Below are 57,671 nucleotides of genomic sequence, written 5' to 3'. Positions count from 1 at the left end.
GGGGACCCCCGTGTCCGAACCCACCCGCCTGCTCGTCGCCAACCGGGGTGAGATCGCCGTGCGCGTGCTCCGGGCCGCCGCCTCCCTGGGAATCGGCACCGTCGCCGTGTACGCGGCGGAGGACTCCGGGGCCGCCCACGTCCGCCTCGCCGACCAGGCCCGCCCGCTCGGCGCCGCGGGCCCCTCCGCCTACCTGGACGGCGAGCGACTGGTCGCCGTGGCCCGCGAGACGGGTTGCCGGCTCGTCCATCCCGGCTACGGCTTCCTCAGCGAGAACGCCGACTTCGCCGAACTGTGCGCCGCCTCCGGCCTGGTCTTCGTGGGCCCCTCCCCCGAGGCCCTCGCCCTGTTCGGCGACAAGGCACGCGCGCGGGCCCTGGCCGAGAGCCTCGGGGTCCCCGTTCTGCCCGGCACCTTCGGCGCGACCTCCCTGGAGGAGGCCGAGGCCTTCCTGAGACGGCTCGGACCCGGCGGGGCGGTGATGGTCAAGGCCCTGGCGGGCGGCGGCGGGCGGGGCATCCGCGCGGTCACCGACCCTGCGGACCTGGCCTTCGCCTACGAACGCTGCCGTTCGGAGGCCGAACACGCCCTCGGACACGGCGACCTCTACGTGGAACAGCTGCTGCAACGCGCCCGGCACGTCGAGGTCCAGGTGGTCGGGGACGGCACCGGCGCCGTGACCCACCTGTGGGAGCGCGAGTGCAGCATCCAGCGCCGCCACCAGAAACTGGTCGAGACCGCCCCCGCCCCGGGCCTGCCCGAAGAGCTCCGCCGACGGCTGCTCGACGCCGCCCTCACCCTCGCCCGCGAGGTCTCCTACTCCGGCCTGGGCACCTTCGAGTTCCTCGTCGGGGCCGCAGGGCCCGACGGGGACTCCGGAGCCCCCGCCTTCCACTTCGTCGAGGCCAACCCGCGCCTGCAGGTCGAGCACACCGTCACCGAGGAGGTCACCGGGGTCGACCTGGTCACCGCACAGATCGAGGTTGCGCTGGGCCGCACCCTGGCCGAACAGGGCCTCGGGCAGGAGGACGTCCCCGCCCCGCGCGGCTACGCCGTCCAGGCCCGGGTCAACCTGGAGACCACCGGCGCCGACGGGGCGGCGCTCCCCTCCTCCGGGACCCTGACCGCCTTCGCCCCGCCCACCGGCCCGGGTGTACGGGTGGACACCCACGGAGCGGTCGGGCACACCGCCGGGGACGGCTTCGACCCGCTGCTGGCCAAGGTGGTCGCGCACGCCCCGCGCGGCGGGCTGACCGACGCCGCCGACCGGGCCGAGCGGGCCCTGGCCGAGTTCACCGTGGCCGGGGCCGACACCGACATCGCCTTCCTGCGGGCGGTGCTGCGCCACCCCGGTTTCCGTTCCGGAACCGCCACCACCGCCTTCGTCGGCGAGCACCTCGCCGAACTCCTCGCCGCGGCCGGGACCGCCACCGCCGGAACACCGAACGGGGGCTCCGCCGCCGGCCTCACCGCGCCCTTCGCCGCGACGGTCGTCTCGGTCGAGGCGAAACCCGGCGACGGAGTCCGGGCCGGGGCTCCCCTGGTGGTGCTCCAGGCGATGAAGCTGGAGCACGTGCTGGCCGCACCCGCCTCCGGAACGGTCGGCGAGGTCCGAGCCGTGGTCGGGGCCGCCGTCGGCGAGGGCGAGGAACTGCTCGGGTTCGCCCCGGACGGCGTCGAGGAGGAGGCGGGGCCGGCCGAGGACGGCGTCGATCCCGACCGCATCCGCCCCGACCTGGCCGAGGTGCTCGAACGCCACGCGTCGGGCACCGACGAGCGCCGTCCCGAAGCGGTGGCCAAACGGCACCGCCTGGGCCGGCGCACCGCCCGGGAGAACATCGCCGACCTGTGCGGGGACGGCGGCTTCACCGAGTACGGCGCGCTGGCGGTCGCCGCACAGCGCGGCCGCCGCTCCGACGAGGACCTGGCCGCCAACACCCCCGCCGACGGCATGGTCACCGGGATCGGCCGGGTCAACACCGGTCGGCACGGCGACGGAACGGGGGACGGAGCCGGTGCGCGGCGCGGCGTCCGGTCCGCGGACGGACCGGACTACGGCACCGACTGCGTGGTCATGTCGTACGACTACACCGTCATGGCCGGGACCCAGGGCGTGATCAACCACCGCAAGACCGACCGCATGCTGGAACTCGCCCGCCGGCGCCGGCTCCCGGTCGTGCTCTTCGCCGAGGGCGGCGGCGGCCGCCCCGGGGACATCGACCCCAACACCGCCTCCGCCCTGGGCGTCACCACGTTCTCCGCCATGGGCCGCCTCAGCGGCCGGGTCCCCACCGTGGGGGTGGCCTCGGGTCGCTGCTTCGCGGGCAACGCGGCCCTGCTGGGCTGCTGCGACGTCGTCATCGCCACCCGCGATGCCACGATCGGCATGGGCGGGCCCGCGATGATCGAGGGCGGCGGGCTGGGCGTCCACCGCCCCGAGGAGGTCGGCCCGGTCGGTGTCCAGGAGCCCAACGGGGTGATCGACCTGCTCGTGGAGGACGATGCGGCAGCCGTGCGCGCGGCCCGCGACTACCTGTCCTACTTCCAGGGCACCGTCGGCGACTGGGAGGCCGCCGACCAGCGGCTGCTGCGCCACGTGGTCCCGGAGAACCGGCTGCGCGCCTACGACGTCCGCCGCGCGGTCCGCACCCTGGCCGACACCGGCTCCGTGCTGGAGCTGCGCCGCCGCTTCGGGCCGGGTGTGGTCACCGCCCTGGTGCGGATCGAGGGGCGGCCGATGGGCCTGATCGCCAACGACCCCGGCCACCTGGGCGGCGCCATCGACTCCGACGGCGCGGACAAGGCCGCCCGGTTCCTGCAGTTGTGCGACGCCCACGGGCTCGCCGTGCTCTCCCTGTGCGACACCCCGGGGTTCATGGTCGGCCCGGACGCCGAACGCACCGCCACCGTCCGGCACTTCTCCCGGTTGTTCCTGATCGGTTCCCAACTGCGCGTTCCGATGGTGACCGTGGTGCTGCGCAAGGCCTACGGCCTGGGCGCCCAGGCCATGGCCGGCGGTCACCTGCGCGCCCCCGACGCCACCCTGGCCTGGCCCAGCGGGGAGCTCGGTCCGATGGGGTTGGAGGGAGCGGTCCGGTTGGGGTTCCGCAAGGAGTTGGCCGCCGTCGAGGACCCCCGGGAGCGGGAGGCCACCTTCGACGCCCTGCTCGCCGCGGCCTACGAGCGCGGCAGGGCGACCAGTGCGGCCTCGGTGTTCGAGCTGGACGACGTGATCGACCCCGCGGTGACCCGGGCCCGGGTCACCGCGGCCCTGGCCGGAGCCCCGGGGACGGACGGTTCCGGGGAGCGGGTCGGCCGCTACGTCGACGCCTGGTGACCAGCAGCGCCAGGGCCGGTCCGGACGCGGCGGGCAACACCATGACAGCGGCCGGCTGGACGGGGACCGCGCGGTCGGCAAAGGCGACGAACACGGCCTGAATCCGTGTGCCAGAGTTGGCACAGGAGGTGGACATGGCCCGGAAAGCTGACCCCGCAAGGCGCCGCGAGGTCCTGGACGCCGTCATCGAACAGCTCGCGCACACCGGGATCACCGGGTTCACCCTGCGCGGCCTCGCCCAGGGCCTGGGCCAGAGCACGCGCGTGTTCACCCACCACTTCGCCGACCGCGAGGAGCTGCTCTCCGCGGTCCTGGCCCGCCTGGACGAGCGCCAGCACCGGGCGCTGCTCGCCACGAAGGGCTGGGAGGACCCGGCGGTCCCGGTCAGCGGCATCGTCCGGGACGCCTGGCGGCGGGGGCTCGGCCAGGAACTGCCCATGACCCGGCTCATCCGGGAGATCGAGGGGCTCGCCGCCTCGGGCCGCCTGCCGGCGGCCAGCGCGGGGTTCGTGCGCGGGCGCGCGGAGTTCGTCGCCTCCTGCCTGACCCTGCGCGGGGTTCCCGAGGACCGGGCGCTCAGCCTGGCCACCCTGCTGAACTCGGCGTTCTCCGGGTTGGAGACCGACTACCTCGTCACCGGCGACCGGGGGCGCGGCGAGGCCGGACTCGACCTGCTCTGCGCGTGGATCGACTCGATGGCCCCGTCCCCTGGCCCGGGGCGCGGGCGCGCCCGGGCCCGGACCGCGGCTCAGTGCCCGGCACCGTCCCCGGCGGAGCTCCGGACCCGGTCGTAGACGGGGACCAGACCGTCGAGGAAGGCCGTCAGCGCCAGTTCGAAGCTTTCCTCGTCGATCTCGGCGGCGACCTCGGGCAGCCGGTGGGCCTGCGACAGGTTGGGGTAGCGGTCCTGGTAGACCCGGACGTCGTCGTCGAACCCGCGCGCGAAGGAGTTGGTCGCGGCGCCCACCACCAGGTACTTGGTGGAGGCCCCGATCATCGTGGCGTAGCGGGGAGGCCAGCCCGCGCTCACGAGCCCGCCGTGCACGGCGTCGGCGCGGCGCAGCGCCTCCTCCCGGCGGCCGGGCCCGGCGGCGATCACCGGGAGCAGGTTCGGGTGTTCGGCCAGGGCCGTCCGGTAGGAGCGGGCCCACCCGGCCAGGCCCCCGCGCCAGTCGCCGCCCTCGAAACCGGACACGTCGATGTGTGTGGTGACCACCTCGGCGACCTCGCTGAGCAGCTCCTCCTTGGTGCGGTAGTGGCTGTAGAGCGAGGCGGCCTGGACTGCCAACTCCTGGGCGAGCTTGCGCATGGACAGCTGTTCCAGCCCGTCCCGGTCGATGAGCGTGAGCGCGGCCCCGCGGATCGCCGGTTTGCTCAGCATCGGTGTCTTGGGTCGGGCCACGGAAAGGCTCTCCTTCTGCACTGCGCCGTCGGGCCGGTCCGTCCGGCATCCGCGCCGATCATCGCACGGCGTGCTCCGTATTCTGCCGCTCGGCGGCCCCCACCGCGGCCCGCCTTCCCGCCGAGGACCGGCCGGGAGCGGTCCGGAACCCCGCGGGACCTGCCGGAACGGTCCACTCCCCGGGGGATCAGTGGTTCCACCTGCCACCTCACACCGTTCGGTTCCGCCCTTGCGCGGACAAGGGGCCACAACGTACCCTCAAATAACCGAACAGCGTTAGGTTACTTGGGAGCAGCCGTGATCGATTTCTCACTGAGCGAAGAGCAGCGCGCCGTCCAGAGCTGGGTGCGAACCTTCGTCGAGCGGGAGCTGATGCCGCTGGAGAACGAGGTGCTGCGCCGCGAGCGCGAGGGCCACCCGCCCGGCCTGACCCGCGAGGAGAACAACCGGCTGCGCGCACTGGCCCGCAAGTCGGACTTCTGGGGGGTCGCCACCCCGGAGGAGTACGGCGGCATGGGGCTGGACGCGATCAGCGAGGCCCTCATCGAGATCGAACTCGGCCGGACCTTCCTCACCTTCAAATTCGGCGGTGAGGCCGACAACATCCTCTACTACGCCAACGAGGAGCAGAAGCGCCGCTACCTGCTCCCCACCATCGAGGGCGAGCGCAAGTCCTGCTTCGCCATCACCGAGCCGAACGCGGGCTCCGACGCCAAGGCCATCCGCGCCAAGGCCGTCCGCGACGGCGACGAGTGGGTGATCAACGGTGAGAAGACCTTCATCACCGGCGGCAACGAGGCCGACTTCGCCATGGTCTTCGCGGTCACCGACCCCGAGAAGGGCGCCAACGGCGGTGTGACCTGTTTCCTCGTCGACCGCGACATGGGCTGGACCTCCGAGCCCATCGACACCATGGGCGAGCGCCGCCCGGCCGCCCTGATCTTCCAGGACGTGCGCGTCCCGCACGAGAACATCCTCGGCGAGGAAGGGTACGGCTTCGCCCTCGCCATGAAGTGGATCGGCAAGGGCCGCTACCTGCTGCCCGCCCGCGCGCTGGGCGGTTGCGAGCGCCTGCTCGACATGGCCGTCGACTACTCCAAGACCCGCGAGACCTTCGGTGCGCCCATCGCGGACCGCCAGGCCATCCAGTGGATGATCGCCGACTCCCAGACCGAGATCGAGGCGCTGCGCCTGCTGGTGCTGCACGCCGCCTGGCAGGTCTCCGAGGGCAAGGACTCGCGGCACGCCCAGTCGATCGCCAAGCTGTTCGGCGGCGTGAAGGCCAACGAGATCGTCGACCGCGTCATGCAGATCCACGGCGGCATGGGTTACACCCGCGAGCTGCCCATCGAGCGCTTCTACCGGGACGTCCGGCTGCTGCGCATCTTCGAGGGCACCGACGAGATCCAGCGCCGCACGATCGCCCGCGACCTGCTCAAGGGCCACGTGAAGGTGGGCGCAACCCTTGGGTAGCTAGCGGGAACGAGGGAGGGCCCGTGCCGCGCGCGCCAGCGCGGCACGGGCCCTTGTGCTCGGAGGCCTAGTTGACGTCGACCAGGTCGACGACGAACACCAGGGTCTCCCCCGGCTTGATGACGCCGCCGGCGCCGCGGTCGCCGTAGGCCAGGTGCGGCGGGATGACCAGCTGACGGCGGCCGCCGACGCGCATGCCCATGACGCCCTGGTCCCAGCCGGAGATGACCTGACCGGAGCCCAGGCGGAAGCGCAGGGGCTCGCCGCGGTTCCAGCTGGCGTCGAACTCCTCGCCGGAGGAGTGCGCGACGCCGACGTAGTGCACGCTGACGGTGCTGCCGTGCCCGGCCTGGTCGCCCTCGCCGACCGTGATGTCGGTGATCTCCAGGTCCGCGGGCGGCGGGCCCTCGATGAAGTCGATCTCGGGACGCTCAAGCGCCATGGTGGGGTCCCCCTCTTGGAAACACGTGGACAGAAGGGCCCAGGCTATCGGTGGTGCCCGGTGTTCTCTGCCAGTCCCGCCGGGCGCCCCGCCCCGGCCCTCAGTGCTCCCCGACGGTGGCGGCGACGACGTGGCCGCGTCCCTCGACCTTGATGGGTCCGCTGTCGGCCTGGACGAACACGGACTCCCCGCGGCGCAGGGTGACCCCCTCGCCGACCTCGGCGACCAGGTCCACGTTGCCGTGCAGCGCCAGGACCACGGTGGGGCCGTCGCCGGGCAGGTGGGCGGCGATCCGGCCGGGGCCGATCTCGTGCAGGGCGAACTCGGGGGCGGACGGGCGGAACTCGCGGCGGCCGTCCAGGAAACCGGGCTGGGCGTAAGGGATCGGCAGTACGGAGAAGTCCACCACGTCGAGCAGCTCCGGGGCGTCGACGTGCTTGGCGGTCAGACCTGCGCGGAGCACGTTGTCGGAGCTGGCCATCACCTCGACGGCGGTGCCCTGGAGGTAGGCGTGCAGGTTGCCCGCCGGGAGGAAGAGGGCCTGCCCGGGCCACAGGGTGACCCGGTTCAGCAGGAGCGCGGCGACCGCACCGGGGTCGCCGGGGTAGCGGTCGGCCAGGTCCACGACGATCTCGGCGTGGGCGCCGCGCCTGCCCCTGCCGGACCACTCCCGGACGAAGTCGCCGATCAGTCGGCCGTGGTCGGCGGCGGGGAGCGTCAACAGGCGGGTGAGTGCGGCCCGGAGCGCGCCGTGGGTGTCGGCGGCGGACAGGTCCTGACGCAGCAGGTTGGCCAGTTCGTTGTCCAGGCCGATGAGGTCGGCGACGGTGGCGGCGGGTTCACGGAAGCCGCACAGCGCCTCGAAGGGCTCCAGGGCGAGGAGCAGTTCGGGTTTGTGGTGGGGGTCCCGGTAGTTGCGGTGGGGTGCGTCGACCGGGATCCCGGCGCGTTCCTCGGCCTCGTAGCCGGAGCGGGCCCGGGCCGCGTCGGGGTGCACCTGGAGGGAGAGCGGCGCCTCGGCGGCCAGGTACTTGAGGAGGTAGGGCAGGCGGGCACCGAAGCGTTCGGCGGTGCCGGGGCCGAGTACGCGGCGGGGGTCCTCCGCGATCAGGCCGGGCAGGGGCCGGGGACCGCCGTCGCAGTGGACGGTGCTGGGGGCGCCGTGGTGGGCGCCCAGCCACAGCTCCGCCTGCGGCGTGCCGTCGGGCTCGGTCCCCAGCAGGCGCGGGATGGCGGTGCGCGCTCCCCAGGCGTACGGCCGTACCTGGTTGGTGAGCCTGTGCATCCGCTCCCCGCTCTCCCGTGTGCGTGTCCTCACCCCGTGGACGCTCCGGCGGGGTGTGAACAGTCTTGCCAAGGGAAGCCTCCCGTTCGACACGGCACGCCCCGCATATCGAGGTAGTGCACACCTCACCTCGCCAGTTCGGCGGGCTTCCGAGGTGCCCGGAGCCCGGTAGCGGCAACGAAGTTACTCGGAAGTAAACCACGTTCCGGGACACGTGAACAGCACCACACCGTCATCTTCCGGAGACAACACCCGGCACCTGTCGGCAAGGACCTCCGGCACCGCACGCGACCGGCGTCCGGCACTCGTGCCCGCGCGATACCCGCCCCCGGGCGGCGGAAAACGGGATGCGCCGCCGAGGCCGGGACCACCGCGGGGTGCACCGGCCACGATGATCCCAGAAGCCGCGGGGAGGGCGGCCCGTGCGGGGCGCGCCCGGATGGGGGGCAGCGAGGTCCGGGCACTGGAGGGCCGGCTCCCACCGGACCCGCTCAGCGTTTGCGGCGCACCCGGTCCGACTCCTCGACCAGCCGGTCGATCATCCGCCGGGTGAGTTCGGGGTCGGGCCTGGGCAGCCCGGCGATCTCGGCCATGTACAGGCCGTCACCGGCGCGGAGGATGGTCTCCGCCAGGACCGGGTCGGTCAGTTCCTCGTGCAGCAGCTCGCCCCAGTGGGTGAACAGGTACTGCACGTAGCGGACCGACTCCTCCCCCAGGTCCTCGTGGCTGCGCAGGGCGGCGATGACCGACCAGTACAGCTCCCTTTCCTCGGTGCTCTGCGGCGTCGAGGTGCGCAGGAAGATCCGGACCACCCCCTCCTCGCTCTCCCTGGCCTCGGCGAACTCGGCCTCGGCCAGTTCACCGAGGCGTTTGACCAACCCGTCCATCAGGTCCGCCTTGGACGGGAAGTGGTAGAGCAGGCCGCCCTTGGACACCTCGGCCGCCCGGGCGACGGCCTCCAGGGTCACCGAGGAGTAGCCGTCGCTGATCAGGATGTCCTGCAGGGCGTCGAGGATGCGCTCGCGTGTGTTCGATGTGCTCACGATTGACACTGTACCGGCTGGACGGTACTGTACCGTCTGGACGGTTGAAGAGTCCCGAGCTGTGTCCTCACCCTCGGTCGACCAGACTTCCCGCCCCGCCCGGACGGCACCGACACCCCTCCGGGTCCCGTGCGCCCCTCACCCCGAGCGGCGCGACACCCACCGACCGAGAGGGAAAGATGAGTTCCGCCGAGGCCGGCAACGGCACCACCCGCGCGCACGGGGACCACGGGGGCCCGCCCGCGCTCGCGGGACCGCGCGAGTGGGCGGCACTCGCCGTCCTGGTCCTGCCCGTCGTCCTGATCTCGGTCGACATGACCGTGCTCGGGTTCGCCGTGCCCGCCCTGAGCGAGGCACTGAAACCCACCTCGGGCCAACTGCTGTGGATCATCGACATCTACGGCTTCGTCCTGGCCGGGCTGCTGATCACCATGGGGTCGCTCGGCGACCGGATCGGACGGCGCCGCCTGCTCATGGCCGGGTCGGCCGCCTTCGGCACGGCCTCCCTGCTGGCCGCCTTCTCACCCAACGCCGAGACCCTGATCCTCGCCCGGGCCCTGCTCGGCGTCGCGGGGGCCTCACTGATGCCCTCGACCCTGTCCCTGCTGCGCAACATCTTCCTGAACCCGCGCCAGCGGCTGCTGGCCATCGCGATCTGGGCGTCCGGGTTCTCCGGCGGCGCCGCCCTCGGCCCGATCCTGGGCGGCTGGCTCCTGGAGCACTTCTTCTGGGGCTCGGTCTTCCTGATCAACCTGCCCGTGATGGCGCTGATCCTGGTCCTGGTGCCGCTGCTGGTGCGCGAGTCCCGCAACCCCGACTCCAGCCGGATCGACCTCCTCAGCGTCGTGCTCTCGCTCGGCGCCATGCTGCCCGCCGTCTACGGCATCAAGAAGCTGGCCACCGAGGGCCCCGAACTCCTGCCGGTCCTGTCCCTGGTGTTCGGCCTGGCCGTGGGCTACCTGTTCGTCCGGCGGCAGCGCGGGCTCAGGGACCCGCTGATCGACGTGGACCTGTTCCGGTCCCGCGTGTTCAGCGTGGCCGTGGTCACCAACCTGATGATCGTGTTCTCCATGGTGGGGTCGCTGTTCTTCCTCACCCAGTACCTGCAGCTGGTGCTCGGTGTCTCACCGATGCGCGCGGGCGTCGTGCTGCTGCCGGGGCTCGTCCTGTCGGTCGTGGCCAGCCTGATCGCCGCCCGGGTGGCGCGGCACCTGAGCCTGGCCACCGTGATCGGGGCCTCCCTGCTCGTGACGGCGGCCGGGTTCGCCACCCTGGTGCTCACCCCCGCCGACGACGTCAGCCGCGGCATCGGCCTCGTGGTCACGGCCTTCCTGCTGATCGCCCTGGGCTCCGGTTTCGCCGAGACGCTCACCAACGGGGCGATCATGTCGGCCGCCCCGCCCAAGCGGGCGGGCGCCGCCTCCGCGATCTCCGAGACCGCCTACGAGCTGGGCGGGGCACTGGGCGTCGCGGTGCTGGGCAGCGTCCTGACCGCGTTCTACCGCAACCACCTCACCGAGGTGGACGGGGTTCCCGCCGACGCCACCGACGCGGCGCGGGAGACCCTGGGCGGGGCCGCCAACACCGCCACCGACCTGGGCGGTACCAGCGGGGCTGCGCTGATGGACTCGGCGCGGCTGGCGTTCACCGAAGGTATGCACCTGACCTCGGTCATCGCCGTGGTGATCGTGCTGGCGGCGGCGTTCCAGGCCTGGTTCCTGCTGCGCGGACGCGGCAACCCGGCGGTGGAGGCCCAGGAGTCCGAGGTGGTGCAGCACGGGCGGTCCGAGGCCGCCAGGGCCGGGCACGCCTCCGCGGACGGGGGTGACGGGACCCGGGAGACCCCCGCGGGCACGGGCTCCGCCGAGTCCGCGAGGTAGCCGCCGCCCGCAGACGTGCGGCGGGCCCGTCACGGGACGAACCGTTCGGCCCCCGGGAGAACCCCGGGGGCCGACCCGTGTCCGGCGCCGCCCGGATTCCGGGGACGGCGTCCGACGCGGGGACGGACGGCGGAACGGTTCAAGGCAGTCGCAGCAGCTCCACCTCCGTGCCCGCCCAGCCGGGGGGCACCACCGCGTACGCCTCGGCCAGGGCCGCGCCGCGCAGGCTGCCCGGCCGGTCGTGGCCCACCGGTTCGGCCCGGCCCTCCCGGAGCCGCACCGCGACCAGCCGGGTGTCCTCCGGCCTCGAACGCACCTCGCCGGACAGCGGAACCGTCCCCGTCGCCCGGGCCGGGTCGGTGCGCCCGGACATCGCGCACAGCAGCGGCACCAGCAGTGTGAGGGAGGCCACCAGGGCGGCGTTCGGGTTGCCGGGCAGCCCCACGAACGCGGTGTTTCCCGAGCGGGCGAGCAACTGCGGGTGCCCCGGACGGCAGGCCACACCGTCCACGACAGGCTGCGCACCCGCCTCCCGCAGCACCCCGCGCAGGTGGTCGGCGGGACCCTTCGAGGAGGACCCGCACACCACGACCACGTCGGTTCCTCCCGCGGTCAGGGCCTCGTCCAGGTCCCGGTAGCCGTCGCCCAGTACACGGGAACTCTCCAGGTGCCCACCGGCCCAGGCGACCAGGCCGGGCATCAGCGGACCGATCGCGTCCCGCACCACACCCTCGCCGGGCAGCCCGCCCGTGGCGATCTCGTCCCCGGTGACCAGTACCGACACCGTCGGCAGGCGCACTGGGAGGCTGTCGTGGCCCAGGCTCGCGGCCAGTCCCAGCACCGCCGGGGCCACCTCGGTGCCCGCCTCCAGCACCGTCTCGCCCGGGGCGGTCTCCTCACCCGCCCAGCGCACGTGCCTGCCCCGATGGGCCTCGCCCCGCACCCGGCCGTCGGCGGTCCCGGCCAGTTCGTAGGGCAGGACCGCCTCGGTCCCCTTCGGCACCCGGGCGCCCGTGGCGATCTCCACGGCCTCGCCCTCCGCCAGACAGAGCCCTGCCACGGGGGTCCCGGCCAGCTGGGTGCCCACCGGGGTCCACGGCCCCTCCCCCGCCACCGCGAACCCGTCCATCGCCGAGGCGTCGAAGGCGGGCGACCCCACCAGCGCCCTCAGGTCGGCGGCGAGCACACCGCCCAGGGCCCGCTCCAGCGGGAGGTCGCGCACCGGGGAGCGCAGCTCCTCCCCCAGCCGCCGGGCCCGTTCGCGCGCCCGCGCCCACGAGGTGGCGCCGCGGTGACCACCGCACGCCGAACCGTCCGCCACGGGGATGTCCATGCTGCTCCGTCCGCTCCGCCCTCCGAGGGTGTGCCCCCTTGTCTACCCGGGCCACACGAGGCGGACGCTACCGCCTGTGCGCGCCCTCCAAGGTGACCGCCGCACCGCCCTCGACGAGCTCCGATTTGCCGTCTGTCGAATCTCCGCTAAAGTCTTTATCAGCAGCAAGGCGGGGCCCACGCAAGCGGGGGCCTGGCCGAGCAGCAAGCGGACGTGGCTCAGCTGGTAGAGCATCACCTTGCCAAGGTGAGGGTCGCGGGTTCGAATCCCGTCGTCCGCTCGGAGGAGACGCTGGGGCGGGGAACCGCCCCACGGATACTCGGTGGAGTGGCCGAGAGGCGAGGCAGCGGCCTGCAAAGCCGTCTACACGGGTTCAAATCCCGTCTCCACCTCCCAGTTTCACTGGGGCGATTAGCTCAGTTGGCTAGAGCACTACCTCGACACGGTAGGGGTCACAGGTTCGAGTCCTGTATCGCCCACAAGCAGTTCGGAAGGCCAGGGCTTCGGCTCTGGCCTTTCGCGTTTCCCGGGGCCGGAGTGACGACCGCCGTCAGAGTTCCGCGTGGTCAACCCCCTGTCTCGCCCGGATGGTCGATCAGCCCGGCCGATGCCAGGAGCACCAACCCGACCACGCTGCTTTCTGCTGCGTTCGTCCGGACTCGTCGACAGCGGAGAAGGGATGCGTGGGTGTCCACGGCCCCGGCTCGCGTCCCTTCGGACATCAGGGCTCCGCCGCACCCGCTCAGTCTGCGAACCGCGCTCGTGCCCTGGTTGGCCGGGTCCAGCCAGGAACCGTCCATACCCGGTCCCGGCCCAGGCAGATGATCGCCCACAGCTACGGCGGCTGCCCGCACTGGCCCTCCCACCGACGAAAGGCCGCGACCCGGCCCACCAGCCACGGACCTCGACCGCCCGGGTTCACCTCACCGGACCGGCGGTCCACCACCTGCAGCACCAACAAGAGAACCATCAATCCAGGAGTGCGCAAAGTTCCCAGGGAACAACGCACCCGCCAGGAACAGGAAAACCATCAGAAACAAATTCACTTGAAAATGACCGCGAAAATGCACATGCACGAGGCCCACATGAATACCAAGTGGCATCAAGAATAGAAAAACAAGGATGAAGCCTTTTTTGGAACGCGCGAATGTGTAACCCTGGTCGAGGGGGTTTTCATGCGATGAGGATCCATCGGTGCAGCTATACGTTCTCGGCAGCGTCCACCTGTACTCCAACGACAAGGCCGTTGACCTCGGCTCCGGACGCGAGCGGGAACTCCTGATCCATCTCGCGCTCGCCAGCGGCCGTCCCTTGGCTGCGCACGAGCTGGCGAGCAGACTCTGGGGAACACCTCCCCCGACGTACCGAAGCACCCTGCACACCTACGTCACCAGGCTGCGACGACGTCTGGAGACTGCGGGCATCGAACGCACACTGCTGTCCCACGGGGCCAGCGGCTACCAGTTCGGGATCGAACCGGACAACATCGACTGGTCGCGGTTGGAAGGGCTACGGGAACGCGCGCACGCACTACGCCGGGTCGACCAGCGCTCGGCCGCCCGCACGCTCCTGCGGGAGGCGGTGCGGCTACGCAGGGACACACCGCTCAGCGGGCTTTCGGGACAGTGGATGACGCGGATGCGTTTCACGATGGAGCAGGCTTACCAGGAGATCCTGGTCGAGTGGGCAAGACTGACACTCGACGCCGGGGAGGCCACCGAAGTACTGAACGTCCTCGACAAAGCGCTCATGCTCTATCCGACCAACGAGGCCCTGCACGGATGCGTCCTTCGCTCACTGCGCTCGCTGGGACGGACAGCGGACGCTCTGGTGGTGTACCAGCAACTCAAAGAACGTCTCGAGGAGGAGTTGGGGGTTGACCCTTCGACGGGACTCCAACGCGAGTTCGAAGAGATCCTCCAAGCAACGAGGCCAGACCCCGGCCCTCGAAGACGGGGCGAAGGCACACAGCCCAGCGCCGCACCACCGCTGGACAACCTGGACAGGGATCAAAAACTCTTCCGCGGGCGCGAGTCCGAACTGCTCCTGCTGACCTCGCGACTGCGAGACACGACTTCACCGTCACCACATGTCTGGGTCATCAGCGGCATGGCTGGAATAGGAAAGAGTTCCTTGGCAATGCGCGCAGCACATAACGTCAAGAGCAACTTCCCCCATGCCCGACTGAACGTGGACCTGCGCGGGAACCACGGGCACCTCTCCCCCCTGACTCCCGCAGAAGCGATCACTGAATTACTTCGGCTTCTCCGCGTTCCGGCACGACACATACCCGAATCCCTTTCCGAGCAGGTGGCGTTATGGCGTGAGCACACGCGGTCGATGCGCCTGCTCCTCATCCTGGACGACGCAGCCAGCGCGGCCCAGGTCATCCCGTTGCTGCCCGTCGGAGCGGAAAGCGCGGTTCTGATCACCAGTCGCTTCCAACTCACGGAGATCAATGAAGCCGACCACCTTCCCCTGGGGCTCCCTTCCCTGAGCGAGGCCGCCGAGATGTTCGCCGCGGCAAGCGGCCGTTCACCGTGGCAGGTGGAAGAGGACTCCTCACTCGATGACGTGATCACACGCTGTGGTCGGCTGCCCCTCGCCCTGCGCTTGGTGGCGACTCTGTTACGACTGCGCCCGTCGTGGACGCTGAGGTCCCTGTCAGAACGCCTGTCCGTGGGACGAGGGGGCCTCGATGCGTTCCGCGTGGGCCAGCTTGACCTGGCCCACGTGTTCGATCTCGCACTGCGATCGGTGAGTGCTGAGGCGCGCCGAGCATTCCTGCGCCTCGGGCTGCACCCCACCCGGATTATGAGCGGGCCCATCGCCGTGGCGCTCATCAGTTCCGACGAGAAAGCTGCCCGGTGCGCCCTGGCCGAGCTGGTGGGGGCCTGCCTGATCGAGGAACACGAACCCGACCGGTTCAGGCTGCACACGCTCGTGAAGGACCACGCCGCCAGTACCGCCCAGCGAGAACTCTCCCCGAACACGGTTCGCGCCACGCGGGAACGGATGTATGAGTCCTACCTGACCCGGTGCACAGCCGCAGACCGGATCCTGCATCCCCATCGTCCCGGTCGAGACGGACACGAATTCGAGCGCCAGGAGCCCCGATGGGACCGAACACGTGCGGACTGCTGGTTCCGCAGTGAGCTTCCCAACCTGATCACCTTGATCAGCACCTCGCAGGAGCGCGACCACGGTCAGGCGACGACGAAGCTAGCACACGCGGTCGCCGAGTACCTGGACATCCACGGCCCATGGCACACAGCACCCTCTCTCCATGAGCGGGCCTGCCGCGAGCTCCAAGGAATCGGTCCCGTCAGGGAATCAGCCCGGGGACATTTCGATCTGGCGCGGGCCCTGCTACGAACAGGCGAGGTCGAGCGGGCTCTGCTCTGCAACCGGATCTCTCACGAACGGTGGCACCAAGCGGGCGATGACTTGGGGCAAGCGTGGGCCATCGCCCATCAAGGGCTGATCCGCTACGTACAAGGGCGCTACAACATGAGTCTGGAACTCCTGGAGAACGCTCTGGAAAGATTCGAGATGCTCGGGAGCCGCCCGGGGATCGTCTTCGCTCTACGCAATCGAGGCCTGTGCCACCTCGTCACCAGTGATTTCCACCAGGCGGTGGCGGACTTCAGCGACGTCACCCGCCTCCTCAAGGGAGCATCCGACCCTCTTGTATTGTCGAATGTTCAGATAAACCTTGCGGGGGCTCTGCAGCAGATGGGTTTTCACCGCGAAGCTTGGTTCTTATGTGAAACGGTCCTTGAGATCGCCCAAACCAATACTGATGAACGAAGAGAAGCCCTCGCCTGGGCGAACATGGGTGATTTATCCGTGCATCGGAACAAACCAGAGCAAGCCATCACCTGCTCAAAGCGGGCCTTGTCCTGTTTAGAGCGGTTCCATGACCCGTGGACCAAGCTGGCCGTCCTCTCCACCATGGGCTCCGCTTACGCAATTCAGGGTCATCCAGAAAAAGCCCGAGACCACTTCCAGCAGTGTCTGGAGCTCCAAAGCTTCGCGCCCCCGAACGTGACCTTCGATGTACACATGGGGCTGGCCGATGTCGAGCAGGACCCGGACAGCTCACACAGGACCGTCGAACACCTCGAGCGGGCTCTGAAGATCGCCACAGAGCATGGATTGCGCAAGCAACGGGCCCAGGCCCTACACGCACTCGGGCAGCAGCGCCTGGCGCTTGGCGACAAGCGAGGAGGGCGTACCGAGCTTGAGACCGCCGCCGCCCTGTACGAGGACCTGGCGTCCCCCGAAGCCACCGTTGTGCGCTCGCTCCTGGAGACCCTTTCGAGACACTGACCCCATACCAACCGGAGCACCCCACCGGTGGATGGACACTAGCATAACCCCCAGAGGACGCGTGCTTCCCCAAGTCGGCGCAATGCCGATACAGTTCTCGAGCACGGAAAACGGGACGTCACAGATGACCGTGACGCCCCGTTCCTCATTGCAGCGACCAACTAGCCCTTGGTGATCCCGAGCAAGAGAAGCAAGGGCGGCAGAAGGAGAACAATGAAGTTCCCCATGGTACAGCTTTTTGTGCTGGCCGCATACAGCTGGGCCTACGCCTGGAGCGTTCCGTTGATCCCTGGAGGAGTAGCCGCCTAGAAATCCAGGGTCAGCTTCAGGTACGCCCGCCGCCTCCAGCGGCGGGCTTTTTTCGTCTCGAATCCAATAATTCGCAGGCCTCGACCGGAAATCCCCTGCATGTGCACATGCATTTTCCCGTGCCTTGAGAACACTGTGGCGCGTCGGATATTGCTGGAAACCCTCACCGGCAGGACACTCGGTTATTGACAGACTGGAAACCTAGTCACCTCAAAACCACATGTGTCAACGGAGCAACGTGGACCCCTTCCGTCACACCAGCCCTCCGCACGCCCAAACAACCAACCACATCCACGGCCCGGTCAACGGAACCGTCCTGCAAGTCGGATCAGTCCACGGAAACGTCCACCTGCCCAGCTCTCCGCCCCCGCCAGAACCACGGCAGTTACCGGCGCCACCCGCGGTTTACGTCGATCAGGATTCCCTCACGGGGGAAATCAGGGCCGCGGTCGACCAGGCGCACGCCGAGAAACGCAACGCCTTGGTGGTGGTCACCGGACCCGCTGGGGTGGGCAAGTCAGCACTGGCCACGCGTTTCCTGCACGAGCATCCTCAGCTCGGCACACACGGACACTTCTTCATCGACCTGCAAGGCTTCTCCCCCGGACCCCCGACAGACCCTCACCAAGCGCTGGAACGCCTTCTTCACTCCCTCGGCATGGACCGGGAGTCCGTACCCACCGAGCTCGGAGCTCGCGCAGCCTGGTGGAGGTCGGCCACGGCAGCGTTGCGTGTCGTCCTACTACTGGACGACGCACTGTCAGCCGCCCAAGCCCGCGTCCTTCTTCCCGGCGGAACCGGCCACACCGTCGTGGTGACCTCCCGGGTGAACCTCATGGGGCTGCGTTTCGACGGGGCCACGATCGTGCGCGTTCCGCCCCTGAACACAGAACAAGGGGTCGAGCTTCTACGTAGGTCGAGCGGTACCCCGACGCCCGATGACGAGGGTCAGGCGGCTATGCGGAACATTGCACGGCTGTGCGGTGGCCTGCCAGTTGCCCTGTGTACCGTTGCCATCGCCGAAAGCAGCGAACGCTGGAGCTCCTGGACTCGCGTCGAGAACGACCTCCGGGACGCTCAAGCACGCCTGGCTCGATTGAACTCGATCGGAGAACGGATCGGTGTTGAGGTGTCGCTTCGAGGAGCGTTCGATTTGTCCTATGAGTCCTTGCCCGCCGCCCAGGCCCGCACCTATCGCCGGCTCGCCTGGCACCCCGGGCCCGAGATCACCACGCTCGTCGCTTCGTGCGTGACGGGTCACAGCGCTGCCGAGTGTGAAGAGACGCTACGGAATCTGGCGCAACAGCACCTGCTGACCGAGCACGGCCGAGGCCGGTACCGCTTCCACGACCTTCTACGCCTACACGCCGAGGAGAAGGCCGCCGCACACGAGACGGACGAGGCGAAAGACGAAGGGGTCGACGGGCTCATGCGGACCTTCGCCGAACTCTCCGTCGCGGCCGACACAGTGCTGCGGCCTTACGCCGGGCCCGGAGCTTCGGGGATCACACCCGTGTTCACCGACCCTGCCCAGGCGGCCGTTTGGTTGGACACGGAGAAGGACAACCTGGTCGGCCTGGTCGAGCTGGCCGCGCGGCACGACCGCCCCCGGCACGCCCTGCGGTTGGTGGAAGGGCTGTGGCCGCTCTTCCTCCACCACGGCCAAGCCCTGCTGTGGCTGCGCGCTGGCACCCCGGCCATCCGGGCAGCCCGTGAGCTGGGTGATGAAACAGCCCTGGGACGGCTGTTGAACAAGCGTGCCCTGGTCCACAGTCATCTGAGTCGCGTCGAGGAGGCGATCGCAGATCTGGAGGCCGCAGAGAGAATCTGGTTGGGCAAGCAGGAGTGGAAGCGCGTGGCGCAGACGCGTCAGCGTCGAGGCATCCTCGCCTTCCAGAACCAGCACCACCAGGATGCCGTTGCGTTTCTCCAAGAGGCTCTGGCGGCGGACGAGCACACCGGCGGCGAGCACAACAAGGCCGTCACACTGTTCATGCTGGGACGCGCCCACCTGGCCACGCGGTCCCCCGAGAAGGCACTGGGATGCCTGGAGCGGGCTCTGCCGCTACTGGATGACGACGCCTACAACCGGGCCCGTGTGCGCATCGCCCTCGGCTCCGTTCTGATGGCCCTGTCCCAGCCTGAACGGGCCCGGCGTGAAGCCGAGGCCGCCCAGGCGGAGATGCTCAAGCGCGGATCGGTGTCCGGACAGGGCAAGGCATGGGAAGTGCTGGGGGAGATCAGCGAGCACCAGGGAGACGTCCCTGCGGCGAGGGCCGCCTATGAGAGCGCCATGAAGCTGCTCTCACAAGGGGACCCGGCCCGCCGCAGAGTGCAAGGGCGACTGGACGGGCTGGGATAGCTCACCAGCGGTCCACGACGAGGTGGACCGGATGCGTGCGCGCCAACTCGCCCAACTCACAGGAGTCCAGCCGCCCGGTGTTGGGGAAGAGCTCGCCGACGAACCAGCTGGCGTGCAGGACCGCATCGTGCAGTGCCTGGGCCGGGTTGCCGGCGGCCAGCCACCCGTGCAGGAAAGACCCGAAGAGGGTGTCCCCGGCACCGACGGTGTTGGCCGGCGGGCGTGGGGGGCGGGTGCGAGCACTGATCAGTAGCCCGTCGCGGGTCCCCACCATGGCTCCTTCGGCTCCGCGGCCTACTCCGGCGATCAGGCAGCCGGGGTAGGTCTCGAAGACTTCCTTGATCCACTGCCGGGGTGAGCACGGTAGGCGCTCGTGGGAACTGAAGAGGACGTCGGCGCTGTGCAGCCACGCCCGCTGCCCGGGCTGGTCGATGTCGGCGATGCGGTGTACGTCGACCGCGATCGGCACTCCGGCGTTGTGGGCGTGCGCGATGAGGGGACGGGCGAACCCGACGTTGGTCAGCACCGCCAGATCCGCGCCCCGGACCAGGTCGCGGAACACCTTGGTCGGGTAGAGGGCGTCGTTGAGCCGGTCCAGGTAGGTGGAGGTGAGTTGGTGGCCTTCCTCGCTGACCAAGCAGACAGCCAGGGGTGAGGACGGGGTGTCCACACAGCCCCGGCCGTAGAGCCCCTCCTGTTCCAGGCCCGCCCGGATAGCCTGGCCCGGCACGTCCTGACCCACGAGTGTGCACAGATCCACCCGCGAACCCAGGCGGCGCAGGGTGACGGCGAGGTTGGCGCCGACCCCGCTGACGCCGGTCACCATGTTCCGGGACTCGCAGCGCTGGCGCGGGCCAGCCAGGTCGATGGTGCCCGTTACGGCGGCCGTGCACAGGTTAGCGACCCCTGCCACCACGATTCTGCGTTCGATGCTCATGACTGCCTCCAGGGGGTGTCAAGGGCCGGCGGGCGCAGAGGCCGCACGCCCGCGGGTTCGTCGGGTTCGGAGAGGTCCAGCAGCTCGTAGAGCACTGCTCTGACCCGAGGAGCGAAACGGCCCGGGTAGGAGCTGACCTGACGGGAGAGGAACGTCAGCGCGTCCTGCTCCCCTGGTGAAAGGTCGCGCAGGAGCTGATCGAGGATCGGGGTGTCCTCACCGATCCGGGGGAGGTTCCGCAGTGCCTGGCCCATGGGTGAGGCGGGATCGACGTCCTCTGCCCCATGGGGGGCCAGGAGTATGGGCCGCGTGAGCAGAGTGGCGTACAGAGCAGTCGATCCGTGGTCGCCGAGCACCGCGTCCGCGGCAGCCAGGACACCGGACCATTCGGCGGACATCGGAACCACGATCAGTCCGCTCTCCGCCCAAGGGCGCAGCCAGGAGACGACCTGCCAGGTACCGTGCGCGGCCCACACGTTGGGGTGGATCAACAGCGCTACCCGGCACCGGCCACCACGAGCCTGCCTCACGAGACGGGACAGAATCTCACGCCCCTCCCCCAGCAGGGAGGAAGCCCCCCAGGTGGAGGTCGCGACCACGAGCTTCTCCTCCGGTCCGACACCGAGCCGGCGCCGACAACGGTCGCGCTGCCGCAACGATTCCAGGAGCCGGTCAACGGCCGCGTCCCCCACCACACACGCGCTGTCCATCGCCTCCGGACACACGCGGCCAAGACGTGTCCTCTCCCGGGTGTGGGCCAGGGCCAGACGGGCCACAACCAACTGCCCGTCGCGGACCAGGCCCTCGCGGGCCAACCCGTAGGGCTGTCGAGCGACCCTCTGTCGCCCGTACTCGGGGAACGGAGTGAGCTTGTTGAAGCCCACTCCGTGCGCGAACAGCACGATGGGGGCGAGCACCCGGTCCAACTCTCGGCTCATGCTGGTGGCCAACGCCAGGTCGAAGCGGGTCCGGATGGCCTGTTCCCAGGACACCACCACCGTTCCCGTCGCGCGCAACCACTCGTCCACGCCGCTACCGAACACGGCGTGGGGAGCGATGGTGAACACCACCTGCACACGCTGGTCTGCGGCCAGGACCGCAACGGGGTCCATCAGCCGCTGCGCGTCGGCGACCGTGTGTGCGACGGCCAGCACTTTCTGGCAGCCTGACCATGTCGTCCAGCGTTCCGGTTCCACCCCGATCGGAGTGTGTAGCCATTCCTGCACTCTGGTTCCTCCCTGCGTTCCGCCCACCGGATGTGGGTGGCTACTGCGAGGGTGGGAGACCGGGTTGGACAAGGGACTGGACACCACGTTGGACACCGACTGGACAGGTGGCCGAAAGCCCGTCTCGAAAGCTCCGCGAGAGCACCCCGACCCTGGCATGGTCGCGTTCTGCGAGTGATGTGCTGCCGAACGGGCTCTGGGAGTTCATCCGCCCTCTTTGGCCTGAGCGGTCCCCGCCACCGACGCCGATGACGGCCAGGCGTCCGCCCTGGTGTGAGACACCCCGGGCGCGCACGGGCGGTTCAACGGGGTGAGCGGCACTCTCCTGCTTAGGGTGGGCCGAATGAGCGAACTACCGCACAGCTGTGACGTCGTGGTCGTGGGCGCCGGGGCGGCCGGCCTGGTGGCGGCGGCCGACCTCGTCGCCGCGGGGCTGGACGTGACCGTGCTGGAGGCCGGGGACGAGGTGGGCGGCCGGGTCCGCAGCAGCGTGGTGGACGGCTACGTCCTCGACCGCGGGTTCCAGGTCCTCAACACCGCCTACCCGGCCGTGCGCCGCCGACTCGACCTCGACGCCCTGAACCTTCGCGCCTTCCCCAAGGGCATGGCGGTGCGCACCGACCGGGGGCTGGTCCGGCTGGTGGCCTCCCCCTCCGGCGCCCTCTCGTCCCTGTCCCTGCTCTCCGGCAGCCTCGTCAGGCCCTCGGACCTGTTCCGGCTCCTGGGAATGCTCGCCGGGAACACCCTGCTGCCCGCCGAGCGCCTCAAGGCGCGGCCCGAGACGGACACCATCACCGAACTGCGCCGACGCGGCCTGGGCAAACGCGCCGTGGACACCCTGGTGCGCCCCTTCCTGACGGGCGTCTTCCTCGACGAGAGCCTCGCGACCTCCAGCCGGGTCAACGACCTGGTCTGGCGCGCCTTCGCCCGGGGGAGCCTCACCGTCCCGGCCGCCGGGATGCGGGCTGTCCCGGAGCAGCTGGCCGAGCACGCCCGCGGAGCGTCCATCGTGTTGGGGGCCCCGGTGCGGGAGGTGGCGCCCGGGCGGGTCGACACCGGGGCCGGAAAGGTGCGGGCCCGCGCCGTCCTGGTGGCCGCGGGACCCGCGCAGGCCCCGCGGCTGCTCCCCGCGCTCGACGCCCCCCGCACCAACGCGACCACCACCTACTTCCACACGCGGCCGGTCCTCGCGGACGAGGACCCGCTCCTGCACGTCGACGGCCGTTCCGACCGGGGGCGCACCCGCCTGTCCGGTGTCATGGTGATGACCGCCACCGCGCCCTCCTACGCGCCGCCCGGGCGGTCGCTCATCGCCTCGTCCGTGGTGGGCGCCCAACAGCCCGCCGAGGCCGACGTGCGCGCCGAGGCGGCCCGGGTCCTCGGCACCCACCCCGGGAACTGGGAGCACCTGCGCACCGTACACGTCCCGGACGCCCTGCCCGCCGCTCCCCCGCCCAGGGGCGACCTGCGGCTCCCCGTGCGGTTGGGCGAGGGGCTCTACGTGGCCGGGGACCACCGCGACACCCCCTCGCTCCAGGGCGCGCTGGTCAGCGGGGAGCGGGCCGCCGCGGCGGTGCTGGCGGACCTCGCCGACGGTGCGTAGCGCCGCGGCGGCTCCGTCCGAACGCCCCGTCAGCGGGCCGTGGCGTCCAGGTAGCGCAGGACCGCCGCCACCCGCCGGTCGGAGCGGTCGTCCGGGGCCAGCCCGAGCTTGCCGAAGATGCTGCGGATGTGCTTGTGCACCGCCCCGTCCGTCACGGTCATCCGCTCGGCGATCGCCCCGTTCCCCAGCCCCTCGGCCATCAGGGCGAGCACGTCGCGCTCGCGGGGGCTGAGCCGGGACAGCACGTCGTCGGCGCTCCTGCGGGCGAACAGTTGGGCGACGACCTCCGGGTCGATGGCGGTCTGCCCGTCCGCGACCCTGCGCAGGGTGTCGAGGAACTGCTCGACCCGGCCCACCCGCTCCTTGAGCAGGTAGCCGATCCCGGACGTGCCGGTCCTCATCAGCTCCGTGGCGAACGAGCGCTCGACGTAGGCGGACAGCACCAGGACCGGCAGGTCCGCGCGGACCCGGCGGGCGCGCGCCGCCGCCCGGATGCCCTCGTCGGTGTGGGTCGGGGGCATCCGCACGTCGATGACGGCGAGGTCGGGCCCGTGTTCGGCCACGGCCTCGACCAGGGCGTCGGCCTCACCGACGGCCGCGACGATCTCGAAGCCCTCGTCCCGCAGCAGCGCGGCCATCCCCTCCCGCAGCAGGGCGTCGTCCTCGGCGATCACGATGCGCACGGCAGCTCCACCCGGACGTCGGTCGGCCCGCCCTCGGGGCTGTGGACCGTGAAGACGCCGTCGTGCGCCTCCACCCGGCGCCGGATGCCGGACAGGCCGGTCCCGGCGTGTTCGGCGGCGCCGCCCCGCCCGTCGTCGTGGATGTGGACGTACAAGGTGTCCCCTTCTCTGTCGATCCGGATCCCTGCGTGCCCGGCCCCGCTGTGCCGGGTGACGTTGGTGACCGCCTCGGCGACGGTGAAGTAGGCCGTCGCCCCGGTGGAGGAGGCGAGGGGGCCGAGATCCCCGGCCTCGACCGTGCAGGGGACCGAGCAGCCGGCGGCGAGCGCGCCCAGGGCCCCCTCCAGGCCGTGGGTCTCCAGTACCGGCGGGAGGATGCCGCGCACCAGCCCGCGCAGTTCGGACAGCGCGTCCTCGGCCGCGGTCTGTGCGCGTTCCAGCGCGTCCTCGGCCCGGTCCGGGCGCGTCTTCAGCGCCCGCCGCGCGGACCCCAGCTGGATGATGACGGAGACCAGGCGGCTCTGCGCGCCGTCGTGCAGGGCGCGCTCGATCCGGCGCAGTTCACGGGTGTGCGACTGCAGGGCGGCGGCTCTGGTGACGGTGAGTTCGGTGATGCGTTCGTTGAGGACGGTCCGGGAGTGCGGGCCCAGCAGCCGTCGGCCCGGCCACGACTGGAGCCGGGCCAGGGCCGGTTCGAGCCCGAACATGATCGCTCCCCAGGCCACCCCCGACAGGCCGACCGCCAGGGCGGCGTACCAGTCGTGCACGGGGAAGCCGATGGAGGCCCCCGCCGTGTCCGGGGACAGCAGCCACCACCACAGGGGGAAGGTGCCGTCCCGGACCGCGAGCACCGGCAGCAGTACCCCGAGGAGCCCGGTTCCGAGTCCCAGGGTGGCGTGGCAGGCCAGCCAGGCGAGGTCGCGCCGGACGTGGGCGTCCCCGACCAGGGCGGTGAGCGCCCCGGTGACGGTGTCGGGGCCGGAGGCGGCGGTCGGCGGCGGCACCGGCGGCCCCCACCGGCTGAGGCGGTGGCGCTCCCGGTCGGCGACCGCCCGGAGCATGCGCAGGGCCGCGGGGAGCAGCAGCAGGCCGACACCGAGGAGGCAGGCGAGCAGGACCGCGGTGAGGGAGCCGAGGGCGAACAGCGCCATCAGGGCGGTGACCAGGCCGCCGGAGAGGCGTTCCAGGCTCAGGAACACGTTGTTGAACCCGGTCGCCGCCAGTTCCCGGAACGGCCTGGTGTCGCTGTCCTTGGGGGGCATGTCCACTTCGTCCTTGGGGCGTGTCCGCTTCCCGGCCGGGTCGGAACCGGCGAAACCCTACCGGCACGGGGCGCCCCTGCGCAGGGGCGGCCGGGAAGGGTACAGCCTGCTGTACCCGGTGTTGTGCAGCGTGCGGGATCGTCCCGCCGGGGCCCGGGCTCCTAGGGTTTCGAGTGTCCGAGCAGGGGGCGTCCCACCCGTGCCCGGGCCCCGACCACCGGCTCCGAACCCCAGGAGATGTCAGATGAACGACCCCAACCGCTCCGCGCGGAGTCCGGGCGGCGCCGGAGCGCGCCAGAGTCGGTCCGCGGTACGGACCGTGCTGTGGCTGCTGATCCTCCTCGGCGCCACGGCCAACGCGGTCACCTCCTTCGGCGACTTCCACCCGCTGGTCAGTGTGGGGTTCGGGCTGGTGACGGTCCTGTTCGTCGTCCTCCTGGCGCGGCACCACCTGCGCCACCGGGGGTAGGGCCGCGGGCCCGGCGCCCCGGAGGAGAGCGGGACACGGCGGGGGCCGCGCCCCAGCTCTCGCCACCCGCCCCGCCCGGTCGGCGGGTTCTCGTCTTCCGGTGCCCGGTGGACACCGTCGGGGTCAGCGTTCGGCCCGTTCCTCCCGGAGGGCGCCCTCCAGGGACCGCAGCGCTTCGACTGCGCCCTCCAGCGCACGGATCCGCTCGGGTTCCAGGCGGTCCATCATGTTGTGGATGGTGCCGGACCACACGGTCTCGACCAGGTCCTGTTCCGCCAGCAGTTCGTCCGTGGGCACCAGGCGGTTCACCCGGCGGCCCTGCCGGGGGCCTTCGGACCCGTTCAGCCCCGGCGGGCCCGTTCGGCGTCCAGCACCGCGGCGAGCAGCCCGGGGAAGCGCCCTTCCAGGTCCGCCGTGCGCAGGCTGCTCTTGCGGGCGGTCCCCTCGTAGTACTGGCGGATGACCCCGGCCTCGCGCAGCACCCGGAAGTGGTGGGTGGAGGTGGACTTGCTCACCGGAAGCGCGAAGGAGACGCAGGCCATGTCCTCGTGGCCCTCGTCCAGGGCGAGCACGATGCTCAGCCGCACCGGGTCGGCCAACGCGCTCAGCACGGCCTCCAGGCGGATCCGCGAGGTCTCGGGATGGTCCAGCCGGCGCCCGGACACGGTTCCGGAATCGGACTTGGGCATGCTGTGGCCTCCGTTGGTCCTGTTCACACCCCAAAGTACGAAAACCCTCGTAGTTTGACAACCATCGTAGTACGACGAGTAACGTACTAAGGTCGCCGCAGCCGCCGCGGCCAGTCGACGCGAAGGAACCCACCGTGAGCCAGTTGTTCGCCCCGCTGACCCTGCGTTCGCTGACCGTCCCCAACCGGGTGTGGATGGCCCCGATGTGCATGTACTCCGCCCCCGACGAGGGGCCGCGGACCGGAGCGCCCACCGACTTCCACCTCACCCACCTGGCCTCCCGCGCCGCGGGCGGCGCGGGCCTGGTGATGGCCGAGGCCACCGGGGTACGCCCCGACGGCCGGATCAGCCCCTGGGACCTGGGCCTGTGGAACGACCAGCAGCAGGCCGCCTTCGCCCGCGTCACCGCCGCCGTCCGCGCCCACGGGGCCGTCCCCGCCATCCAGCTCGCCCACGCCGGACGCAAGGCCGCCACCGACCGCCCCTGGCTGGGCGGCCGCGGCCTGTCCGGGGCCGAGGGCGGCTGGACCCCGGTCGCGCCCAGCGCCTGGGCCTTCGAGGGCCTGCCCGTGCCGCACGAGCTCACCACGGCCGAGATCGACCAGCTGGTGGCCGACTTCGCCGCCTCGGCCGAACGCGCCCTGGCCGCGGGGTTCCAGGTCGTCGAGGTACACGGCGCCCACGGCTACCTGCTGAACTCGTTCCTCTCCCCCGCGGGCAACCGGCGCACCGACTCCTACGGCGGCGACCTCACCGGCCGCATGCGCTTCCCGCTTCGGGTGGTCGAGGCCGTACGCGAGGTGTGGCCCGATGACCTGCCCGTGTTCTTCCGGGTCTCGGCCACCGACTGGATCGAGGAGAACCCCGAGGACAACCGCGCTGGCTGGACCCCGGAGGAGACCGTGCTCCTGGCCAAGGAACTCCAGGCCCGCGGGGTGGACCTGATGGACGTGTCCACCGGCGGCATGGTGCACGACGCCCGCATTCCGGCCGCCCCCGGCTTCCAGACGTCCTTCGCCACCCGGGTGCGCGAGGAGACCGGACTGCCCGCGGCGGCGGTCGGGCTCATCACCGACCCCCGCCAGGCCGAGGAGATCATCTCCTCCGGTACCGCCGACGCCGCCATGCTCGGCCGCGAACTGTTGCGCGACCCCTACTGGGCGCACCGCGCCGCCGCCGAACTGGACGCGCGGTCGAACTGGCCGGTGCAGTACGGCTACGCGGTCGGCCGGGGCTGACCGGGCCGCGAGGGCCCCGCGCTGCCGACCCGCGGAGGAAGGACGGGTCCGGGGAGGACGGTTCGGAGAGGAACGGACGGTTCGGCGCCGACGAGCGGCCGGAGAGGACCTGCGGGCCGGAGCGGGCGGAGGGGTGTTCGGCCCGGGTTCAAACCCGGCCGTCCACCCGGTGCGCCGCCCGCCTCAGCAGCAGCCGCACCGCCACCGCCGTCACCAGGGCGCCCCCGACCAGGCAGGCCCACGGCGGCAGCGGACCGGCGTCGTAGCCGGGCACGGCCAGCACCGCCCACGAGGGCGGCGACACGAGCAGGGCCAGGTTCCAGGGCGAGGGCAGGGCCCAGACCACGACCGGGGTGAGCGTCAGAACCGCACCGACGCCCTTCGCCACGACCAGGGCCGCCACCTTGTCCCGGGAGCACGCCATGATCACCGCCGTGACCAGGGCGGCCTGCGCCGCGGCCAGCAGCAGCGCGACCGTCGTCCCCCAGGGCCGACCGGGTGTCACGAAGCCGCTCAACGGCAGGGCCGCGGCCAACCCGACGAGGGACAGGACCGCGGGCAGAACCGTTCGATAGGCCAGATAGGCCCGCAGTGACAGCGGCGAGACCCGCAGGGCCGGAAGGATCCCCTCGTCGCCGTCCTCCACCGCGCGCAGACCGTTCACCATCCCCAGCATCATCGGGACGTGCAACAGCACCAGGGCCGCCAGCAGCACCGGGGTCAGCGGAGCCGGGTCGAAGCCGTAGGAGTCGCGCACCAGTTCCGCGGCGGGCGGATACAGGAAGCGGAGCGCGAGTGCCAGCGGCACCGGGGCGCAGCACACCAGGAGCAGCAGCGGGTCGCGCCCCACCCCGACCAGATCGGTCCGGGCGAAGCTGACCAACGCGGGGAGCGAACCGCGTCCCGCGGAGCGGTCCAGCCGGGAGGCCCGCGCCCGCCGGGGCCGCCGTCGGCGCGGCCCCGCTCCGGGCTCTGCGCCCCCGGCCGCGGACGACAGCGCCCGCTCCGCGGCCAGCAGGGCCGCCGCCGCGCACAGCAGCGCGTACGCCACGGCCGCTCCCCACAGGAACGGGGAACCGACCGCGGCACCGGGCACGGACCCCAGACGGATCAGTTCGGCACCCGCCGTGGTGGGGACCGCGTACACCACCGGATGCCGGACGAGCCCGGTCAGGTGCACCAGGGGAACGAGCAGCAGCGGGGCGACGGCCAGGGGGACGCTCAACAGGAAACCCTGCACGCTCCGGCGGCGGGCACCGACCACCAGACAGGCCGAGAGCAGCAGGACCGAGGTCAGGGCCACCCCGGACAGGACCAGCGGAAGCGACCACAGCAGGTCGGCCGGGCGGCCCCGGGAGGCCGCCGCGGTCATCGGAACGGCGACCAGCAGGGCCAGGGCGGTGAGTGAGCCGACCCGGGCGAGCACCGTCTCCCCGGGCCGCAGCGGGGAGGCGGACAGCGCCGCGCGCGTGCCCTCGGTACGTTCGAGGAGCAGCAGCACCACGGCGAACAGTGCACCGAACCCCGCCGTGTCCAGGAACAGCAGATAGGCGGCGACGGTACCGGACGCCTGGTCGGGGACCACCCACAGCACCAGTGTCCACAGCACGGCCAACGCCGCGGCGATCCCGACGATCCCGTGCCGCGCCTGGAGCCGGGCCTCCAGGGCGCACGCGGCCGACAGCCGGGTCACAACTGCTCCCGGGTGATCCGGGTGAAGACCTCGTCCAGCGTGGCCTCCCGGGTGTGCAGGGTCTCCACCTCGCCCCGCCTGAGCAGTCCGAGGAGTTCGGGGTCGTCGGCCAGGGCGTCCGCGGCGATCTGCCGGGGCTCACGCCCGCGCACCCGCACCACCAGCCCGGGGCTTCCGTAGCCGAGCCGGAAGCCCCGCGGGGTGTTCACGGCGGCGATCCTGCCCTCGACCACGAAGGCGACCCGGTCGCACAGGCGGTCTGCGGTGACCATGTCGTGGGTGGTGAGGAAGACCGTGCACCCGCGTTCGGCCTCGGCGCGCACGAGGTCGCGGAGTAGTGCCGCGCGGACCGGGTCCTGCCCGCTGGTCGGCTCGTCGAGGAACAGCAGCCGGGGCCGGTTGACCAGCGCCCTGGCCAGGTTGAGCCGCATGCGCATGCCCTTGGACAGGTCGGCGGCCCGCCGGTCGGCGGCGTCGAGCAGATCCACCGCGGCCAGGAGTTCCTCGGGCTCCGCCACCGGGCCGCGGTACAGGGAGGCGAAGGCGGCGAGGTTCTCCCGGGCCGTGAGCCGGCCGTACCCGGCCGGTAGCTCGAACCCCACCCCCACGTGCTCGAAGTAGTCCTGTCCCCAGGCCTCCAGCGGGCGGCCGAGGACACGCACCCCGCCCTCGTAGCGGCGCAGCAGACGGGTCAGTACCTTCTGGGTGGTGGACTTCCCGGCGCCGCTGGGCCCGAGGAAGCCGAAGACCTCACCGTGCCGGACGGAGAAGTCCATGCCGTCGACGGCTGGCTGGTCGGCACCGGGGTAGCGGACCCGGAGACCTTCGACGGTGATGGCGGATTGCTCGTCCACGGATGCCTTCCGGTGCGGCGCTGGGGCGGGTTCCGGGGCCGGGGTGCGGCCCCGGCCCCATCCTTGCCGGGGTCGTCGGCCGCCACAAGCGGGAAGCGGGCAACGCGCGCGGTGGGGCGGCGGGGCCGCGCAACGGCCGGGTCGCGCTGCCCCGGCTCTGACCGGATGGAAGACTTCCGGGGAGGACCGCGCCGCTCGCGGTGTTCGCTGAAGGAGGTTGTCATGGTTGAGGACGGAACGGTCACGCCGAAGGTGATGGTGGGGGTGGACGGGTCGCCGACCGCGTCCGCGGCACTGGCCTGGGCGGCGGCGGAGGCCGACCGCCGGGGCTGGCCGCTGCACGCGGTGTGCGCGCTGGCGATGCCGCTGGTGGCGTCGATGTACGCGGGCTCCACCCGCTTCCCTCCCTCGGAGGAGATCACCGCGCAGGGCCACCGGGTGCTGGGCGAGGCGTCCGAGCGCGTGCGTGAACTGCGGCCCGGGGTACAGGTGGAGGAGGTCCTGGCCCTGGAGGACCCCGCGGCGGCGCTGCTGCGCAGGAGCGGCCCGGAGGACCTCCTGGTCGTGGGCTCCCGCGGTCTGGGCGCGGCCCGCTCGGCCCTGGACTCCTCCGTGAGCGTGCGGCTGGCGGCACGGGCCGAGTGCCCGGTGGTCGTGGTGCCCGTCCCCGAGGCGGCGGAACCGACGGAACCGCACCGGATCGTGGTGGGCGTGGACGGCTCCGAGTACTCCCGGCGGGCGCTGGACTTCGCGCTGCGCGAGGCAGCTCGCGTCGAGGGCGGTTCGGTCGTGGTCGTGCACAGCTGGTGGGTTCAGCTGCCGTTCGACCCCGGGTCCCTGGTCGGGGGCGGCTGGGCTCCCCCGAGCGAGGAGCTGGACGAACGCTCCCGGAAGATGGTGGCGGAGATGCTGGAGCAGGTCTCGGGCGGCGAGACCGAGGGCGTGGAGGTCTCCGTCGTGCGCAGCGAGCGGCCCCCCGCGGAGGCCGTCGTCGAGGCGGCTGACGACGCGGACCTGATCGTGGTCGGGTCACGGGGCCGGGGCAGCGTACGGGGCCTGCTGCTGGGTTCGGTGAGCCAGAGCGTGCTGCACTCGGCGACGGTGCCTGTCGCGGTGCTGCCGAAGGACCCCCGCCCGCGGGGCTGAACGGACGTGTTCGGCCCCGGGGCCCGATCTGGCCGCGGGGCCGAACACGGGCCCGCGGTATCGGACCCCGGGTCGGGCCCGCCCCGGTCAGACCGCGGACCAGCCGCCGTCCACCGGGAGCAGTACACCGTTGACGTTGCTCGCGGCGTCCGAGGCGAGGAAGACGATGGCCGCGGCCAGTTCGTCTGCTCCGGCCACCTCTCCCATGTTGCCCATGTAGCGGCCGAGAACGGCGGGGCCGGATGCCCGGGCGTCGGCGTCGACCCTGATTCCGGTGGCCGTGCCGCCCGGGGCGACCGCGTTGACCCGGATCCCCTGGTCCCGGTACATGACCGCGGTGGACTTCACGAGCCCCACCACCCCGTGCTTGGCGGCGGTGTAGGCGGCCCCGGCGGCGCTGCCGCGCAGGGAGGCCTCCGAGGCCGTGAAGACGACGGAGCCCCGTCCGCGCTCGACCATGTGCGGCAGGACCGCCCGGGTGAGCAGGAAGGGCGCGGTCAGGTTGACCCGGATGAGCCGCTCCCACAGGGCGTCGGTGACGTCGGCGGTCGCGGACATGTCGTCCATGATCCCGGCGTTGTTGACCAGGACGTCGATGCCGCCCAGGCGGTCGAGGGCGGTGGCGACGACCTCGTCCACGACCTCCTGGCGGCTGAGGTCGCCCGCGACGCTCTCCGCCGTCCCCCCTGCGTCGCGGATCTCCTGGACTGCGCTGTCGGCGGAGGCGCCGTCCAGATCGGCCACCAGAACCCTGGCGCCCTCCCCGGCCAAACGCAGCGCGCTCGCCCGCCCGATTCCGGAGCCGCCCCCGGTGACGACGGCGTTCTTACCGGTCAGACCCGATGCGGTCATGACTCCCTCTGTTCTCCCCTGCGGGGTTCTGCGCACGGATGCCCGCGGTGCGCGGGGGCCGTGCGGTCACTGCGACCAATATTGTCACTGTAAGACTTTTTGTCGCTGGAAGACAATTATTCTGTGATGGGACCCCCAGGTCAGTAGAGTTGGGACCGCCGAGAAGCCACACGGAGGAGGGCACGTGCCCCGTACCCCGAACCCCTCCCCCGCACCACCGGGCCGGGGTAGGCCGCCCATGAGCAGGCGACGCCGGGAGATCATGCGCATGCAGATCGCCCGCGCCGCCGTGGAGCTGTTCACCGCCAAGGGGGTGACCGCGACCACGGGGGACGACATCGCCCGCGAACTCGGGATCTCCACCCGGACCCTGTGGCGGTACTTCCCGAGCAAGGAGAGCTGTGTGCGCCCGCTGCTCACCAGCGGACTCGACCTCATGGCGGACCGACTGCGCTCGTGGCCCGCCGACCTCTCACTCGCCGAGCACCTGGAGCGTTCGGGCGCCCTGGACGAGGACGGCCGGACAGCGCTGGGCGCCCCGACGATCGACCTCATCCGGATGACCCGTACCGAACCCGGGCTGATGGCAGTGTGGCTGACGGTCCACCAGACCGCCGAGGGCGTCTTCGCCGAGGCCGTCGCGGAACGCGCCGGAGCCGCACCCGACACCCTGTCCGTACGGGTCCAGGCCGCCGCGATCAACGTGGCGCTGAGAGTGGCCGCGGAACAGCTCGCCTCCGACGAGGGGCACGGTGAAAGCATGACCGCCCTGGTCCGGAAAGCCCTCACCACCGTCGGCGACGGCCTGGGACCGCTCCCCCGGGGAACCGGAACCGGAGAGCCCGGCCCCCGCCTCCGGGATGCTCCGGCTCACCACCCGGGCTGAAAGGCTCCGGACGGTATCGGCGACACCTCCACTCATCCCACCGGCGGACCGGCGGGCCCTCTCCGGCCCGACCTCCCCAAACGCCTGAACACACCGCGAAACGGCGCCGGGGCAACCCCACCCGCACACGCCGCCGACCTTTCTCGTTAGGGTTCCTCCGGGCCCCGCCTGGGCACCGCTTCCACGGAGCGGTACCCCGGCGCGGCCACCGGCAACGGAGCCGGACCATGCCAGCACCGCACCACGGAGTCCAGGAGGCATCCGGCATGTTCGAGAAGATACTGGTGGCCAACCGCGGTGAGATCGCGATCCGCGCACTGCGCGCGGGACACGAACTGGGGGCGCGGACCGTCGCGGTCTTCCCCCACGAGGACCGCCACTCACTGCACCGGCTCAAGGCCGACGAGGCCTACCAGATCGGTGAGCCCGGGCACCCCGTCCGGGCGTACCTGTCGGTCGACGAGATCGTCCGCGCCGCGCGGGAGGCGGGCGCCGACGCCGTCTACCCCGGGTACGGTTTCCTCTCCGAGAACCCCGACCTGGCCCGGGCCTGCGCGGAGGCGGGCATCACCTTCGTCGGCCCGCCCGCCGAGGTCCTGGAGCTGACCGGAAACAAGGCGACCGCCATCGCCGCCGCCAAGCGCGCGGGCGTCCCGGTCCTGGACTCCACCGAGCCCTCCACCGACGTGGACGGGCTGCTCACCGCCGCCGAAGAGATCGGCTTCCCCATCTTCGTCAAGGCCGTGGCGGGCGGCGGCGGCCGGGGGATGCGCCGCGTGGACACGGCCGGCGCGCTCCGGGAGTCCATCGAGGCTGCCATGCGCGAGGCCGAGACGGCCTTCGGCGACCCCACGGTGTTCCTGGAGCGCGCCGTGGTGGACCCGCGCCACATCGAGGTGCAGATCCTCTCCGACGGCGAGGACGTCATCCACCTGTACGAGCGCGACTGCTCGGTGCAGCGGCGGCACCAGAAGGTCGTGGAGCTGGCCCCGGCGCCCAACCTCGACCCCGAGCTGCGCGACCGGATGTGCGCCGACGCGGTGCGCCTGGCCCGGGAGCTGGGCTACCGCAACGCGGGCACGGTCGAGTTCCTGGTGGGCCGGGACGGCCAGCACGTGTTCATCGAGCTCAACCCGCGCATCCAGGTGGAGCACACGGTGACCGAGGAGGTCACCGACGTCGACCTCGTGCAGTCGCAGATCCGGATCGCCTCCGGTGCGACCCTCGCCGACCTGGGCCTGTCCCAGGACGCGATCGTGCTGCACGGCGCCGCCCTGCAGTGCCGCATCACCACCGAGGACCCGGCCAACGGGTTCCGGCCCGACACCGGGACGATCAGCGCCTACCGCTCCCCCGGCGGTTCGGGGATCCGCCTGGACGGCGGAACCGCGGCGGCCGGTTCGGAGGTCAGCGCCTACTTCGACTCCCTGCTGGTCAAGCTCACCTGCCGGGGCCGCGACTTCGCCACGGCGGTGAGCCGGGCCCAGCGCGCGGTCGCCGAGTTCCGTATCCGCGGTATCTCCACCAACATCCCCTTCCTCCAGGCGGTACTGGAGGACGAGGACTTCCGTCAGGGCCGGGCCACCACCTCCTTCATCGAGGAGCGCCCCCAGCTGCTGACCGCGCGCCCCTCCGCGGACCGGGGCACCCGCCTGCTCACCTACCTGGCCGACGTGACGGTGAACAAGCCGCACGGTGAGCGCCCGCAGCTGATCGACCCGGTCGCCAAGCTGCCCGCCGTGCCCGAGGGCACCCCTCCCGCCGGGTCCAGGCAGCGCCTGGCCGAACTGGGCCCCGAGGGGTTCGCGCGGTGGCTGCGCTCCTCCGACACCCTGGGGGTCACCGACACCACCTTCCGGGACGCCCACCAGTCGCTGCTGGCCACCCGGGTGCGCACCCAGGACCTGCTCGCGGCGGCGCCCGCCGTGGCGCACACCCTGCCCGAACTCCTCTCCCTGGAGTGCTGGGGCGGCGCGACCTACGACGTGGCGCTGCGGTTCCTCGCCGAGGACCCGTGGGAACGGCTCGCGGCACTGCGCGAGGCCGTGCCCAACGTGGCCCTGCAGATGCTGCTGCGCGGCCGCAACACGGTCGGGTACACGCCCTACCCCACCGAGGTCACCAACGCGTTCGTGCGTGAGGCCGCCGCGACCGGTGTGGACGTCTTCCGGATCTTCGACGCCCTCAACGACGTCGAGCAGATGCGCCCGGCGATCGACGCGGTCCGCGAGACCGGCACCGGGGTGGCCGAGGTGGCGCTGTGCTACACCGCCGACCTGTCGGACCCGTCGGAGAAGCTGTACACGCTGGACTACTACCTGAAGCTGGCGGAACGGATCGTGGAGTCCGGCGCGCACGTGCTCGCCATCAAGGACATGGCCGGGCTGCTGCGCGCCCCGGCCGCCTCCCGCCTGGTCAGCGCACTGCGGAGCGAGTTCGACCTGCCGGTCCACGTGCACACGCACGACACCGCGGGCGGCCAGCTCGCCACCTACCTGGCGGCGGTCAACGCGGGCGCTGACGCCGTGGACGGCGCCGTGGCGTCGATGGCGGGCACCACCTCGCAGCCGTCGCTGTCGGCGATCGTGGCCGCCTTCGACCACTCCGACACCCCCACCGGGCTGTCCCTGGACGCGGTCAACGAGCTGGAGCCGTACTGGGAGGCGGTGCGCCGGGTGTACGCGCCGTTCGAGGCGGGTCTGGCCTCCCCGACCGGCCGGGTCTACCACCACGAGATCCCCGGCGGCCAGCTTTCCAACCTGCGCACGCAGGCCATCGCGCTGGGGCTGGGCGACCGGTTCGAGGACATCGAGGCGATGTACGCCGCCGCCGACCGGATGCTGGGCCGCCTGGTGAAGGTGACCCCCTCCTCCAAGGTGGTGGGCGACCTGGCCCTGCACCTGGTGGGCGCCGGGGTCTCCCCCGAGGAGTTCGAGAAGGACCCGGACCGGTTCGACGTGCCCGACTCGGTGGTGGGCTTCCTCCGCGGCGAGCTGGGGGTCCCCCCGGGCGAGTGGCCCGAGCCGTTCCGCACCAAGGCGCTGCGCGGGCGCGGCGAGGCCCGCGAGACCACCCCGCTCACCGAGACGGACCGGGCCGGTCTGGCCGAGGAGCCGCGCGCCACGCTCAACCGGCTGCTGTTCGCGGGGCCGACGAAGGAGTTCGAGTCGCACCGCGCCGCCTACGGCGACACGAGCGTGCTGGACAGCAAGGACTTCTTCTACGGTCTGCGCGAGGGCGAGGAGCACGTCGTGGACCTGGAGCCGGGTGTGCGGCTGCTCATCGGGCTCCAGGCGGTGAGCGAGGCGGACGAGCGCGGCATGCGCACCGTCATGACCACCCTCAACGACCAGCTGAGGCCGCTGCACATCCGGGACCGGTCGCTGGCCTCGGACGTGCCCGAGGCGGAGAAGGCCGACCGGAACGACCCCTCGCAGGTAGCGGCGCCCTTCGCGGGCGTGGTCACCCCGGTCGTGGCCGTGGGCGACGAGGTCAAGGCCGGTGACACGGTCGCCACCATCGAGGCGATGAAGATGGAGGCCTCGATCACCGCCTCGCAGGACGGTGTGGTCTCCCGGTTGGCCGTCGACGGCGTCCGCCGGGTGGAGGGCGGCGACCTGATCGTCCAGCTGGGCTGAGGCAGGCGCTTCCCGGCCCCGGCCGGCCCGTCCCCGGTGCGGGGCGGTCCGGCCGGGGCCGTCCGTGTCCGTGCGGGGTGCGGGCGCGATCCCGCGGAGGCCGGGCGCGGCCCTGTCCGGTTCCGGACAGGGCCGGCTGCCCGGCGGAAAACGGGAAGCGCCGCGGGGAGGCGGTTCGTACGATGGGGGCGACCTCGAAAACGCGGGAACACCCGCAGCGAAAGGAGCCCCGGTGGCTGACGTGCCCGAACGAGCACTGGTCGTGATGGCCCACCCCGACGACGCCGACTTCGCCTGTGCGGGGACCGTGGCCCTGTGGACCGGCGCCGGGACCGAGGTGGTCTATCTGATGGTCACCGACGGCGAGGCCGGCGGGGACGAGATCACCCTGGACAGCTCGGAGATCGCGGCGATGCGCCGGGAGGAGCAGCGCCGGGCCGCGGCCGAGGTCGGGGTCAAGGACGTGCGTTTCCTCGGCTACCCGGACGGGCGGGTGGTCGCCTCGCTCGGTCTGCGCCGCGACGTCTCCCGCGTCATCCGGCAGGTGCGGCCCCAGCGTGTGGTCATCCCCAGCCCCGAGCGGGACTGGGACAGCATCGCCGCCAGCCACCCCGACCACATGGCCACCGGGGAGGCGGCGCTCAACGCGGTCTACCCGGACGCGCGCAACCCGCACGCGCACCGCGAACTCCTCGCCGAGGAGGGGCTGGCCCCGTGGACCGTCCCCGAGGTGTGGGTCGCCGGAGGCCCCAAGGCCAACCACCACTCGGACATCACCGGGGTCTTCGACCGCAAGATGGCGGCGCTGGCCTCGCACGAGAGCCAGATCGGCGACATCACCGAACTCGAACCGATGTTGCGCCAGTGGATGGCGGCCAACGCCGCCGAGGCGGGCCTGCCCGAGGGCGCTCTGGCCGAGGTCTTCCAGATCGTCCACACCGCCTGACCACGGTCGAACGGGGCCACGGGGCGGCGCGGCCCGTGGCCGCTGCCGACGGGCCCGGTGGGCGGCCCCGCACCGGGGCTCGGGCCCTACGGCGTGCGGCCGCCCGGTCCGGAGTCCCGGTCTGGGGCCGCTGCTGTACCGGCCACGGTGGGGTCACGATGTCCGGGCACCGGATCGGACGAGGTTCGGAGAGGGCTCCATGAGGGTGTCGTTCTACCTGGTCCTCCTGTTCCTTTCACTCCTCCTCCTCGCCTTGGGGCTGATGGAGGAGAACTGGGCGTACTGGAACGGGACTTATTTCGATGAGTACGTGCGACTCGCGGAGTACGAACTGGCGCACGTTCTCGTGTCGTTCTCGCTCGTACTCCAACTTCTCGCCTTTCGCCTCATGTGGCGCCACAGGGCTCCACTGATCATCTGTGCGTCCTTCTCGGTCGTCTGCTTCGGATTCCTCCTGGGGGTGACCTGACATGGAGAGGTCGAGGGTTCCCGCGGCCTGGGTGTACCTGCTGGTGTCCCTGTCCCTGCTCGTCGTCGGCGCCTCCTTCAGCCCGCTGGACTCCGAGGAGGCCGCCCGGGCCGGCAGGCAGGACGTGGAGCTCACCAAGAGCGGGCTCCAGAACTTCACCCTCCTCACCGCGATGGTGGCGGCTCTTCTCCTCGCCTCCATGAGGACCGGTGTGTTCTACGTTTCCCTCGGGGCCGCCCTCGCCGCCGCCGCCCTGTCCCTCCTTCTCGCCCTCTGAGTTCGGTTCGGCACGGGGCGGACCCGTACCGGGCCCGTATCGCACGGACTGCCCCTGATTCGCTGTCGGGTCTCCCCTCATCGGGCCCGGCCAGGTGGGGCGCGTGGTGGTCAGCCGTGAAGAGCCCGAGCAGGTTTGGGCCCCCCTTCTTCGCCGTGATCTTGCTACCAGGGGCAAGTTCGGCGCCGAAATCGCCCCTGGTAGCAAGATCACCGCGGGTCAGCTGTTCTAGGAAGCAGCGGGCACCCTGTCGGCCCGGGCACCTGCGGCGGAAGCGGTCGGCCGCGACGGCATACCCTCGAAGGGTGACGAACACGCTCCACGTCCGCGGTCCCGGTGAGGCCGCCGCCCGGATGCGCGAGGTCCTCGGCAGAGGGCCCGTGGTCGCGCTGACCGGCGCGGGGATGTCGACGGACTCGGGTATCCCCGACTACCGGGGCCCGGACTCACCGCCGCGCAAACCCATGACCTACCAGGAGTTCGTCGGCGACGCCGCGTTCCGGCGCCACTACTGGGCCCGTAACCACGTCGGCTGGCGCCACGTCGAGCACACCCGCCCCAACGACGGCCACCTCGCCCTCGCCGACCTCGAAGGCGCGGGGGTGGTGTCCGGGGTCATCACCCAGAACGTCGACACCCTGCACGGGGTCGCGGGCAGCCGCCGGGTCATCGACCTGCACGGGCGCTACGACCGGGTGATCTGCCTGGGCTGCCGCACGGTGACCGGCCGCGAGGAGCTGGCGGAGCGCCTCACCGAACTCAACCCCGACTTCGCCGAACGGGTGGCCGACATCGAGGTGGCCCCGGACGCCGACGCCGTGCTGGCCTCCACCGAGGGGTTCCGGGTGGCCGACTGCTCCTCCTGCGGCGGCGTCCTCAAACCGGACATCGTGTACTTCGGCGAGAACGTGCCCAAACCCCGGGTCCTGGAGGCGTACGCCCTGGTGGACCGGGCGTCCGGTCTGCTGGTGGCGGGCTCCTCGCTGACGGTCTTCTCCGGCCGGAGGTTCGTCAAGCACGCCGCCGGCCAGGGAAAACCCGTGGTGATCCTCAACCGTGGCGCGACCCGGATGGACGACGTCGCGGCCCTGACGGTCGAAGACGGCTGTTCCGAGGTGCTGCGCGCGCTCGCGGACGGCTACGGCCCCCGGGACTGAACGCGCCCCGGTCCGGGGCCGACCCCGGGGCCCTCGGCCGGACCGCCGCCCGCCCCGGCGCGTCCCCGCCTCCGTGATCTCCCCTGCCCTGCCGGTCCCGGGGACCGCGCGCGTGCGTTACGATAATGGTTATCGTTTTCAGTACTGGGAGGTTCTTCCCCGATGAAAGAAGTGACCCCACCCCTGCGCGTGGTCGTGGCCTCCGGGCTGCACCGGCTCGCACGCCGCAGCACCGTGGACGACCTCATCACCACCGTCCCCGGGTCCATCGCCCTCCACCACGACCTCGACGGCATCGCCGAGGGCATCGTCCACCGCGTCACCCGGGACCGGTGGGGCGTCCTCGACCACGGTCCGGTCGACCTGGACCACCTGTGCGCCTCCTGCACCCTGCGCGAGGACCTGATCCCCACCCTGCTGGAACTGGCCGAACGCGGTGAGCACACCCTGTGCGTGGTGGAGGCCTGGGACGGGGTCGAGCCCCGCTCGGTGGCCGAGGCCGTCGCCTCGCAGGAGGAACTGCGCCTGGCCGCCGTGATCACCGCGGTGGACTCCGAACGCCTGCTGCCCGACCTGTCCGGCCACGACGACCTGGCCGACCGGTCCCTGGACATCGCCGTGGAGGACGAACGGACCGTCGCGGAGGTCCTCGCCCACCAGATCGAGTACCCCACGGTGCTCACCCTGCACGGCTCCCGCCACCGCGACGAGGCCCGCGCGATCATCGAACACCTCAACCCGGCCGCCGTGGTGGTCCCGCCCGGCGGCGGGCTGGCCGCCCTCACCGAGGGCCGCTTCGATCCCGAGAGCGCGGCGAACCGGCTCAACCCGGCCTGGGCCCAGTACTCCGACATGTCCGACGGCCGGGTCAGCACCCTCGTGTGGACCCGCAAGCGCCCCCTGCACCCGGTCCGCCTGCACGAGGCGCTGGAGCGGATCGTGGCTTCGGGGATGCGCGGGCGCGGCCGGATCTGGCTGGCCAGCAGGCCCGACACCCTCCTGGTCTGGGACGCCTACAACGACGCCCTGATCCTGGAGAGCGGCGGGCCCTGGCTGGGCGCCCTGCCCGAGGCCGCCGCCGACATGGTCTCCGAGACCCGCCGGGCCTCCGCGCTCCTGGACTGGGACCCGGTCGTCGGCGACCGTCGCCAGCACCTGGCGTTCACCGGAATCGACCTGGACGCCGACCGGCTGGTCGAACTGCTCGACTCCTGCCTGCTCACCGACGGGGAGTCGGGGCGCCCCCTGGCCGAGGACCCCTTCGCCGACGCGATCTGAGCAGCCCGCCCCCGGAAGGGGACCGAACCCCGCAAGAGAAGGTGAGGAACACCCATGCCGCCCAAGGCCCGCCGCTCCACTGGGCGCGGCGCCCCGCGCAGGTTCGCCAACCCGCTGGGCGAGGCCGACCACGTCGACTACAAGGACACCGTCCTGCTCCGCAAGTTCATCTCGGAGAAGGGCAAGATCCGCAGCCGCCGGGTCACCCGCGTCACCGCACGCCAGCAGCGCCTGATCGCCGCCGCGGTCAAGAACGCCCGGGAGATGGCGCTGCTGCCCTACCCGTCCTCGGCCAGGCAGAACTGACCGGGGCCACCGACCGGACCAGAGCGAACCGGCCGCAGAGCCCGACCAACCGCAGAGCAACCACAGAGAAGGAGGGAAACCCGTGTCCCGTGTCTGCCAGGTGACCGGAAAGGCGCCCGGTTTCGGCCACGCCGTCTCCCACTCCCACCGGCGCACCAAGCGCCGCTTCGACCCCAACATCCAGAACAAGCGGTACTGGCTGCCCAGCGAACAGCGCTTCGTGAAACTCCGGCTGAGCACCAAGGGGATGAAGGTGATCGACGCCCGCGGCATCGAACGCGTGGTCGCCGACATCCGCGCCCGAGGGGAGAGGGTCTGATGGCCAAGAAGAGCAAGATCGCCCGCAACGAACAGCGCAGGGAGGTCGTCGCCCGCTACGCCGAGCGGCGCGCCGAACTGAAGCGGCTGATCAGGAGCCCGCACACCGGCGAGGAGGAGCGCGCCGCCGCCGTCGCCGAACTGCGGCGCCAGCCCCGTGACGCCAGCGCCACCCGGGTCCGCAACCGCGACGCCGTCGACGGCCGCCCCCGCGCGCACCTGAGGAAGTTCGGGCTGTCGCGCATCCGGTTCCGGGAGATGGCCCACCGGGGCGAACTGCCCGGGGTCACCAAGTCCAGCTGGTAACCGGACCAGCCCGGACCCGCCCGGACCGGACCCGAAGGCGGTCCGGGCACAGGCCGGGCCGACCGTTCGCGATCCGGTCGGTCCGAGGGTTCGGCGGGGCGTGCCCCCGCCTCCTCCCCGCCCCGTCGAACCCGCCTCGCGGTGCCGGTGCCCCCCGGGGCCGGTACCAACAGAATCCCTGCCACCGGAGCCCGGGAACCCGGGGAGCCCGAGGAACACGGGGCCCCGGGGACCCGCACGGGGCGCCCCCGGCGGCCTCACCCCTTGGGCGGGGCCGTACTGTCGCGCTCGACCAGGCGGGTGGCCAGCTCCACCCGGGTGGTCTCGGGTTCGTTGCCGTTGACCAGGTCGAACAGCATCCGGGTGGCCATCTGCGCCATGTCGCGCAGCGGTTGGCGGACGGTGGTCAGCGGCGGGGTCGCCCACCGGGCCTCGGGCAGGTCGTCGAACCCCACCACCGAGACGTCGTCGGGAACGCTCAGGCCCCGCTTGTACAGGACCTCGTAGGCGCCGCGGGCCATCTGGTCGGAGCCCGCGAAGATCGCCGTGGGCGGTTCGGGCAGGTCCAGCAGCTCCTCGGTGAGCTGTTTTCCGGTTCCGGCCATGAAGTCGCCGTGGCGCACGTAGCCCTCCGGGACGGGCAGCCCGGCGTCGCGCATGGCGCTGCGGTAGCCGTCCACGCGGGCCCGGCTGCACATGACGTCGGGCGGTCCGCTGAGCATGGCGACGCGCCGGTGCCCCAGGCCGATGAGGTGTTCGGTGGCGGTGAGCCCCCCGTCCCAGTTGGCGGCGCCCACCGCCGGGACCTCGCGGGCGGGGTCGCCGACGGGGTCCACGATCACCACGGGGATCCCGAGGGCGTCGAGCTGGGCCTGCTGCTGGGAGGAGAGTTCGGACAGCACCAGGACCACCCCGTCGGAGCGCCGGGCCTGGAGGTTGTCCAGCCACTTGCGCCCGGGCCTGCTGCGTTTGCGGTCGTGCACGGCGGAGACGACGACCCCGGACCCGGCGTCGTGCGTGACCTCCTCGACGCCGGTGAGGATCTCCATCGCCCAGGGGCTGCCCAGGTCGAGGAAGACGAGGTCGATCAGGCCGACGGGGCGCCGCCCCCGGTGGCGGCGCGGCTGGTACCGGTGCTGCTCCAGGAGCCGTTCCACCTGGCGCCGGGTGTCGGCCGCGACGTCGAGGTGACCGTTGATCACCTTGGAGACGGTCGAGACGGAGACCCCCGCTTCACCAGCGATCTCGGCCAGGGTGGGGCGTCGCTTCGCCATGTGCCTCCTCGTCGTCGGGGGAACGGGCTCCCCTGGGTTCTCTGCGGGGGATTCTATCCCGAAACTTTTCGGGATCCTACTCCGCAACCTCCTCGCAACCAGAGAGCCTCTTGACGGAAAACCGTGGACGGCTTAGCGTCAGCCTTCCCGAAAGCTATCGGAAACATTTCGAAAGCTTTCGGTTCCCCCCAGACCGACGGAAGAACGGTTCCACGCCATGAGTCGCACCCATCGGACACGTGTGATCGGCAGCACCTCCCTGGCCCTGTCCCTCCTCCTCGCCACCGGCTGCGGTACCTCCGGCCCCGGATCCGGGGAGACCATGCAGGTCTGGGCGCTGGAGGACGCCGCGGTCAACGAGATCGTCGAACAGGGCATCGAGGCGCACAACGGCTCGCACGAGACCCCCGCCGAACTCGTCACCTTCGTCAACGACGCCTACAAACAGCGCCTCCAGGTCGCGCTCGGCTCCCCCAACGCCCCCGACGTGTTCTTCAACTGGGGCGGCGGCAACCTCGCCCAGTACACCTCGCAGGGCCGGGTGCACGACCTCACCCGGACCATGGAGGACAACCCCGGGTTCCGGGACTCCTTCCTGCCCAGCGTCCTGGACGTCGCCGCCGTGGACGGCTCCTACTACGGGGTCCCGCTCCTCGGGGTCCAACCCGTCGTCATGTACTACAACAGGGACGTCCTGGACGGGGCCGGACTCGAACCGCCCAGGACCATCGACGACCTGTACGAGGCGATCGACGTCCTCCGGGAGGAGGGCGTCACCCCGATCACCCTCCCCGGCGCCCAGGGCTGGACCCAGCTGATGTGGTTCTCCTACCTGGTGGACCGGGTCGGCGGACCCGACGTGTTCCAGGCCATCTCCGACGGGGAGGAGGGCGCCTGGGAGCACCCCGCCGTCCTCGAGGCCATGGAGATGTGCCAGGACCTGGTCGAGCGGGGCGCCTTCGGCAACAACTTCAGCTCCATCGACTACGACAACGGCAGCGCCTCGGCTCTCCTGGCCACCGGCGAGTCCGCGATGTTCCTGATGGGCAGCTGGGACCTCGCCCAGCAGATGGAGAACAACCCCGAGTTCGTCGAGAGCGGCGCCCTCGGCTTCACCTCCTTCCCCGCCCTGGAGGGCGGCGCGGGCGAACCCGGCGCGATCGTCGGCAACCCCAGCAACTACTTCTCGGTCAACAGCGACAGCGAACACACCGAGGCCGCGGTCGACTTCCTCGTCGAGACCATGGCCTCCGACGAGTACGTGGACGAGCTCATCGCTGCCGGACAGGTCCCCGCCGTCGAGGGCATCGAGGACCGGCTCCAGGAGAGCGACCACGCCGAGTTCGCCACCTTCACCCACGAACTGGTCTCCGAGGCGCCGACCTTCACCCAGTCCTGGGACCAGGCACTGGCCCCGGACGCGGCCGAGGCGATGCTGACCAACCTCCAACTGCTCTTCCTCGGTGACCTCACCCCGGAGGAGTTCGCACAGGACATGGAGAGCCTCCGGTGAGAGCGTCCGCCACGGAGCGCCCCGGATTCGTCTGGGTCGCTCCGGCCCTGCTGTTCTTCGGCCTCTTCGGCCTGGGGCCCGTCGCCGTCGTGGCCTACCTGAGCTTCACCTCCTGGAGCGGCATCGGCTCCCCCGAGTGGACCGGCCTGGACAACTGGTCGGCACTGGCCGGGGACGCCCAGGTCGGCGGGGGCCTGCGCATCACGCTGACCCTCACCGCGCTGTGCTGGGTCACCCAGACCCCGCTGGCCCTGGCCTTCGGCGTGTGGGCCGCCGGACACCAGCGCGTGCGCGCGGTGGTGAGCGCGGTCTTCTTCCTGCCGCTGCTGCTGTCCACGGCGGCGATCGCCCTGGTGTGGAAGGCCCTGCTCGACCCGAGCTTCGGCGTCCCTGCCCAGGTCCGCGACGCCTTCGGGCTGACCCACAGCAACGTGCTCGGCAGCTCCTCGCTGGCGCTGTACGCGATCGTGTTCATCCTGCTGTGGCAGTTCCTGCCCTTCCACATGCTGCTGTACCAGGCGGCCGCCCGGCAGGTGCCGCAGTCCCTGTACGAGGCGGCCGAACTCGACGGGGCCTCCGGCCCGCAGCGCTTCCTGCGCATCACCGTCCCGCAGCTCAGGCACACCGTCATCGCCTCGTCGGTGCTGATGGTGGTCGGCTCGATGACCTACTTCGAGACCGTCCTGCTGCTCACCAACGGCGGCCCGGGAAACGCGACCCGCATCCTGCCGCTGCACATGTACAACCAGGGCTTCGCGGCCTTCCAGATGGGGTACGCGAGCGCGATCGCCGTGCTCCTGGTGGTTCTGGGAGCCGGACTGTCCCTGATCGTGGTGCGGGTCACCGGCTACTCCCGGATGACCAGCCAGAGGGAGGGGATGTGACATGGCCGCCCGAACACGGCCGATGACCGGCCCGGGCAGGAGGCCCGCCTACGGCGCCGGGATCGGAGCAGCCCTCTGGCTGGTCCTCGTGGCCGTCCCGCTGTACTACCTGGTCGCCACCAGCCTGCGCGGCCCGGGCGACTACATGTCCCAGGGTCCGCTGTCCCTCCCCGGCTCCCTCACCCTGGACAACTACCGCAACGTGTTCGAGGTCGGGTTCCTCGGATTCCTGACCAACAGCCTGATCGTGGCCCTGGGGTCGATCGCCCTGGTGCTGGCGGTGGCGGTACCCGCCGCCTTCGCGATCGTGCGCAGCCGTAGCAGGGCCGTCCGGGTGAGCTTCACCCTGTTCCTGCTGGGGCTGGCGGTGCCCGCGCAGGCGGTGATCATCCCGATCTACCTGATCATCACCCGGCTGAACCTGTACGACAGCCTGCCCGCGATCATCCTCCCCACCTCGGCGTTCGCCCTGCCGATCTCCATCGTGGTGCTCACCAGCTCGCTGCGTGACGTGCCCGGCGAGCTCTACGAGGCGATGGCCCTGGACGGCGCGCCCACCTGGCAGGTGTTCGTCCGCCTGGTGCTGCCGCTGTCCCGCCCCGGAGTCATGACGGTGGCGATCTTCGTGGGCCTCAACGCGTGGAACAACTTCATCTTCCCCCTGGTGCTCACCCAGAGCGAGTCCAACCGGGTGCTGCCCCTGGGGTTGTGGGCGTTCCAGACCCAGTACGGAACCGACGTGCCCGGGCTGATGGCGGCGGTGGTGCTGTCCTCGCTGCCGATCCTGGCCCTGTACCTGTTCGGCCGCAGGCAACTGCTGAGCGGTCTGGCCGCCGGTTTCGGCAAGTAGCCCAGGCGCGGGCGCCGTGTCCCCCTGCCCCGGGCACGCCCGTACCGTCCCGGCCACACCGGCTCCTTCCCGCCCGGGTCCGTCCCCGACACCCCGAGTCCGTCCCTGACGAAAGGCCGAGATGACGACCTCCTCCGCCGCCGGTGTCCGCGCCGGCACCATCACCAACCCGGTGCTGCCCGGCTTCCACCCCGACCCGTCGGTCCTACGGGTCGGCGAGGACTACTACCTGGCGACGTCGACCTTCGAGTGGAGCCCGGGGGTGCTGGTGCACCACTCCCGCGACCTGGTCCACTGGCGCCCCCTCGGCGGGATCCTGGACCGGGACCGCCTCCTCGACCTGACCGGGCACCGGGACGGCGCGGGCGTGTGGGCGCCCTGCCTTTCCCACCGGGACGGGGTGTTCCATCTGATCTTCACCGACGTGGAGAACTACGCCGGGGGTTTCTGGGACACCCCCAACTACGTGACCACCGCCCGCTCGGTCGAGGGGCCGTGGAGCGACCCGGTACCGATCCACTCGATGGGGTTCGACCCGTCCCTGTTCCACGACACGGACGGCCGGAGCTGGGTACTCACCAACGTGATGGACTGGCGGCCCGGCCGCGAGGCGTTCGCGGGGATCGTGCTCCAGGAACTGGACCCCGAGCGGATACGGCTGCTGGGCGAACCCCGGACGGTCTTCGAGGGCACGTCCGCCCGGGTGACCGAGGCGCCGCACCTGTACCGCGAGAACGGGTGGTACTACCTGGTGACCGCCGAGGGCGGCACGCAGTGGGACCACCAGGTGACGGTGGCCCGGTCCCGGGAGATCACCGGGCCGTACGAGGTGGACCCGGCCGGGCCGATGCTGTCCTCGCGCGAGCACCCGTCCCTGGGCCTGCAGAAGGCCGGACACGGGAGCCTGGTCGCCACCCCGGACGGCGAGTGGTTCCTGGCCCACCTGGCCTCGCGTCCGCTCACCGAGCGCGGCCGGTGCGTGCGCGGGCGGGAGACGGCGCTGCAACGGGTGGAGTGGGTCGAGGGGTGGCCGAGGGTGGCGGGCGGGGTCCCGCGCGAGGAGGTCGAGGGGCCCGCGTTGGCTCCGCACCCCTGGCCGGAGGCGCCCGCCCGGGACGACTTCGACGCTCCGGTGCTGCGCCCGGAGTGGAGCACGCTGCGGCGCCACGCGGACGAGGGGTGGGTGTCGTTGGCCGAACGCCCCGGGCACCTGCGTGTCCGGGGCGGGGAGTCGCCGTCCGGGACGCGTCGGCCGAGCCTGGTGGCCCGGCGGGTGCAGCACGAGCGGTGCGTGCTGGAGACCGTGATGGAGTTCTCCACCGACACCTTCCAGCGGATGGCCGGGCTGACCGCGTACTACAACATGCGGCAGTGGCACTACCTGCACGTGGGGTTCGACGAGCGGGAGGGGATGTTCGCCGGGGTGCTCAGTTCCGACCGCGGCCGGGTGCGCGAGGTCGGCGGCCGGGTGGACGTGCGGGGGTGGGAGAGGTTCCACCTGCGCGCCGAGATCGACGGGGCGGAGCTGCGCTTCTCGCTCTCCCGGGACGGCCGGGAGTGGATCGGGGTGGGCGGGGTGTTGGACGCCAGCATCCTGTCCGACGACTACGCGGCGGAGAAGGCGGCCGACGGTGAGACCGCCACCGTCTGGGGTTTCACCGGGGCCTTCCTGGGGTTGTGGGTGCACGACCTGACCGGGACGGGCTGCCACGCCGACTTCGACCACGCCACCTACCAGGAGCTGACGGGTTGAGAGCGGCGGAGAGCGCTCTCGTGGGGTTGCCCGGGCCGCAGAAGAGCGCTCTCCGTGTCCGCCGCGCACCAAGGGCTCTCCGCCACGGTTCGGCGCAGGCGAGTCACAGCCGGTCGAGCGCATCGAGCTGAGCGGGGTTCAGGCGCAGGCGCCGCAACTCGTCGAGCAACCGCGCGAGCCTGCCCTGCGGCGGGTGCACGCCCGCGAGCGAGAGTGCCGACAGGTGCAGGCGCAGGTCGTCGGCGACGGCCCGCCGCGCCGCGTCGTCGGCGTCAGGAGCGAGATCGACGAGACCGTTGATCGCGGCGAAGAACGAGGGGGTGTCCTTCAGGCCGTCGATCGCGGCGAGGCCCTCCTCCACAGCGGAGGTGTCTCCGCCGGACAGGTGCACCACGAGCATGGCGATGTCGGAGTCGAGCCTGGCGGCCTCCGCCGGAAGGCCGAACGCCCTGTGTACGGCGGACAGGGCTCCGACCACACCGTCCGCGGCCCCCGGGGCCCGCCGTTGCGCGCGCAGTGAGCGCACGCGTTCCCGTTGGGTCCGCAGGCGTGACATCCGGGCGTCGATGTCCGCCTCCACCCGGTCCAGGACCTCCGTGGCCCCGGCGGACGACTCCTCGGCCAGCGCCTCCTGGACGTCGGAGAGACCCACGCCCACCTCGACCAGGTGCCGGACGCGCAGGAGCCGGACCAGGTCCTCGGCGGTGTACCACCGGTACCCGTTCACCGACCTCGGCGGCTCGGGCAGCAACCCGATCTGGTGGTAGTGGCGCAACGTTCGCACGGTCACACCAGCCAGGTCCGCCAACTCCTGTGAACGCATCTTCTCCGCCTTCCAACCGACTTGACTACGACGCCACGTCATAGTTTGGAATGTGGTCCGGACACGCCCGCCACCACGGGTGGGCAGGAAAGGACTCGAACACCACATGAACGACCCCACGGCGAACCACGCGGACGCACTGTCCGATCGAGACGAACCGCAGCGGGCCGAGAACCTGTGCGCCGAAGCGTCCTACGTTCGGGCACTGCGGTCCAGGCCCCAGCTCTGGCGCACCGTCCTCGCCGTCGCCGTCGGCCTGGGGTCGCTGCTCCTCGTACTCTTCGTCGCGGTCGTCCCGGCCGGGATCGCGCTGGACCGTCTTCTCGGCGTGGACCCCTTCGACCCGGCCGATCCCACTGTCACCATCGGGTTCTGGCTGGCGGGCAATCTGCTGCTCGCGGCGCTGATCCCCGTCTCGGGCCTGGCGCAGTGGGCCATCTACCGGGAGCGCCCCCGATGGCTGTCGTCGGTCGCGGGCCGGTTCCGGTGGCTGGTTATGGCTCGCGCCGCGGTGGTCGTGGCCCCGGTCTGGATCGCCTACACGGTCGTGTTGCACCTGCTCATGCCGTTCGGGGCGCCCCAGTTCACGGCGGCGTCCACCATGCTCATGATCGTCGCGGTCGTCGTTGTCCCCTTGCAGTCGGCCGGTGAGGAGTACCTCTTCAGGGGGCTGCTCTTCCGGGCCGTCGGCGCCCGCTTCCGACGGCCGGGCGTCGGCCTGGCGGTCGCAACGGTGGCCACCTCGCTGGCGTTCGGTGCGATTCACGGTTCCCTGGACGGCTGGGCGCTCAGCTACTACGTCCTTGCCGGGGTGTGCTTCGCGCTGATGACACAGCGTACCGGCGGCCTCGAAGCAGCTGTCCTGGTCCATGCCGTCAACAACACCGTGCTGATGGTGTCGATGATCCTCGCAGACCGTCTCAGCGACATGGCCGTGGTAACCGGACCTGTACTCGTGGTGCCGATGGTCGTGATGGGTCTGGCCACCGTTGGCCTCTGGAAGCTGACCCCGAGCCTGCTCAAGCCCGTCTCAGCGGTCACGCCGTAGCAGCTCAGGGGAGGCCGCGACGCTTGGGGCAGGCGTCGATCAGCCCGTCGGCATTTCTGTTCCACCTGTTCGGGGCGACTCGCGGTCCGCGCGGTCCGGGCCGGCCCCATCCCCGCGTGCGCGGGGACGGGGCCTTTCTGACCTGCGGCTTCAGACGGCAGGAGCATAGAAATCTGCAAGTTGTGGCGACCCGGACACGGGAGGCAGAACCCCTGAACAATCCCATTACTCACCCGGGGACTCCTTGGTGCCGCCCGCCGACGCCCAACCTTCGGCCACCGGACCACGCCTCCCCACGCAGCACAGGCTTCAAGCCCCCAGGGCAAGCCGGACGCCGAGGGTGAGCATGAGAACCGCGATGGCCCCGTCGAGCACCCGCCAGGCACCCGGGCGGGCGAACACCGGACGCAGCAGCCGGGCCCCGAAACCCAGGGAGAAGAACCACACGAAGCTCCCGGTCACGGCCCCGGCCGCCCACCACCAGCGGGCGTCCCCGGCCTGCTGGTTGGCGACCGAACCGAGGAAGAGCACGGTGTCCAGGTACACGTGCGGGTTGAGCCAGGTCAGAGCGAAAGCGGTGACGAGCGCGGCCCTGGTGCCGGTGCGTTTCCGGGCACTCGTGCGCTCGCGGGTGGCGGCCCGGACCGCCGAACCGCTCTCCGTCGAACCTGACTCCGACCTCGGCCCCGGCTCCGTTCCGGGAACGTCCCCGGCGGGGACGCTCTCCGTGGGCACCAGGGCCTCGGCCCGCCCGGGCCGGAGGGCCCGCCAGGCGGCGAGCAGGCCGTACACCACGAGGAAGCCCGCGCCGAGCAGCCGGATGACCACCATCGTCGTGGGCAGGGCCTGGACCAGCCCGCCGATGCCCACGACACCGGCGGTGATGAGCAGCGCGTCCGACACCGCGCAGAGAAGCACCACCGCCAGGACCGTGTCGGACCGGCCCTCGATGCCGAGCCGGAGCAGGTACGCGTTCTGGGCACCGATGGCGACGATGAGCGCCAGGCCGGTGCCCATGCCCGTCAGTGCGGGGAGAAGGGTTTCGTTCACGGGAGAAGCCTCCCCCACCTGCGCCATACAGTAAAGCTAAACTTTCTCAGAACGCCTAAGCACTCCTTATGACCGCACGTCAGGAGCCCGTGGATGCCCTTCCAGTTCGACCACCTGCGCACACTGACCGCCCTCGTCGACGAGGGCACCTTCGAGTCGGCCGCCCGCCGCCTGCACGTGACCTCCTCGGCGGTCTCGCAGCGGGTCCGGACCATGGAGCAGACCGCGGGCCAGGTCCTGGTACAGCGAACCAACCCGGTGGTGCCCACCGAGGCGGGCGACGCCGTACTGCGCTACGCCCGCCAGGTGCTGCTGCTGGACCAGGACGTGCTGTCCGAACTGCGCCACGGCGGTGCGGAGAACCGCAACCGCGTGCCCCTGGCCGTGAACGCCGACAGCCTGTCCACCTGGTTCCTGGAGGCGCTCTCCGAACTCCCCCCGGAACTGGGCGCCGTCTTCGAGGTCCACCGCGAGGACGAGGAGCACACCACCGGGCTGCTGCGCTCGGGGGCGGTGATGGCCGCGGTGACCTCCACCCCCGATGCGGTGCAGGGGTGTTCCGTGGAGGGTCTGGGGGTGATGCGCTACCAGGCGGTGTGCAGTCCCGAGTTCGCCGAACGCCACGGGGTGCGCGGGGTCGAGGGGCTCAACGGGGCACCGGTGGTGAACTTCGACCGCAGGGACGACCTGCAGGACCGCTTCCTGCGCGACCTGACCGGGGAGGGTTCGCGCGGGCCGCGCCACTACATCCCGGCGTCCGAGGACTTCGCGCGCACGGTACTGCTGGGTTTCGGGTGGGGCGCGGTCCCCGAGCACCAGTGCGCACGGGACCTGGAGGACGGCAGACTGGTGGCGCTGGCCCCGGAGCACCCGGTGGAGGTCCGACTGTTCTGGCAGCGCTGGAACCTGCGCTCGCCGCTGCTCGACGAGGTCACCCGGTGCGTGCGCGAAGGAGCCGCCGCACGCCTGCACCCGATGTGATCCGCCCCGGCAGGTGCCGTCCGGCTACCGCGAACCCTGGGGCTCGGGGAGCACGGACAGGTCCCCGCCGGAAACCAGGCCGAAGTGGAGCGCCTTCTCCGTGAGCACGTCCACCCGCCAGTCCTGCCCCTGGCGGGCCTCCCCCGGTTCCACCTGGAACTTGTTCCTGAGCAGGTAGTCGATGTGGGAGTTCACCGCCGCCTTGGACAGGCCGAGCCGTTCGGCCACCTGGACCTGGGTGGGCGTGTACCGGGTGCCGGGGTCGCGCAACCGTGGTTCGCAGAAGGCGACGAGCACCCGGTAGTAGGTGTGCAGGCGGTCGATCCGGAAGCTGCGGACGTCGGTGTGCTCGGCGGCGGTGTCGTCCGGGTCCTGGGCGACGAACGGGTCCTCGCCCGCGCCGAGAACCAGGACGCTGCTGCAGGCCGCGGGTGCCATCACCAGGAAACCGTGTTCGCCCCGGCCCCCGGGGACGAGGACCCGGGAGGTCTCGAAGGGGACCAGCATCCCCTGGGTGTGCGGTGGGACCTTGAGGAAACCGGCGAGGCGTTCGGTGTTCTCCACGACGTAGGACTTGGTCGGGCTCAGGTTGCTGATCCGCCAGTGGTCGCCGCGCGCGATGATCTCCCCGGCCACCCGGGACACCGCCCGGTCCTCGTCGGCCAGCCGGATGTCGACCCGGCGGTTGCGTCCGCCGCGGCCGAAGGTACGGACCTGGCCCGCTTCCAGGTGGTGGGTGTCCAGTGGGGTGTCGCTGTCGTAGTCCTGCTGGACCGTGATGACCTGGTCGGGGTCCTCACTCGGGGGGAACGCGCGCATGTGCCGTCTCCAGGGGGCGGGGGGAGCCGCACGGGGCCGGGCCTGTGCGTTGAAGGATACTGCGTGCCGCGCTGGACGGCGGCGGATCTGCGAACCACGGCACCCGGACGACCTGCGCCGCCTCCGAACGGGACCGGACACGGGGCGAGGCGGTCATCGTGCCGTCCGCCCCGCCGCCGTAGTTTGGTGAGGGCACCGATCCGAGGACAGCGAGCGCATCGAGGAGAACCCATGGGCCTGGACGCGACACCGGTGGCACTGGGCAGGCACGGTGTGTGGCTGCCGCACCAGTACGTCGACGAGGACGTGGCCGCCGAGGTGGAGCGCCTGGGCTACGGCACCCTGTGGGTGGGCGGTTCGCCCACCTCCGAACTGGAGCCGGTGGCGACCGCGTTGGCGGCCACGTCCCGGCTGGCGGTGGCCACCGGGATCGTCAACATCTGGTCCGCGCCCGCCGAGGAGGTCGCCGACGCCTACCGGCGGCTGGAGGCCGCGTACCCGGGCCGGTTCCTGCTGGGGATCGGGGCGGGGCACCGGGAGACCGACGGCGGTGAGGCGGTCCGGCCCCTGCGCGGGATGCGGGAGTACCTGGACGTGCTGGACGCGGAAGGTGTCCCGGGGAACCGCAGGGTGTTGGCGGCGTTGGGGCCGAAGATGCTGGAGCTGAGCGCCGAACGCGCGGCCGGGTCCCACCCCTACCTGGTCACCCCGGAGCACACCCGCACCGCCCGGGAGGTCCTGGGCGAGGGGCCGTTGCTGGCCGTCGAGCACAAGGCTGTGCTGGGCGGGGACTCGGCCGAAACCCGGCGGGCCGCACGCGAGGGCATGTCCTTCTACCTGGGGATACGCAACTACGCGGCCAATCTGGCGCGACTGGGGTTCACCAGCGGGGATCTCGCCGACGGCGGAAGCGACGCCCTGGTGGACGCCCTCGTGGCCCAGGGGTCGGCCCGGGAGGCGGCCGCCGCCCTGGACGCGCACCTGACGGCCGGAGCCGACCACGTCGTGGTCCAGCCGCTGCCCGGCGAGTGCGACCGGCTGGGCACCCTGGCCCGGTTGTCCCCCGTGCTCTCCTCCTGAGGCCCGACCGACCCGCTGGGCCCGACCGCCTCGCGCGGGGGCGCTCCGCAGCCGGAGCGCCCCCGCGCCGCGTCAGGCACAGCTCGTCAGGAGCAGCTGTTGCCGTGGTCGGCCACCCGGAAGTCATCGCGTTGGAAGTTCCTGGCGGCGCCGGTCTACGGTGTGGCCATGGCAGACATCGACTCCCCGGACGGCCGGGTCCCCCTGCTGGGTCAACTCGCCGCTGAGGGCTGGTTCATGAGCATGGGCGAGATCGCGGCAACCAAATCGCTGACCTGGCTGGCGTCCGACCCAGGGCTGCGCGCTGCGATACTCGCGCACCTGGGGACACGGGCCGGTGCGGACCTCACCGGCGTGGAACAGTTCGTTCCAGAGTCGGTGCACGATGACAGGTCCCGACCCGACATCGAGATGCTCGACGCGGACGGACACACCATCGCCCTGGTCGAGGCCAAGTTCGGCGCGGATCTGACCGACGGGCAGGTAGCTGCCTACCTCGAGGTCCTCGACCGGCGTTCCGGACCCCACCGCGGTGCTTTGTTCGTGCTCGTCCCGCCAAGCAGAGCGGACGAGGCGCAGCGGACCCTCGAGCGGACGGTCAACGCTCGGTCCGAAGCGGTGGCACACGCCGTCGTCACCTGGGGTGAGTGGCTCGACGTGTGGGCTGCCGTCGCCGAGGAATCCGGTGAGGCCGGGCTCGCCGGCGACCTGCGCCAGCTGAGGGCCATGTGCCAGACGCTGGGCGCAGGCGTCGTACCGCCTCTCGCTGGAACCGCCACCGGCCGGGACTGGCAGGAGCGGGCGGGCGACCTCGTCACGATCGTGAACGTCGTCACGGCGCGGTTCCTGGGGTCCTTGCGTCCCCGCAGCCTGCCGATGCAAGGGGACCTGGTGTCGAAGCCGTGGACATACCGGTACCTGCCGGAGATCAGCCAGGAGACCTGGGTGCAGGTCGGGGTCTGGGGCAGGTTCGCGGACGAGGGGCTGACCCCGTTCTGGCTGATGCTCCACAAGGACGACAGGGGATCCGGCGGATTCCAGGCGGCCCTCCAGCGACTCATGGCTTCGGAACTGTCCCGCAGGGTCCGACGCGACGACGGACACGCCTGGGTACCCCTGGAGGTGCCCGGAGACGCCAGCGGACCGGAGTTGGTCGATGCCCTGGAGACGAAAGTGGGCGCCGTGCTAAGGATCCTGAAGCCGTGATGGGGACTCCACCGGTCTCTGCTCTGCTGATCGGCTCGGGCACCGCCGGAACCGTGTGCGCCCCGTACCCGACCGGCGCGGGCGTCCACCACTGACCGCCTCCACCTCTCGCGGCCTTGTAGTCCTGCACCTACAGGACTACAAGGCCCGATCCCGTCCGGTTCCTACCTCCCCGAACCGGTGGCGGAGCCGTCGTCGCCGGTGACTCTCGCCCCTCGTTCGACATCAGTCCTGGTAGAGGGCGTTCAACTGGTCGGCGTAGCGGTCCGCCACCACGCGGCGGCGGAGTTTGAGCGAGGGGGTCAGCTCACCGGTGTCCGGCCCCCATTCCCCGGTCAGCACCCGGTACCGCTTGACCTGTTCGGCCCGGCTGAGGCGGGCGTTGGCGGTCTGGACGGCGCGGTCGACCTCGGCGAGGACCTCCGGATGTTCGGCCAGTTCCTCCCCCTGCACCTCGATGCCCTGGGACGCGGCCCACAGCGGGGTCAGTTCCGGGTCGAGCACCAGGAGCGCCACCAGGTAGGGCCGGTGGTCGCCGTGCGCGAAGGCCTGCCCGACCAGCGGGTGCTCCTTGAGGGTGTTCTCCACCAGTGCCGGTGAGACGTTCTTGCCGCCGGAGGTGACGATGAGTTCCTTCTTGCGGTCGGTGATCCACAGGAAGCCGTCCTCGTCGACCCGGCCCACGTCGCCGGTGGCGAACCAGCCCTCCTCGTCGGTCTCGGGACGCACCGACCCGTCCGGCTGGAGGTAGCCGTCGAAGAGGGTCTCGCCGCGCAGGAACACCTCGCCGTCCTCGCCCAGCCGCATCTGGACGCCCTCGATGGGTCGGCCCACCGAGCCGAGCCGGAAGCTTCCGGTTCCGGGCACGTTCATGGTGGCCACGCCCACGGACTCGGTGAGGCCCCAGGCGTCCATGACGACGATGCCGAGGGAGGCCCAGAAGCGGACCACGTCCAGGGGCATGGGCGCCGAGGCGCTGGAGGGCAGGACCACGCGGTCCAGGCCCAGTTTGGCGAGGAGGGGTTCGAGGACGGCGGAGCGGGCGCCCCGGTAGCGCTGTTCGAGGTCGGCGGGGACCTCGCCGTCGCGTTCGAGGTGTTCGACGTAGGCGGTGGCGACCGCCCGGGCCCGGTCGACGGCCTGGCGCTGCTCCTCGGGCAGGCCGGCCAGGACCGCCTGTACCGCCCCGGCGAACTTCTCCCACACCCGGGGCACGCCGAGGAAGTGCGGGGGACGCACGTGCGGCAGGACCCCGGCCACAGCGGTGGGGTCGGCGCACATCCACACGTGGGAGACGCGCACCAGCGGCATGTACAGGCCCAGTAGCCGTTCGGCGATGTGGGCCAGGGGCAGGTAGCAGACGTGGGCGGGGTTCTCCGGTACCTCGATGGCCCGGTCCAGGGCGTTGGCCTGGGCGAGGACGCTGCGGTGGGAGATCGCCACGCCCTTGGGGTCACCGGTGGTGCCGGAGGTGTAGACGACGGTGGCGAGGGAGTCGGGGGTGAGGTCGCGCCACCGGTCGGCGGCACCCGCGGGGGCGGTTGCGGTGAGGGCGGCGTAGGGGGTGTGGCCGCGGTCGGGGTCGGCGCCCTCGACGACGACGAGGTGTTCCAGGGGTGTGTCCGGGTCCTTGAGGAGGGTCTCCCAGTGGGCGGCGGTCTCGGCGCTCTCGACCACGGCCAGGCGGGCGCGGCTGTGCCGGGCGATGTGGGTGACCTGTTCGGGTGCGGAGGTGGAGTAGACGGTGCTGGGGACGGCGCCGGTGTGTACCAGGGCCAGGTCGGAGAGCCAGTGTTCGGGCCGGTTGCCCATCATGATGAGGGCGTGGTCGCCGGGGCGGACGCCGAGGGCGGCGTACCCCTCGGTGAGGGCGGTGACGGTGTCGTGGACCCGAGCCCAGGTGAGGGTGGTCCAGTCGGCGGCCCCGGGTGCGCGCCAGGACAGGGCCGGCCGGTCGGGGTACTCCCGGGCGTTGCGCAGGAGGAGTTCGGGAAGGGTGCGGTACGTGGGGGCGTCCGCGGTGCCGGGTACGGAGGTCATGGGTGCTCCTGAACGGCTTCCTCGAAGATGTGATCTGGGACACACGAGAGCCTAGCCATTCGGGGCCCCCAGGAAAAGCACTCGCGTTTCCCGGACCACCGAAAAAGAGCCCTTGAGCCCCATCAGCCCCACAAGACATAAAGGGGCGGGGAATTCATTGGGGCGGCTTCCCTGCCACTCCAGCTTCCCCGGCCACGCCGGAGCCGTTCCCGGTCGAACGCCGAGGCGCGGCTTCCGACCCGGGAGGAGCCCGGCCCGGGCACGGAATCCGTGGGCCCGATGACGTGCCACCGGTTCGCTCGGCACGGGGCCGCGGGTTCGGGCGAGAACGCTTTCCCGGAGCGGATCAGGGGAAGAATGCGACAACACCCCTTTTCCCGCGCGGAACCACCGGATTCCCCCGCTCCCGTGCCGCCCCCGCACGCGGAGGACCCCGAAGCCTGGACAGTTCGGAAACCGGGGTGCTACCCATGGGTAACACCTGTGGGTAACCGCCGGTAACACCCCAGCCCGACCTGCCAAGGAGCCACCCCCATGCCCGACTTCTCCCTCCAGCTGCCCGAAGAGATCAGCGACGTCCGGGACTGGACCCACGGGTTCGCCGCCGACGTCATCCGCCCCGCCGGGGCCGAGTGGGACGAACGCGAGGAGACCCCCTGGCCGATCATCCAGGAAGCCGCCAAGATCGGGCTGTACTCCCTCGACTTCTTCGCCACCCAGGCCTTCGAGGAGAGCGGCCTGGGCATGTCGGTGGCCATCGAGGAACTGTTCTGGGGCGACTCCGGCATCGGCCTGTCCATCATGGGCACCGGCCTGGCCGCCGCCTCACTGAGCAAGACCGGCACCCCCGAGCAGGTCGGTGAGTGGGCGCCGCAGATGTTCGGCACCGCCGACGACGTCAAACTCGCGGCCTTCTGCG

The 57,671-nt window shown here is 71.5% G+C and carries 48 protein-coding genes, 3 tRNA genes and 1 pseudogene; 33 read left to right on the top strand and 19 right to left on the bottom strand.

Features of this window, described 5'->3' with window-relative positions; genetic code table 11:
- Positions 1-10: 10 nt before the first annotated feature.
- Both IE195_RS26520 and IE195_RS18665 read left to right on the top strand, forming a co-directional pair.
- Positions 11-3,337 (top strand): carboxyl transferase domain-containing protein, encoded by a 3,327-nt coding sequence (locus IE195_RS26520; protein ID WP_191273214.1) that lies wholly within the window; start codon positions 11-13, stop codon positions 3,335-3,337.
- 134 nt (positions 3,338-3,471) lie between these two features.
- A complete protein-coding gene (locus IE195_RS18665) occupies positions 3,472-4,131 on the top strand; it encodes a TetR/AcrR family transcriptional regulator (RefSeq protein WP_225942367.1) in 660 nt (219 codons plus the stop codon).
- On the opposite strand, the gene IE195_RS18660 is transcribed toward IE195_RS18665, so the two are convergent.
- A complete protein-coding gene (locus IE195_RS18660; RefSeq protein WP_191273212.1) occupies positions 4,086-4,739 on the bottom strand; it encodes a TetR/AcrR family transcriptional regulator in 654 nt (217 codons plus the stop codon). The genes IE195_RS18665 and IE195_RS18660 overlap by 46 nt on opposite strands.
- Positions 4,740-5,036: 297 nt before the next feature.
- Here IE195_RS18660 and IE195_RS18655 point away from each other — a divergent pair, with 297 nt between their 5' ends.
- Positions 5,037-6,212, top strand: a complete 1,176-nt coding sequence (locus IE195_RS18655) for an acyl-CoA dehydrogenase family protein (protein WP_191273210.1) — start codon at positions 5,037-5,039, stop codon at positions 6,210-6,212.
- A gap of 67 nt (positions 6,213-6,279) precedes the next feature.
- Here the strand turns inward: IE195_RS18655 and IE195_RS18650 are convergent, their stop codons facing one another.
- From IE195_RS18650 to IE195_RS18640, 3 genes are all read right to left on the bottom strand, one after another.
- Positions 6,280-6,654 (bottom strand): FKBP-type peptidyl-prolyl cis-trans isomerase, encoded by a 375-nt coding sequence (locus IE195_RS18650; protein WP_191273208.1) that lies wholly within the window; start codon positions 6,652-6,654, stop codon positions 6,280-6,282.
- A gap of 100 nt (positions 6,655-6,754) precedes the next feature.
- Positions 6,755-7,939 (bottom strand): mannose-6-phosphate isomerase, class I, encoded by a 1,185-nt coding sequence (gene manA / locus IE195_RS18645; protein WP_191273733.1) that lies wholly within the window; start codon positions 7,937-7,939, stop codon positions 6,755-6,757.
- A gap of 491 nt (positions 7,940-8,430) precedes the next feature.
- On the bottom strand, positions 8,431-8,982 hold the full coding sequence (locus tag IE195_RS18640) for a TetR/AcrR family transcriptional regulator (RefSeq protein WP_191273206.1): 552 nt from the start codon (positions 8,980-8,982) through the stop codon (positions 8,431-8,433).
- Positions 8,983-9,161: 179 nt separating this feature from the next.
- Between IE195_RS18640 and IE195_RS18635 the strand changes: the two genes are divergently transcribed.
- Entirely contained in the window at positions 9,162-10,862 is a 1,701-nt protein-coding gene (locus IE195_RS18635; RefSeq protein WP_191273204.1) for an MFS transporter, read from the top strand.
- Positions 10,863-11,001: 139 nt separating this feature from the next.
- Here the strand turns inward: IE195_RS18635 and IE195_RS18630 are convergent, their stop codons facing one another.
- Positions 11,002-12,195 carry a molybdopterin molybdotransferase MoeA gene (locus IE195_RS18630; RefSeq protein WP_191273202.1) on the bottom strand — a complete coding sequence of 398 codons (1,194 nt, stop codon included), beginning with the start codon at positions 12,193-12,195 and terminating at the stop codon, positions 11,002-11,004.
- Positions 12,196-12,402: 207 nt separating this feature from the next.
- On the opposite strand from IE195_RS18630, the gene IE195_RS18625 reads away from it, so the two are divergent.
- The 6 genes and pseudogenes from IE195_RS18625 (at position 12,403) to IE195_RS26295 (ending at position 19,198) form a co-directional block, all read left to right on the top strand.
- Positions 12,403-12,475: transfer RNA gene (locus IE195_RS18625), tRNA-Gly, on the top strand.
- Positions 12,476-12,516: 41 nt separating this feature from the next.
- A tRNA-Cys gene (locus IE195_RS18620) sits at positions 12,517-12,587 on the top strand.
- A gap of 13 nt (positions 12,588-12,600) precedes the next feature.
- Positions 12,601-12,674: transfer RNA gene (locus IE195_RS18615), tRNA-Val, on the top strand.
- A 715-nt stretch (positions 12,675-13,389) separates the two neighbouring features.
- Positions 13,390-16,527: an AfsR/SARP family transcriptional regulator gene (locus tag IE195_RS18610; RefSeq protein ID WP_191273199.1), complete on the top strand. Its 3,138-nt coding sequence runs from the start codon at positions 13,390-13,392 to the stop codon at positions 16,525-16,527.
- A 529-nt stretch (positions 16,528-17,056) separates the two neighbouring features.
- Positions 17,057-17,581, top strand: a pseudogene (locus tag IE195_RS26765) (AAA family ATPase); the annotation flags it as partial.
- Between the two features lie 408 nt (positions 17,582-17,989).
- Positions 17,990-19,198 (top strand): tetratricopeptide repeat protein, encoded by a 1,209-nt coding sequence (locus IE195_RS26295; RefSeq protein WP_225942935.1) that lies wholly within the window; start codon positions 17,990-17,992, stop codon positions 19,196-19,198.
- Between the two features lies 1 nt (position 19,199).
- Here IE195_RS26295 and IE195_RS18600 read toward each other — a convergent pair whose 3' ends face one another.
- Complete coding sequence (locus IE195_RS18600) at positions 19,200-20,135, bottom strand: carbohydrate kinase family protein (RefSeq protein ID WP_191273195.1); 936 nt, start codon at positions 20,133-20,135, stop codon at positions 19,200-19,202.
- Positions 20,132-21,289 (bottom strand): hypothetical protein, encoded by a 1,158-nt coding sequence (locus IE195_RS18595; RefSeq protein WP_229826300.1) that lies wholly within the window; start codon positions 21,287-21,289, stop codon positions 20,132-20,134. The genes IE195_RS18600 and IE195_RS18595 overlap by 4 nt, the downstream gene beginning before the upstream one ends.
- A gap of 415 nt (positions 21,290-21,704) precedes the next feature.
- Here IE195_RS18595 and IE195_RS18590 point away from each other — a divergent pair, with 415 nt between their 5' ends.
- The gene (locus IE195_RS18590) at positions 21,705-22,964 is read left to right on the top strand and encodes an NAD(P)/FAD-dependent oxidoreductase (RefSeq protein WP_191273191.1); all 1,260 of its coding nucleotides are present in this window, start codon (positions 21,705-21,707) and stop codon (positions 22,962-22,964) included.
- 29 nt (positions 22,965-22,993) lie between these two features.
- On the opposite strand, the gene IE195_RS18585 is transcribed toward IE195_RS18590, so the two are convergent.
- The gene (locus tag IE195_RS18585) at positions 22,994-23,647 is read right to left on the bottom strand and encodes a response regulator transcription factor (protein WP_191273189.1); all 654 of its coding nucleotides are present in this window, start codon (positions 23,645-23,647) and stop codon (positions 22,994-22,996) included.
- Positions 23,635-24,909, bottom strand: coding sequence for a sensor histidine kinase (locus tag IE195_RS18580; RefSeq protein WP_191273187.1), 1,275 nt, complete (start codon positions 24,907-24,909; stop codon positions 23,635-23,637). Before IE195_RS18580 ends, IE195_RS18585 begins: the two co-directional genes overlap by 13 nt.
- Positions 24,910-25,153: 244 nt before the next feature.
- On the opposite strand from IE195_RS18580, the gene IE195_RS18575 reads away from it, so the two are divergent.
- Positions 25,154-25,378 carry a hypothetical protein gene (locus IE195_RS18575; RefSeq protein ID WP_191273774.1) on the top strand — a complete coding sequence of 75 codons (225 nt, stop codon included), beginning with the start codon at positions 25,154-25,156 and terminating at the stop codon, positions 25,376-25,378.
- Positions 25,379-25,501: 123 nt separating this feature from the next.
- Here the strand turns inward: IE195_RS18575 and IE195_RS18570 are convergent, their stop codons facing one another.
- Together IE195_RS18570 and IE195_RS18565 are read right to left on the bottom strand one after the other, a co-directional pair.
- A complete protein-coding gene (locus IE195_RS18570) occupies positions 25,502-25,675 on the bottom strand; it encodes a hypothetical protein (protein WP_191273185.1) in 174 nt (57 codons plus the stop codon).
- A 44-nt stretch (positions 25,676-25,719) separates the two neighbouring features.
- Positions 25,720-26,067 carry an ArsR/SmtB family transcription factor gene (locus IE195_RS18565; RefSeq protein ID WP_191273183.1) on the bottom strand — a complete coding sequence of 116 codons (348 nt, stop codon included), beginning with the start codon at positions 26,065-26,067 and terminating at the stop codon, positions 25,720-25,722.
- A gap of 134 nt (positions 26,068-26,201) precedes the next feature.
- Here IE195_RS18565 and IE195_RS18560 point away from each other — a divergent pair, with 134 nt between their 5' ends.
- A complete protein-coding gene (locus IE195_RS18560) occupies positions 26,202-27,305 on the top strand; it encodes an NADH:flavin oxidoreductase/NADH oxidase (RefSeq protein WP_191273181.1) in 1,104 nt (367 codons plus the stop codon).
- Between the two features lie 148 nt (positions 27,306-27,453).
- Here the strand turns inward: IE195_RS18560 and IE195_RS18555 are convergent, their stop codons facing one another.
- Together IE195_RS18555 and IE195_RS18550 are read right to left on the bottom strand one after the other, a co-directional pair.
- Entirely contained in the window at positions 27,454-28,998 is a 1,545-nt protein-coding gene (locus IE195_RS18555) for a fluoroquinolone export ABC transporter permease subunit (protein WP_191273179.1), read from the bottom strand.
- A complete protein-coding gene (locus IE195_RS18550) occupies positions 28,995-29,852 on the bottom strand; it encodes an ABC transporter ATP-binding protein (RefSeq protein ID WP_229826299.1) in 858 nt (285 codons plus the stop codon). The genes IE195_RS18555 and IE195_RS18550 overlap by 4 nt, the downstream gene beginning before the upstream one ends.
- 222 nt (positions 29,853-30,074) lie before the next feature.
- On the opposite strand from IE195_RS18550, the gene IE195_RS18545 reads away from it, so the two are divergent.
- Positions 30,075-30,998, top strand: a complete 924-nt coding sequence (locus IE195_RS18545) for a universal stress protein (protein ID WP_191273177.1) — start codon at positions 30,075-30,077, stop codon at positions 30,996-30,998.
- Between the two features lie 87 nt (positions 30,999-31,085).
- Here IE195_RS18545 and IE195_RS18540 read toward each other — a convergent pair whose 3' ends face one another.
- The gene (locus IE195_RS18540) at positions 31,086-31,850 is read right to left on the bottom strand and encodes an SDR family NAD(P)-dependent oxidoreductase (protein ID WP_191273176.1); all 765 of its coding nucleotides are present in this window, start codon (positions 31,848-31,850) and stop codon (positions 31,086-31,088) included.
- Positions 31,851-32,088: 238 nt separating this feature from the next.
- Between IE195_RS18540 and IE195_RS18535 the strand changes: the two genes are divergently transcribed.
- The 10 genes from IE195_RS18535 to rpsN all read left to right on the top strand — a co-directional run bounded on the left by IE195_RS18535 (position 32,089) and on the right by rpsN (position 41,431).
- Positions 32,089-32,736 carry a TetR/AcrR family transcriptional regulator gene (locus IE195_RS18535; protein WP_191273173.1) on the top strand — a complete coding sequence of 216 codons (648 nt, stop codon included), beginning with the start codon at positions 32,089-32,091 and terminating at the stop codon, positions 32,734-32,736.
- Positions 32,737-33,002: 266 nt separating this feature from the next.
- Positions 33,003-36,374: a pyruvate carboxylase gene (locus IE195_RS18530; protein ID WP_191273171.1), complete on the top strand. Its 3,372-nt coding sequence runs from the start codon at positions 33,003-33,005 to the stop codon at positions 36,372-36,374.
- Between the two features lie 232 nt (positions 36,375-36,606).
- A complete protein-coding gene (locus IE195_RS18525) occupies positions 36,607-37,320 on the top strand; it encodes a PIG-L deacetylase family protein (protein WP_191273169.1) in 714 nt (237 codons plus the stop codon).
- A 199-nt stretch (positions 37,321-37,519) separates the two neighbouring features.
- Entirely contained in the window at positions 37,520-37,789 is a 270-nt protein-coding gene (locus tag IE195_RS18520) for a hypothetical protein (RefSeq protein WP_191273167.1), read from the top strand.
- Between the two features lies 1 nt (position 37,790).
- Positions 37,791-38,066: a hypothetical protein gene (locus tag IE195_RS18515; protein ID WP_191273165.1), complete on the top strand. Its 276-nt coding sequence runs from the start codon at positions 37,791-37,793 to the stop codon at positions 38,064-38,066.
- A 305-nt stretch (positions 38,067-38,371) separates the two neighbouring features.
- On the top strand, positions 38,372-39,223 hold the full coding sequence (locus IE195_RS18510; RefSeq protein WP_191273163.1) for an NAD-dependent protein deacetylase: 852 nt from the start codon (positions 38,372-38,374) through the stop codon (positions 39,221-39,223).
- A gap of 162 nt (positions 39,224-39,385) precedes the next feature.
- Positions 39,386-40,501, top strand: coding sequence for a CobW family GTP-binding protein (locus IE195_RS18505; protein ID WP_191273161.1), 1,116 nt, complete (start codon positions 39,386-39,388; stop codon positions 40,499-40,501).
- Positions 40,502-40,555: 54 nt separating this feature from the next.
- On the top strand, positions 40,556-40,807 hold the full coding sequence (gene rpsR, locus IE195_RS18500) for a 30S ribosomal protein S18 (protein ID WP_191273159.1): 252 nt from the start codon (positions 40,556-40,558) through the stop codon (positions 40,805-40,807).
- Between the two features lie 82 nt (positions 40,808-40,889).
- A complete protein-coding gene (gene rpmB, locus IE195_RS18495; RefSeq protein WP_191273157.1) occupies positions 40,890-41,126 on the top strand; it encodes a 50S ribosomal protein L28 in 237 nt (78 codons plus the stop codon).
- On the top strand, positions 41,126-41,431 hold the full coding sequence (gene rpsN / locus IE195_RS18490; RefSeq protein ID WP_191273155.1) for a 30S ribosomal protein S14: 306 nt from the start codon (positions 41,126-41,128) through the stop codon (positions 41,429-41,431). The genes rpmB and rpsN overlap by 1 nt, the downstream gene beginning before the upstream one ends.
- 257 nt (positions 41,432-41,688) lie before the next feature.
- Here the strand turns inward: rpsN and IE195_RS18485 are convergent, their stop codons facing one another.
- A complete protein-coding gene (locus tag IE195_RS18485; RefSeq protein ID WP_191273153.1) occupies positions 41,689-42,705 on the bottom strand; it encodes a LacI family DNA-binding transcriptional regulator in 1,017 nt (338 codons plus the stop codon).
- A gap of 217 nt (positions 42,706-42,922) precedes the next feature.
- On the opposite strand from IE195_RS18485, the gene IE195_RS18480 reads away from it, so the two are divergent.
- From IE195_RS18480 to IE195_RS18465, 4 genes are all read left to right on the top strand, one after another.
- Positions 42,923-44,218 (top strand): extracellular solute-binding protein, encoded by a 1,296-nt coding sequence (locus IE195_RS18480; RefSeq protein WP_191273151.1) that lies wholly within the window; start codon positions 42,923-42,925, stop codon positions 44,216-44,218.
- Entirely contained in the window at positions 44,215-45,102 is an 888-nt protein-coding gene (locus IE195_RS18475; protein WP_191273149.1) for a carbohydrate ABC transporter permease, read from the top strand. Before IE195_RS18480 ends, IE195_RS18475 begins: the two co-directional genes overlap by 4 nt.
- 1 nt (position 45,103) lies before the next feature.
- The gene (locus tag IE195_RS18470) at positions 45,104-45,952 is read left to right on the top strand and encodes a carbohydrate ABC transporter permease (RefSeq protein ID WP_225942365.1); all 849 of its coding nucleotides are present in this window, start codon (positions 45,104-45,106) and stop codon (positions 45,950-45,952) included.
- A gap of 121 nt (positions 45,953-46,073) precedes the next feature.
- Positions 46,074-47,705 (top strand): glycoside hydrolase family 43 protein, encoded by a 1,632-nt coding sequence (locus IE195_RS18465; protein WP_191273147.1) that lies wholly within the window; start codon positions 46,074-46,076, stop codon positions 47,703-47,705.
- Positions 47,706-47,808: 103 nt separating this feature from the next.
- Here the strand turns inward: IE195_RS18465 and IE195_RS18460 are convergent, their stop codons facing one another.
- Positions 47,809-48,528, bottom strand: a complete 720-nt coding sequence (locus IE195_RS18460; RefSeq protein ID WP_191273145.1) for a MerR family transcriptional regulator — start codon at positions 48,526-48,528, stop codon at positions 47,809-47,811.
- A gap of 106 nt (positions 48,529-48,634) precedes the next feature.
- On the opposite strand from IE195_RS18460, the gene IE195_RS18455 reads away from it, so the two are divergent.
- Positions 48,635-49,576: a CPBP family intramembrane glutamic endopeptidase gene (locus IE195_RS18455; protein WP_191273143.1), complete on the top strand. Its 942-nt coding sequence runs from the start codon at positions 48,635-48,637 to the stop codon at positions 49,574-49,576.
- Between the two features lie 309 nt (positions 49,577-49,885).
- Here the strand turns inward: IE195_RS18455 and IE195_RS18450 are convergent, their stop codons facing one another.
- Positions 49,886-50,626 carry a LysE/ArgO family amino acid transporter gene (locus tag IE195_RS18450; protein WP_229826293.1) on the bottom strand — a complete coding sequence of 247 codons (741 nt, stop codon included), beginning with the start codon at positions 50,624-50,626 and terminating at the stop codon, positions 49,886-49,888.
- A gap of 93 nt (positions 50,627-50,719) precedes the next feature.
- On the opposite strand from IE195_RS18450, the gene IE195_RS18445 reads away from it, so the two are divergent.
- Positions 50,720-51,607 (top strand): LysR family transcriptional regulator ArgP, encoded by an 888-nt coding sequence (locus tag IE195_RS18445; protein ID WP_191273138.1) that lies wholly within the window; start codon positions 50,720-50,722, stop codon positions 51,605-51,607.
- Between the two features lie 24 nt (positions 51,608-51,631).
- Here the strand turns inward: IE195_RS18445 and IE195_RS18440 are convergent, their stop codons facing one another.
- Entirely contained in the window at positions 51,632-52,426 is a 795-nt protein-coding gene (locus IE195_RS18440; RefSeq protein ID WP_191273136.1) for a winged helix-turn-helix domain-containing protein, read from the bottom strand.
- A 231-nt stretch (positions 52,427-52,657) separates the two neighbouring features.
- Between IE195_RS18440 and IE195_RS18435 the strand changes: the two genes are divergently transcribed.
- Both IE195_RS18435 and IE195_RS18430 read left to right on the top strand, forming a co-directional pair.
- A complete protein-coding gene (locus tag IE195_RS18435) occupies positions 52,658-53,506 on the top strand; it encodes an LLM class F420-dependent oxidoreductase (protein WP_191273134.1) in 849 nt (282 codons plus the stop codon).
- Positions 53,507-53,674: 168 nt separating this feature from the next.
- Positions 53,675-54,712 (top strand): PDDEXK-like family protein, encoded by a 1,038-nt coding sequence (locus tag IE195_RS18430; protein ID WP_191273132.1) that lies wholly within the window; start codon positions 53,675-53,677, stop codon positions 54,710-54,712.
- A 225-nt stretch (positions 54,713-54,937) separates the two neighbouring features.
- Here IE195_RS18430 and IE195_RS18425 read toward each other — a convergent pair whose 3' ends face one another.
- Positions 54,938-56,752 carry an AMP-dependent synthetase/ligase gene (locus IE195_RS18425; RefSeq protein WP_191273130.1) on the bottom strand — a complete coding sequence of 605 codons (1,815 nt, stop codon included), beginning with the start codon at positions 56,750-56,752 and terminating at the stop codon, positions 54,938-54,940.
- 534 nt (positions 56,753-57,286) lie between these two features.
- Here IE195_RS18425 and IE195_RS18420 point away from each other — a divergent pair.
- A partial coding sequence (locus tag IE195_RS18420) for an acyl-CoA dehydrogenase family protein (RefSeq protein WP_191273128.1) occupies positions 57,287-57,671 on the top strand: 385 nt, incomplete at its 3' end.

This window comes from Nocardiopsis terrae, from assembly GCF_014651695.1.
Taxonomy (GTDB): domain Bacteria; phylum Actinomycetota; class Actinomycetes; order Streptosporangiales; family Streptosporangiaceae; genus Nocardiopsis; species Nocardiopsis terrae.
This window is presented reverse-complemented; position numbering and strand designations above follow the sequence as displayed.

Bases quoted from the DNA above. Each gene is read 5' to 3' on its own strand.
- IE195_RS18665 (WP_225942367.1), top strand. From the start codon at position 3,472: ATGGCCCGGAAAGCTGACCCCGCAAGGCGCCGCGAGGTCCTGGACGCC.
- IE195_RS18650 (WP_191273208.1), bottom strand. From the start codon at position 6,654: ATGGCGCTTGAGCGTCCCGAGATCGACTTCATCGAGGGCCCGCCGCCC.
- manA (WP_191273733.1), bottom strand. From the start codon at position 7,939: ATGCACAGGCTCACCAACCAGGTACGGCCGTACGCCTGGGGAGCGCGC.
- IE195_RS18635 (WP_191273204.1), top strand. From the start codon at position 9,162: ATGAGTTCCGCCGAGGCCGGCAACGGCACCACCCGCGCGCACGGGGAC.
- IE195_RS18630 (WP_191273202.1), bottom strand. From the start codon at position 12,195: ATGGACATCCCCGTGGCGGACGGTTCGGCGTGCGGTGGTCACCGCGGC.
- IE195_RS18600 (WP_191273195.1), bottom strand. From the start codon at position 20,135: ATGAGCATCGAACGCAGAATCGTGGTGGCAGGGGTCGCTAACCTGTGC.
- IE195_RS18590 (WP_191273191.1), top strand. From the start codon at position 21,705: ATGAGCGAACTACCGCACAGCTGTGACGTCGTGGTCGTGGGCGCCGGG.
- IE195_RS18580 (WP_191273187.1), bottom strand. From the start codon at position 24,909: ATGCCCCCCAAGGACAGCGACACCAGGCCGTTCCGGGAACTGGCGGCG.
- IE195_RS18575 (WP_191273774.1), top strand. From the start codon at position 25,154: ATGAACGACCCCAACCGCTCCGCGCGGAGTCCGGGCGGCGCCGGAGCG.
- IE195_RS18565 (WP_191273183.1), bottom strand. From the start codon at position 26,067: ATGCCCAAGTCCGATTCCGGAACCGTGTCCGGGCGCCGGCTGGACCAT.
- IE195_RS18545 (WP_191273177.1), top strand. From the start codon at position 30,075: ATGGTTGAGGACGGAACGGTCACGCCGAAGGTGATGGTGGGGGTGGAC.
- IE195_RS18540 (WP_191273176.1), bottom strand. From the start codon at position 31,850: ATGACCGCATCGGGTCTGACCGGTAAGAACGCCGTCGTCACCGGGGGC.
- IE195_RS18535 (WP_191273173.1), top strand. From the start codon at position 32,089: ATGAGCAGGCGACGCCGGGAGATCATGCGCATGCAGATCGCCCGCGCC.
- IE195_RS18530 (WP_191273171.1), top strand. From the start codon at position 33,003: ATGTTCGAGAAGATACTGGTGGCCAACCGCGGTGAGATCGCGATCCGC.
- IE195_RS18520 (WP_191273167.1), top strand. From the start codon at position 37,520: ATGAGGGTGTCGTTCTACCTGGTCCTCCTGTTCCTTTCACTCCTCCTC.
- IE195_RS18515 (WP_191273165.1), top strand. From the start codon at position 37,791: ATGGAGAGGTCGAGGGTTCCCGCGGCCTGGGTGTACCTGCTGGTGTCC.
- IE195_RS18505 (WP_191273161.1), top strand. From the start codon at position 39,386: ATGAAAGAAGTGACCCCACCCCTGCGCGTGGTCGTGGCCTCCGGGCTG.
- rpsR (WP_191273159.1), top strand. From the start codon at position 40,556: ATGCCGCCCAAGGCCCGCCGCTCCACTGGGCGCGGCGCCCCGCGCAGG.
- rpsN (WP_191273155.1), top strand. From the start codon at position 41,126: ATGGCCAAGAAGAGCAAGATCGCCCGCAACGAACAGCGCAGGGAGGTC.
- IE195_RS18485 (WP_191273153.1), bottom strand. From the start codon at position 42,705: ATGGCGAAGCGACGCCCCACCCTGGCCGAGATCGCTGGTGAAGCGGGG.
- IE195_RS18480 (WP_191273151.1), top strand. From the start codon at position 42,923: ATGAGTCGCACCCATCGGACACGTGTGATCGGCAGCACCTCCCTGGCC.
- IE195_RS18470 (WP_225942365.1), top strand. From the start codon at position 45,104: ATGGCCGCCCGAACACGGCCGATGACCGGCCCGGGCAGGAGGCCCGCC.
- IE195_RS18465 (WP_191273147.1), top strand. From the start codon at position 46,074: ATGACGACCTCCTCCGCCGCCGGTGTCCGCGCCGGCACCATCACCAAC.
- IE195_RS18460 (WP_191273145.1), bottom strand. From the start codon at position 48,528: ATGCGTTCACAGGAGTTGGCGGACCTGGCTGGTGTGACCGTGCGAACG.
- IE195_RS18455 (WP_191273143.1), top strand. From the start codon at position 48,635: ATGAACGACCCCACGGCGAACCACGCGGACGCACTGTCCGATCGAGAC.
- IE195_RS18445 (WP_191273138.1), top strand. From the start codon at position 50,720: ATGCCCTTCCAGTTCGACCACCTGCGCACACTGACCGCCCTCGTCGAC.
- IE195_RS18440 (WP_191273136.1), bottom strand. From the start codon at position 52,426: ATGCGCGCGTTCCCCCCGAGTGAGGACCCCGACCAGGTCATCACGGTC.
- IE195_RS18435 (WP_191273134.1), top strand. From the start codon at position 52,658: ATGGGCCTGGACGCGACACCGGTGGCACTGGGCAGGCACGGTGTGTGG.
- IE195_RS18430 (WP_191273132.1), top strand. From the start codon at position 53,675: ATGGCAGACATCGACTCCCCGGACGGCCGGGTCCCCCTGCTGGGTCAA.
- IE195_RS18425 (WP_191273130.1), bottom strand. From the start codon at position 56,752: ATGACCTCCGTACCCGGCACCGCGGACGCCCCCACGTACCGCACCCTT.